This is a genomic window from Fluviicola chungangensis (assembly GCF_007558725.1).
Lineage (GTDB): Bacteria > Bacteroidota > Bacteroidia > Flavobacteriales_D > Crocinitomicaceae > Fluviicola > Fluviicola chungangensis.
Window position 1 is genome coordinate 57,672 of sequence record NZ_VLPL01000012.1, and the last position, 57,671, is coordinate 115,342.

The window sequence follows — 57,671 nt, forward strand, 5'->3', positions numbered from 1 at the left end:
CAAAAATTGCGCTTAAAGAAAGCGCAATTCGATAAAGGTATGTATTGAATAATTTCAATTATCTCGTTGCCAAAGTTTGTTTGCGGTCCGGTCCTACCGAAACGGTTTTTACGGGCACTTGCAAATGTTGTTCCAAATAGTTGACATAATTTTTCAATGCTTCCGGAGCATCCGCAAACGAAGACAATCCTGTCAGGTCCTTATTCCATCCCGGGATATCCTCGTAAACAGGCTCAATCGTTACTCCGTCAATATCGTATGGCATGTAATCCTGCTCCACGCCGTCCACTTTGTATTTCGTACATGCACGGATCGTGTCAAAAGTATCGAGAACATCTGCTTTCATCATGGCCAATTCAGTCACTCCATTGATCATGATCGCGTATTTCATTGCCGGAAGATCGATCCATCCACAACGACGTGGTCTTCCCGTAGTGGAACCGAATTCTCTTCCTTCCTGGCGGATCTTTTCCCCCACTTCATCCTCCAATTCCGTTGGAAAAGGTCCTGAACCGACACGCGTACAATACGCTTTGAAAATCCCGATCACATCCCCGATTTTCGACGGTGCGATTCCCAACCCGGTACAGGTCCCTGCCGTCACCGTATTCGAAGAAGTAACAAAAGGATACGTTCCGAAGTCGATATCCAGCATAGTTCCCTGGGCTCCTTCCGCCAGGATCTTTTTGCCGGACTTCATGGCTTCGTTCAGGTATTGTTCGCTGTCCACAGCTGTTAATCCTTTCAGGATCTCTACACCTTCCATCCACGGACCTTCCAACTCGGCCAGGTTGTATTCAAATCCTTCATAATGTTTCAGCATATTCAGGTGTTTTTCAACCAGGGCCGCATATTTCTCTTTGAAAGAAGGCAGGAAAATATCTCCCACACGCAACCCGTTTCTACCGGTTTTATCCATGTAAGTAGGCCCGATCCCTTTCAGGGTGCTTCCGATCTTATTTTTTCCTTTGGAAGCTTCAGAAGCCGCATCCAGTAACTTATGGGTCGGTAAGATCAAATGTGCTTTCCGGGAAACGATCAGGCGCTTCTTAATATCGATGTTGAACGGAGCCAGTTTTTCCAATTCTTTTTGGAATACAACCGGGTCGATCACCACTCCGTTCCCAATTAAATTGATCACATTTTCATGAAAAATTCCGGAGGGAATGGTATGCAAGACATGTTTTACACCTTCGAACTCAAGTGTGTGACCGGCATTGGGCCCACCCTGAAAACGAGCAATAATATCGTATTGAGGAGTAAGAACATCTACAATTTTTCCTTTCCCCTCATCTCCCCATTGTAATCCTAAAAGAACATCTACTTTCATTTCTCTTTATTAAATTTTGCTTCAACTTCCTCTGTCGAATTGAAGCAGCTAAAAATTTCGTTTAATTTGGATATTTCGAACAACTTTTTGACCGTCGGCTGTAAATTCACCAATACACAATCCAATCCGGTCTTCCTTGCCCGGGTAAGGATCCGCACAAAGAAATTCAAACCGGTACTATTGCAATATTCCAATTTAGAACAATCGCACAAAACGGCTTTCAAATCTGCGGATACTGATTTTTCGATTTGATCAAGTGCATCTGACAAGCCTTCATCGGAAATAATTCTTCCTGAAATTTTGACCAATACAAAATTCGATGACTTCGTTATTTCAAAACGGGTACTCATTATTGATTTTGTTCATTCTCTTCGTTTCTGACTCCGTAGAAATAAAGTGAATGGTGTTGAATTTTAACCCCGAAGATTTCCTCGATTGTTGCTTTGATACTTTGTACTCTCGGGTCACAGAATTCAATGACTTCACCGGTATCGGTAAGGATCACATGATCGTGTTGTTTGGACCCGTGCGATTTTTCAAATTGTGCCAGGTTTTTACCGAACTGGTGCTTTCTAACTAAGTTACAAGCCAGTAACAATTCAATTGTATTGTACAATGTTGCTCTGGAAACGCGGTAATTTTGGTTCTTCATTTTGATATACAGGGATTCGATATCAAAATGCCCCTGATAGTTATAAATTTCAGCCAGGATAGCAAAGCGCTCGGGAGTTTTCCGGTGCCCGTTCTGCTCCAGGTATGCTGAAAAAATGTTCCTTACCGTTAACTGCAGATCTTGTTGTTGCATCTGACAAAGTTGAAAAGGCAAAAGTAGTCATTTTTTTCTTTTGAAGCACCATCATTCCGGCTCTTGACGAGAAGTTTTCAACGAATTATGAAGCTTTTTAACAGTATCGGGAAATCCGATGGAAACGGGCTGTTTTACCTTGTCTAAGAAATGTATGAAACTCTTAGAAACAAAGGGCTGTTCCCGCTATTGCGAATTCAGAACGAATCAGTCCTCTTTCGTGTCGTAGCGCTCTACCCGCTTCACTCCCTCCACCTGCTCAAACTTGCGCATCAGCGTATCCAAATGCTCCGTATCGTAAACCAATACATGGATCTTCCCTTCAAACAAGCCATCGTTTGCTTCAAATGAAATCGATTTCATGTTCACATTTAATTCTTTTGAAATGACTTCGGTGATCTTGTTCACAATCCCCACATCATCAATACCGATCAAGCGAATAGCCGCAACGCGTGCAACCAGGTCCTGGCTTCTCCAGCGCGCCTTGATACAGCGGTAAGCCATTTTGGATTGCAAATGCTCCGCATTCGGACAATTGTTCCGGTGAATTTTGATTCCTTCCGAAATGGTAATGAACCCGAATACGGGATCTCCCGGAATCGGATTGCAGCAACGGGCCATTTGGTATTGGATATTTTTGAAGTCCTCCCCGATAATGATCGTATCGTCCTTTTTATTGATTTTCGGATAAACGTCCAGTTCGTGTTTATCCTTATGCACCGCAGGTTTCTTTTCAAGTTGGATCAATCCGTTTACATTTTCCAACTCCCGCAATTTGGATAAATCCACTTTTCCTTTCGCAATGCGGATATAAAGATCGGTTGCAGAGGAAAACCCATAAAAACGCTCCAACACCGTAATGTTCTCGGATTTAAAACGAATGTGCAGCTGTTTGAACTTCCGTTCCAGGATTTCACGTCCGTCTGCAGCAATTTCTTTGCGCTCTTCGTTTAGTGCAGATTTGATTTTCTGGCGTGCTCTTGCCGTTCCCGCCAAACGCAGCCAGTCTTCAGATGGTTTTTGTTTCGACGAAGTGATGATTTCCAGCTGATCCCCGTTTTGCAATTGGTAACTCAACGGCACCAGGCGGTTATTCACTTTTGCCCCAATGCATTTATTCCCGATGTCGCTGTGGATGTCATAGGCAAAATCCAGGATGGTAGCTCCTACGGGAAGCACCCGCAAATCCCCTTTGGGAGTAAATACATAAATTTCTTCGTGGAACAGGTTCATTTTGAACTCTTCTACGAAATCCATTGCATTCACATCCGGGTTTTCCAGCAAATCGCGGATTTCCGAAATCCAGCGATCAAATTTACTGTCGTCCTTTTGGTTTTCTTTATACCGGTAATGCGCCGCGAGTCCTTTTTCTGCAATTTCATCCATCCGCTTGGTACGGATCTGTACCTCCACCCATTTCCCTTGCGGAGACATCACCGTTGTATGCAAAGATTCGTAACCATTTGCCCGGGGAGTGGAAATCCAATCTCTCAAGCGGTCCGGACTCGGCTGGTAAAAATCGGTCACGATCGAATACACCCTCCAGCAATCCGCCTTTTCCATCTCGATCGGTGTATCCAAAATGATGCGGATCGCAAAGAGGTCGAATACTTCTTCAAAGGGCAGGTCCTTGCTTTGCATTTTCCGCCAGATGGAGGAAATGGACTTGGTGCGCGCCTTGATATCGAAATGATATCCTTCCTTATTCAGTGCTTCGCGAATCGGGTTTACAAACCGGCGAATGAAACGGTTCCGGACATCTTCGGTAGACTTCAGCTTGAGTTGAATATCCCGGTAAATTTCTGTTTCCGTATACTTCATAGCCAAGTCTTCCAATTCCGTTTTAATGGAATAAAGACCCAGGCGATGCGCCAATGGAGCGTACAAAAATTTGGTTTCCGATGCGATCTTGATCTGCTGTTCGGAACTCATACTCTCCAAGGTACGCATGTTGTGAAGCCGGTCTGCCAGTTTGATGAGCACCACACGCAGGTCGTCCGAGATCGTTAGGATCATTTTCCGGAAGTTTTCCGCCTGAACCGAAGTATTCTGATCAAATACGTCCGGGATCTTGGTTAGTCCGTCAATAATTCTTCTGGCTTTTTCACCGAACAGATCTTCAATATCCTGCAGGGTAATGTGTGTATCTTCAACGGTATCGTGCAACAATGCACAAGCAATGGATGTGGCTCCCAATCCCATTTCTTCGGCACAAATGCGCGCCACGGCAATGGGGTGATAGATATAAGGCTCGCCCGATTTCCGGCGCATATCTTTGTGCGCTTCCACGGCAACATTAAAAGCTTTTCGAATGTAGGCTGTATCCTGGCGTGTTCTGTTCTTTGTTGCTCTTAAAAGTCCTTTAAAAGCACTTAGTATTTCTAATCGTTCTTTTTCTAAATCTATCTGGGCTTCCATATCCGTTGCGGAATCAATCTTTTAAGATACAAAAATAGCCGAAAATAACCAGTCTTTTCATCTCCTTTTAGGAAGTGTTAACATTAGGAAGTTAATTGAAAATGACGTCAGGATATTAGGACATCAGGATACCAGGACTTCGTTCACACGTTGCAATGTGAATTCCAGTCTTAACATCTTAAAATCCTGATTCTGATAGCTATCGGAACTTAAAATCAAAAAAAAAAATCAATTAACTTCGTATTTCAGTCGAATCGTAATATTGGCCGTTTTCTTCTTGGAACTGGTATTGAAATTCCCACCCCAGGAAAATTGCTCGGAAGAATTTTCTCCCGTAATCTGGAACACGCCCATATCTGCTGTCTTCAGTTTCCCTAAGCTGCCACCGGCGTTCAAAGCAATCTTCTCAGCCCTGTTCTTCGCGTCTTTTGTTGCCGACTCAATCATTTTCACTTTCAATTGCGCCAGTTTGGTATAATAATATTCCGGCGGAAAAGAATTCAGTTCCACTCCCGCATCGATCAATTCGGTCACTTCCCGGGAAATGTTCTCCACTCTATCCACATTTTTGGACTGTACCTTCAAATTTTGAGTCAATTGATAACCGTTGAAAACCGTATTGCGCAATTGTCCGTTCTGATCGTAATCATAGAAAAAATCCTTCTGGATATCTACCGCTTCAAAGATCAGCTCGTCCGATTCAATTCCTTTTGAAGACAAATATTTCCGGATTGCCTGCTGGTCCTTGTTCAGTTCACTGTATGCTGTTTTCAGATCGTAGTCTTTTTTGGAAAAACTCCCTCTCCAGACAATCAGGTCGCTGGTAAAATTCTCTTCCCCTGAACCCGTCACGCTAATCGCATCAGCAGTTTTGGATCGGTTCTTATAACCGTTTGCCAATAAAAATCCAGTGACAATAACCGCAAAAGCAATAATAATTGTATTCAAGTTTTGTTTCATAACCGCTTGGTGTTGATTTTAGCGAATATAAAAAAAGCCCGGTAAAAACCAGACTTCCAGACTATAAAACTCAAGATTTCTATTTCGATTTTTCGAAGGTTAGTGTATACACTTCTTTTTCGTCACCGAATTCTGTACTGATTTCAGTATATTCGATCTTCAGGGTCTTTTTTGACTCCTCTAAAATCTCCCAGATCGTTGTGCTTCCATTCTCCGTTAATGATAATTGCTTATCTGTATTCGTCCATGTTCCCACAGAAACCGATGCATCACCGTCTGCATTGAATGTCCATGTATAACTTCCTCCTTTCTTAAACTCAACAAATCCGGCATTTGTATAGTTTGTTGTGCCGTCTAAAACACCATTCTGATAATATTTATATTCATACAGCGTGTTGTTCCACTTTCCGCTTTTGGAATACAAGTGTTTTTCGATACTTTTTTCTTTGGAACAGCTGCTGAACCCAACTGCAAAAACAGACAATACAAGCAGTAATTTGGTTACGTTTTTCATAAATTGATTTTAATTTTTGCCAAATCTACGATTAAAAAAATAATCTCAAAATGATTAGAACTAACCATCCGGTTTATTCCCATAAGAACGAAACAAAAAAGCCCGGCTGGTATTGCCGGGCTTTTCATTCAGTCTCATCTGATTTCTTTCAATCAGCTCTTTCAAGATAATAGGTATATGTTTCTTTTTCTGCCGTGTCATTATAATAATCCGTTTCTTCCAGGGTCATTTTCCCTTTTTTCGGTCCATCCGTAATTTTCATAACCGTTGTTCCACCATCTGCAATAATGGTAATCTCGTCCTCTGAATTGGTCCAGGTCCCTCCAACAGTTTGAGGGGATCCGTTCAAGGTAATGACCATTACAAAAGACCCTTTTTTATCGAATTCAATGGTCCCGGCATTTGGGAAATTCATAGACGATTCCATCACGTTATTTTGATAGTATTTGTAATCGACCGAAGTAATTTTCCATTTACCATCTTTTTTGATCAATTGTTTTTCGATTCGTTTCTCTTTGGAACAGGCACTTAAACCGATCAATAAGACCAGAAACAAGGAAAGGATTTTAGCGTACATTTTCATGGAACTGTGGATTAAATTTTGGCACAAAAGTACGGTTCCGGTCAAACAAAAAAATCAACCTTTCGGTTGATTTTTGATTGGTATCGCTCCAAAAAAATCGCCGGTTGGTTTACCGACGATTCACTAATATCTTGATCAGAATTAATTCTTAGCAGGAAGAATTTTCCCCGAAACTTCGCCGAAACCGATGCGAACTCCATCTTTTAAAGAGAATCCACGCATGATTACGTTATCTCCATCCTGGATGAACTTACGCTCCGTACCGTCGTTCATTTTCAATGGTTTCGTTCCTTTCCAGGACAATTCCAGCATAGACCCGTAGGAATCAGGAGTAGGACCGGAGATCGTTCCGGAACCCAATAAATCTCCGCAACGGATATTACACCCGTTTACCGTATGGTGGGCCAATTGCTGCGCCATGTTCCAATACATGTATTTGAAATTGGAAGTACAAATTTTCGTTTCTTCTCCGTTTTCCGGTTCAATAAATACTTCCAGCTGAATATCGTAAGACAATTGTCCTTCGTATTTTAAATACGAAAGCACTTCCGGCTCCTGCTTCGGTCCGTCCACTTTAAATGGTTGCAATGCATCCAGTGTGACGATCCAAGGGGAAATCGAGGAAGCAAAGTTCTTCGCCAGGAATGGCCCGAGCGGAACGTATTCCCAGGTTTGGATATCGCGTGCCGACCAGTCATTGAGCAATACCATCCCGAAAATAAAATCTTCCGCCTCAGCAGTAGAAATGGACTCTCCGAGCGGTTTTCCGTCAAAGGTGATGAATGCCGTTTCCAATTCAAAATCCAGGTTGCGGCAAGCCGCAAAGATCGGTGGTTCTTCCGGGTTCGGCTTGATCTGGCCTTTTGGCCTGGTAACCGGTTCTCCTGAAATAATGATCGAACTGGACCTTCCGTGGTAACCAACAGGAAGCCACAACCAATTCGGAAGCAAGGCATTGGCAGGATCACGGAACATCATCCCCACATTCGTAGCGTGTTCCCTGCTCGAATAAAAATCCGTGTAATCACCGATTTGGACCGGCATACACATCTTTACATTTTCAACTGGGATCAATACCTGTACAACATGCTGTTCATTCTTTTGCAAATCGGGTTGATTGCTGTCAAACAATTTAGACAGGCGGTTTCTCAGATCGCGCACCGCTTTTTTCCCTTTCTTCATCATCGGGTTCAGCGAATCGGTATCAAAATCACTCAATTCGAAAGGCAGGTTTTCCAAATACCCCAGCACATGAAGTGTTTTCAGATCAATCACTTTATTTCCGATCCTGGAAGCCACATGCGGCGGCAAGTTTTCACTTTTCACCACGCCAAAAGGCAGGTTTTGTATGGGAAAATCCGAATTGGAAGGAACTTCTACCCACGATTTCAAAGCAGGATTATTTGCAGGAATTTGTGACATTTCTTTGATTTTTATTCGAAACAAAGATAAGACTTTAGAGACATGAGTCGAAAGACCAATGACAGCAGACTTGATTTTTTTTGCAAATTCAAGTCTATGGTCTTGCGTCTAATGTGGTTTGTCTTTCATCTTTCTCAGAATCTCCTCCACCCAAAGCGCATACATTTTTGCACTGGGATGCAGCCCGTCATCAGCTACCAAATCAGGTTCATTCAGTCCTCTCCGTGAAATTCCGGTAATATCCACATACTTCAATTTCAAAGAATCGGCAATCCGCCTATTGGAAGCATTAAATAAGTCGATCCGTTCCGAAATACGTTCCCGGTTAGGCTCACCGTAGGGTGTATACCCATAATCCGGAATTGAAATGATCCTTACCCGTTTCTTTTTATTGCCGGCCAGTTCAATGGACTTCATACATAACAACCTGAAATCGCGCTCGTATTCTTTCAGCGATCTTCCCTGGAATTCATTGTTCACGCCAATTAATAACGTTACCAGGTCGTATTCATTACTCAGATGAGCAGATTCAATGGCTTCTATCAGCTGATCGGTGCGCCAGCCTGTTCGGGCAATGATCACCGGACTTTCGTAAGCACTTCCTCTTTTTCCGATCGAATCGGCCAGTTGATAAGGAAAATTGCGATTCACAGGAACACTTTCCCCGATCGTATAAGAATCTCCCAAAGCCAGGTAGGAAACGCCCTTTTTAGAGGTTGCACAAGCCGTTAATGTTAACACCATCACGAATCCAGTAATATTTCCAGTCCATTTCATCATGCATTTACGTATCAAGTGGGCATTTGGATTCTCTTTTGATCTCAATCCCAAAATCTACCTCACCTTCGACTTCATAAACTTCTTAAAGTCAACCCAGCTTTTTTGATCTGCCGCTTCATTATACGAAATCGGCATAGAGAACTTCTTTCCTACTTCCGTGGAATGCGGATTGGTAAACGCGTGTGTGGCATCCGGGTAATCGATAAAGGTCATATCGGCCCCTGCTTCTGTCATTTGCTTTTTGAATTCCCGGATACTTTCATCAGACACAAACGAATCTGCCGCTCCATTACAGACCAAAATTGCCGCCTTTAGGTTGCTTTTATCAACCGGAATCCCGTCCAGGTTTCCGTGAAAGCTCACCACCGCATCCACCGGCGCCCCTTTTTTGGCAGCGTTCAATACCACCGAGCCACCGAAACAATACCCAATTGCGATCATCCTGGAAGAATCTACCCCCTCGATTTTTAGCGCCTGGTTGTAGCCGGCCATAAACCTCCCGTAAGAAAAATCCGGATCTTTATAGAACGGCATCGCTAACATCTGCGCATCTTTCGGGTTGACGGCCACTTTCCCTGTTCCATACATATCGATACAGAAACCAATATTCCCTTCCTTCGCAATCTGAAGCGCCCGCTCTTTGGGATAATTGTTCAATCCCCACCATTCATGAACGATCAGGACCGTTTTCATTTTTTTCGAAACGTTCAGGGGCTTGGCATAAAATGCCGTGAATTGCTGTCCGTTGATGGAATAATTTACGGAATCCAACACTTGTGAAAAAGTAGTTCCTGTAGTAAAGAGCAATGCTGTGAGAATGAGTTGTTTCATGAGTTGAGTTTGAATGTTGTACTTAAAGATAATTCAAAACCAATTATAAATTAGCACTGGTGAAATTATCCAATGGATTTCTTTTTATTTTGAACATTCGCTAAACCGGATTATTTCCGGGTGTATCGGTCTCGATACTTCGCTTGTCATAGAAATCGAGCGGACAAAACTATACCAGTTCTCGTTCATACTTTTTACCAAGGCTGAAAAAGTATGCAAAACATCCTTTTGTCAAGTGCCATTCAAAGCCGCTCGCGAAAAACATTTTTCCTTTGTTTTTAATCAAAAGTGCCAGATCAGGATCTGAAACCCCTGCGGGCTTTTGAAAAAACAAAACGGAAATGCTGTTTTTCTTTACTCGCTTCCTGAATGGCACTTTAACGCGAAATAGTTTGGGTAAAAGGAATCATCCGCAGAACGCGAGTCCACTTTGAGCATTCGCTAAACCGGATTATTTCCGGCTCCGAAAAAAAAACCGGCTCAACCGAAGGAGGATCTGGGTCTCATTCCCGGAAGAGCGCGTGAAAAAGGCCTGTGCCGTAGTTTTATCAAAAAGTGCTTGTCATTTGGATGGAGTGTAGCGCAATCCGTTCTTTTTGAACTAAAACCAGGTTAAAGGGCTTTTTAGCGATCGGCTTGGAATGAGACAAAGGACTTTTGGTTCTTTTTGTCCTTAAAAAGAACAGGGAATCATTCCTAGCGAAATTCCGATAACCATCAGAACGAGCGGACAAAACTATGCCAGCTCTCGTTCATACTTTTTACCAAGGCTGAAAAAGTATGCAAAACATCCTTTTGTCAAGTGCCATTCAAAGCCGCTCGCGAAAAACAGTTTTTCCTTTGTTTTTAATCAAAAGTGCCAGATCAGGATCTGAAACCCCTGCGGGCTTTTGAAAAAACAAAACGGAAATGCTGTTTTTCTTTACTCGCTTCCTGAATGGCACTTTAACGCGAAATAGTTTGGGTAAAAGGAATCATCCGCAGAACGCGAGTCCACTTTGAGCATTCGCTAAACCGGATTATTTCCGGCTCCGAAAAAAAAACCGGCTCAACCGAAGGAGGATCTGGGTCTCATTCCCGGAAGAGCGCGTGAAAAAGGCCTGTGCCGTAAGTTTTAGCAAAAAGTGCTTGTCATTTGGATGGAGTGTAGCGCAATCCGTTCTTTTTGAACTAAAACCAGGTTAAAGGGCTTTTTAGCGATCGGCTTGGAATGAGACAAAGGACTTTTGGTTCTTTTTGTCCTTAAAAAGAACGGGGAATCATTCCTGGCGAAATTCCGATAACCATCAGAACGACCGGACAAAACTATACCAGTTCTCGTTCATACTTTTTACCAAGGCTGAAAAAGTATGCAAAACATCCTTTTGTCAAGTGCCATTCAAAGCCGCTCGCGAAAAACAGTTTTTCCTTTGTTTTTAATCAAAAGTGCCAGATCAGGATCTGAAACCCCTGCGGGCTTTTGAAAAAACAAAACGGAAATGCTGTTTTTCTTTACTCGCTTCCTGAATGGCACTTTAACGCGAAATAGTTTGGGTAAAAGGAATCATCCGCAGAACGCGAGTCCACTTTGAGCATTCGCTAAACCGGATTATTTCCGGCTCCGAAGAAAAAACCGCTTCAACCGAAGGAGGATCTGGGTCTCATTCCCGGAAGAGCGCGTGAAAAAGGCCTGTGCCGTAAGTTTTAGCAAAAAGTGCTTGTCATTTGGATGGAGCGCAGCGCAATCCGTTCTTTTTGAACTAAAACCAGGTTAAAGGGCTTTTTAGCGATCGGCTTGGAATGAGACAAAGGACTTTTGGTTCTTTTTGTCCTTAAAAAGAACGGGGAATCATTCCTGGCGAAATTCCGATAACCATCAGAACGAGCGGACAAAACTATGCCAGCTCTCGTTCATACTTTTTACCAAGGCTGAAAAAGTATGCAAAACATCCTTTTGTCAAGTGCCATTCAAAGCCGCTCGCGAAAAACAGTTTTTCCTTTGTTTTTAATCAAAAGTGCCAGATCAGGATCTGAAACCCCTACGGGCTTTTGAAAAAACAAAACGGAAATGCTGTTTTTCTTTACTCGCTTCCTGAATGGCACTTTAACGCGAAATAGTTTGGGTAAAAGGAATCATCCGCAGAACGCGAGTCCACTTTGAGCATTCGCTAAACCGGATTATTTCCGGCTCCGAAGAAAAAACCGGCTCAACCGAAAGGGAATTACGTCTCATTTCGGGTGTATCGGTCTCGATACTTCGCTTGTCATAGAAATCGACCTGACAAAACTAGGCCAGCTCTCGTTCTTTCTCTCTGAACTCCTTCTCAGACTCCAGTGTGGAAGTTTTCATTTCGAAATCTTCGCGCAAAGCCACTTTGGTATCGTATGCACCGTAGGACATAAACAATTTACTGATGATCGGGATCAATTCGAATAAGGTCAAAATCACCATGAGCAAATAGTATTGGTTCTGTAGTCCGTGTGTTTTATCTTTGTCAAACAAGGATTGCAGTGCCTCTTTTTTGATCAGGAAGCCTTTTCCATCCAGGGTCTTTTCAAAATCTGCTACGCTTTTGGTTACTTTGGTATTGATCTCGTCCAATTCCTTGGTGATCTTTTCCAGTTCGGTTTTGGAAGCCTTTTCCGTTTTCTCCAGGTCTTCTTTTACCGTGAGGTAACTGTTTTGTTTTGCTTTTGCAATACCTGCAATCCCGAATTTCCCGGAACCGCCCGTTCCGTCGATCTCTTTCAGGTAATCGTTCTGTTTCTCGATCGTCAGGTCACTTTTCTCTTTCAGTTCTTCTTCCAGCTTCTTTTTATTGGCCAGCAATTCGTCTTTCCGCGATTGGTACACCTGCTCCACTTCGATTTTCTTTTCAGCCAATTTTTTGTCGAGCAAGATTGGGATCTCGCGGTCTACGTCCGAACTGAAAATGAATAAAATGATCGGCTGGGCCAAAAACGCCCCGATACACAAAGCCATGATCACCCGCAACCCGATTGCGGCAATGTTGGTGCGTTTTTTATTGATGGACGAAACCAGCACCCGGTCGATGGAAAGGACAAAACCGCCCATAAAAACCCCCAGCGTAACAAATAAAAACGGAGAATCGGAGTTCGTGCTCCAGAAATATCCCCATGCCAACGTTGCGTAGAGCCAGGTAAACAGCATCGCAGCTCCCAGGATCTTGTACCGGTTTCGGTCTACCGTACAATCCTTGATCAGTTCTTTGATTGCGGTGGCAAACCACCACAGAACCTCGGACAATTGATCTGACTCCGGTTCTTTTCCTTGTTTTTCCCGGGCACCTTCCGGGATTGAATTTTCTGCCATGCTGCCGTTTTATTCCAAATAAAGTCAGCAAACATAATTCAGTTACAAAAGCAAATCTTTTTTTTAGCGAATTTTGGGAGTTCATTTGACTTTCCATTATCCATACATACCCGCATCCACACACCCCTTACAGCCATCCCCAATCCGGAAAAACACACTCAAAAGAATGCGTTCGGTTATTCCTGTTTCGCCTTTATGGGTTCGGCCCCAACTTAAATTGCTATTTTTAGGGCTTTAAAAAAAAACAACTTATGAAATTTATTCTAACTTCTCTTGCGTGTATCTGCGGGTACCTTTCTCATGCTCAATGTTCTGTGACCTCCTCTACCAGTTCAACAAACTCAGCATGCGGGGCAGCAACAGGTTCTGCAACAGTCACACCATCCAGTGGCACCGCACCTTATACTTATTTATGGAGTAACGGATCAAACACACAAACTATTATGAATGTTGCTGTCGGAATTTACACTGTAGCGATTACCGATGCCAACGGCTGCACCGGAAGCAATACAGTAACTGTAGATAATCCCAATGCACCTACTGCATCCATTAGTTCCGTCATGCATGTGTACTGTTTCGGAAATGCATCAGGACAAACATCTGTAGCTGCTTCAGGCGGAACTGCTCCTTATACTTACATATGGAGTAACGGCATGACAACTTCCGGGATTACTGGTCTCGTGGCTGGATCTTACAGCGTTACAGTTACAGATGCAGCCGCTTGTGCCGATCAGGTTCAGGTTACGATCACACAACCAAGCCAACTTTCTGCTACATCCAGCTCCACGCCTGCAAGCTGTTATGGTGAAAGTGACGGTGCAATTGAAACTCAGGTTATGGGCGGAACTGCTCCGTATTTCTATTTCTGGTCCAATGCTGAAACAACCCAGGACATTTCTGACTTAGCACCAGGAACTTATACCTTGAATATAACTGATGTAAACAATTGCAACCTCCAGATCACTGCAACCGTAACGGAGCCAGATCTGATCCGTGATACCATAAGCAACTCTGCCTGTGGTTCGTATTTCTGGGAAGGACAAAATTACACGGTATCCGATTACTATGAGCACACGTACACTACGGCTAACGGGTGCGATTCAATAGTAACATTGAATTTAACCATTAATTCGCTGCCAGACAATGCCATTACCAGCTCAGGAGCTACTTTTACTGCTGCGGCTTCCGGCGCAACATACCAGTGGATCAACTGTTCGGACAATTCTGAAATTCAGGGGGCACAAAGCCAATCTTTTACAGCCACTCAAAACGGAAGTTATGCTGTGATCGTAAGCAATGGCACATGCTCAGATACCAGCAATTGTATCACTCTTTCTGATTTAGGTTTGACGGACAATAACCCGGACTTGATTTCTATTGCTCCAAACCCTACGAAAGGACAGGTCTCCATTTCGGTAACGGAAAACATGCATGTTCGCTTAACCAATTTAGTGGGTGAATCCATCCACACTTATTATTTGGAAACCGGAGTAAACAGTATCGACATCAGCGAATTGCCTGCAGGCACGTATCTGCTTGTTGGCAGCAGATCAAGCCACCGCATTGTAAAACAGTAAGATTTTAGCTATTCATATGGAAGCCCGGTTGTGCATGCATAGCCGGGCTTTGTTTTGTTCCATCGTGGATGTTTCAATCGGCCTTGGTCAATTTTGCTTCCAACTCCAAAACCAGTGGATGACCGGCCATCTGCGGATTGTTTCTTAACTCTTCCAGCATCCGGATAAGGGTTTCCCGGGACAGCTTTTCTTCCCGCACTACTTCAAAACTGGACTCCGGGGCAAGAGAGAAGAACAATTCATCCGTCCAGTCGTTCCGCACACCGTCGATCACCAAATGCACCCGGTCTTCTCTTCCGCGATTCGCCACCGAATGCACCAAATTCACATTCGTGTACCAGCATTCGCCGGGAAGCATGGTCAACCGTTCGCCATCCAAAATAAATTCAATCTCCGGGTTGGTCACAATGGGAATGTGCAGGCGGAACTGCCCGTCCTCATAGCCTAATTCGTGATCAGTATGCGGTTTGATCACTGCCCCCGCTTCCAGCCGCAGCAAGCGTACCGAAAGGACCGGAAATTGAAAATAGTCCAGCACTTCCCGGAAATAAGTACATTCCTTCATGAGCGGCGTTTCGGAAATAGCCGACTGGTCCTGCAAATGTGCGAAAATGTTTTGTTCGTTCCCATCGGCAGCATACAGGGAAACCGCTTTCCAGTTCCCGGTATATCCTCCCGTATTGAAATGCGGGACCCATTGTCCTTCCATGGCTTTGGCCAAATCCAGCACCAAACGCTGTTCATCGAACTGCACGGGAAATTTCAGGTATTTGGTAATTGCGTGTTTACTCATCTCAACCATTTAACCATGTGTGGAAAAGGCGCTACCCCCTCTTTTTCAAACGAATGGCAAAATCCCATCCATTCCAGCAAGGGAAGACCGATATAGTTCTCATTGGCAAATTGTTTGATCAGCCATTCGGACTCATTCTTATACCCTTCCGGGTGAAAAACCACTTCCGGCTCCAATTCCAGGTACCTGAGCGCGGCATACGACCACAGGATCGCCGCCAGCTCATCGCCATCACTTGGCCAACCGGGATCCATTTCTTCTGTTCCGATCAGAGGACGTAATTTTTCTTCGGTCACCGCCAAATGCCCGGCTTCGTGCAGCAAATCGCCTGGAAACTTCATACGTTGCGGATCCATCAGGATCGCATTCCGTTCGATAGCCAAACCCGGTAAAAAGCAGTTATCCGGCAATTCCGTTTCTATGACCGGTATTCCGATTTGTTGGAGGAAATGAATAATTTTTTGTTGAGGCATGTGAATATTGGTTTGGATAGGTGAATATAAAAAATATTTAGAAATCCTGGTAGGCACGCGATTAATCGCGTACCCACATGGTATCATATTAATGATATATTTTATTAAATTATATAGGAAAGATCAAAAAACATGTCCAATCACCCTATTCACAGAAGAAAAAGCCAACGGTTAAACGGTTATGATTATGCAAAGGAAGGTCTGTATTTCATTACTATAAAAACTGAAAACAATCGTCCATTATTTGGTGAAATCATCAATGGAATAATGAAATTAGATGAATCCGGATTAGTTGCCCAAAATTGTTGGTTGGATATTCCGAAACATTTTCCACATGCCGCATTGCACGAATTTGTAATCATGCCGGACCATGTTCATGGAATTATTGAAATTGTTTACAATCCAAATTATGTAGGGGCGAAAAATTTTTCGCCCCTACATAATGACCAACCCAATTTCAAATCGCCATCAAAAACAATCGGATCAATTATCCGTGGATTCAAAACCGGCGTTACCAAATGGATGCGGAATCACACAACCGTTCACGATGTATGGCAACGCAACTACCACGATCACATCATTCGAAATACAGAATCCTATGAACGCATCTGTCAATACATCCGGGATAACCCGAAAAAATGGCACCCGTAGGCACGCGATTAACCTGTCCCGACCAATTCGGGATCGCGTGCCTACGGGTGCGGAAAACCACATTTCCCCCATGTGGTAAATACTGAAAATGAACCCCAAAGCACCAACTAATTATCCCTTTCATTAGATTCGTACCGAAACCTTATTGTTACGAATGAAATTAATAGCTCTTGCGTTGCTGGTATTCGGCGCTACTACTGCTGCTTATGCTCAGGATCCCGTGGATTTGATCGAGTCTACCTTAAAACTTGGAATTTCGGAGGAAAAGGAATTCTTCTTTGGCTTTGCGGAAGGGGGATAAATTTTGTTTCATTAAAAGAAATAGTAAACGTGACAATTGCTTAAGTAATTACACATATGAACAAGTTATCGTAGATAAACCTTGTTGAAAAAGAAATAAAGTTATGCAAGACAAATGCCCTCTAACCGGTCGAGACATCGACTCAAAACATCTTACAAATCACATATATTATACATTAAATATAGCTGATCAAAAGGTTGATATTTTTATCTGTTATAACTGTAGACGTAAAATTGATTTTAATGTTCCCACTCACATTATTGAAGGTTTAATTGCGAATAAAAAATGGCCGGAAAGAATAGAAATTATTTCCGAGGACTGTAATCTTCCCTCCAAAATTACCGATGGAGAAACAGTTGTATTACAAGAGTTTTTGAGAACTGCTGATTACCCTAAATCACCAAAAGAAAAACTCGATAATTTGATTCTATTTTTATTCAATCTACAAAACTACGATGGAGAGTCTATGTGTCTTAACATAAGAGAAAACGACTTCGTTCTTAAAAATTACTTCAAGAATCCTGAGGAATGCGCATTTTATATTCATAGCTTGGCAGAGCAAGGTCTTATAAATTTGGTTAAAAACGCCACTGATGGAACAATTGTTACTCTCAATTTAACTCACTCTGGATTAAGCAGAACAATTGAACTTACAGAAGAGGGAGAAAAATCGAATAAATGTTTCATCGCAATGTCATTTAACCCGTCAACTAAACATACTCGAGAAGCTATTCGAAAGGCATTACATAACACAGGTTATGAAGCAGTTATAATAGATGAACAAATAATTGATAGTGAACGGACAATCAATGACGAAATTATTGCCTCACTCAAAAAATGTAAATTCTGTATCGCCGATTTTTCATTTCACAGCAATGGCGTATACTTTGAAAGCGGATTCGCTTTGGGTCAAGGTAAAAAAGTAATTTACACATGTAGCAAAGAAGAATTTGAAAATGCACATTTTGACATCAAACCATTGCAACATATTGTTTATGAAACTCCTGAACAATTAATAAAAGATTTAACATATAAAATCGAAGCGTTTATTAGCTAATATAAATTATACGAGCACCATCCGAGAAGAATAAGTAAACTAAAAATAAAATATGGAAAAAATCTGCTTTGTAATAATGGGATATGGAAAAAAAACCGATCCCACTTTAGGAAAAACTTTTGACTTAGATGTCACTTACAATAGTATTATTAAACCAGCGGTGGAAAAGTCTGGATTCACATGTATTAGAGGTGATGAGGTTTTAGAATCTGGAATTATCGACAAAAGTATGTACGCCCTTTTAATTCACGCAGATTTAGTGATTGCTGACATTACTACTTTCAATCCTAATGCTATTTACGAACTTGGTATAAGACACGCTGCGAAACCATTTTCTACAATAATTATGAAAGAGAAGGATGGTAATATACCATTTGATTTAAATCATAATAAGACTTTTACTTATTCTCATATGGGGGAAGATATCGGTGTCACAGAAACAGAGAGATGTGTCAAGGCATTAACCAATCTGATAATTGAAGTTGACAAAGCAAAAGAAACAGACAGTCCTTTATTTCATCATATTAGAGGAGTGCAACCATATGTCCTGCCACCAGAAGAATATGTTGAAATTATAAAAGAACTAGCCGACAAAGAGAAAAGCATTTTCGCTTTGTCGGAAAAAGCAAAAATTGAAATGGCAAATGGCAACTTTTCTGATGCTGCTAAATTTTGGAAAAAAGCTAGTGAAAAAGTTGAAAATGATAATTACTTCATCCAACAATTAGCATTATGTACTTACAAAGATAAAACAGTAAATCCAAATATCGCCTTAACCGACGCATTAGGAATAATAAGACAACTCGAACCTGAGGATAGAAATACAACCGATCCAGAAACATTAGGAATCACTGGAGCTATATATAAAAGGCTTTGGCTTCAAAATAAAGAAACCCCTGAATATTTGGATCGAGCAATTGAGTATTACAAAAGAGGATTTACAATAAATCAAGATTATTACACAGGAGAAAACTATGCTTTATGTCTAGATCTAAAAGCAGAAATTTCAACTGATTCGAATGAAAAGATTTATTATGGGTTTTCTGCAAAGAACACAAGAAAGGAAATTATTAACATCATTGAGAAACTTAAGGAAGACGAGGATTTTTATAAAAGAACTGATCTTAAATGGATTACTGCAACACTTTCAAATTGTTATTATGCAATCGGAAATGTGGAAGAACACAAAATTTATGATGAACAATTTTTAAAACTTAAACCTTTAGATTGGGAAATTGAAACATACCAAGATTCATTAAATCATATTAAAGGATTACTTAACTAATAAACTATGGCAAAACCGTTTAAAATTTTCGTTAGTCATGCATGGGACTATTCAAATGACCTTGAAGCGTTACAAAGGCTATTGAATGCAAGGGGTTATTTTAATGTGGAATTTTTAGAGGCGTCAAAAAAAATCCCTATTAACTCAGTAAACGCAAGTTATGTTAAAACAGTACTTAAAAATAGGATAACCGATTCAAACATTGTTCTTGCTCTAGCAGGTGTTTATGCTTCTTATAGCGACTGGATGATTTGGGAGATGGACATTGCATTAAAAAATTCGATACCAATCGTGGGAGTAGTTCCAAGAGGACAAATTAACGTTTCTCGGGAGGTTACATCTAGATCGAAAGAGAATGTTAATTGGTGGACAGAAAGTATAGTTGCTGCCATAAGAAAACATGCTCTATAAGTGGAGTTCTATTAGCTCTTGCAATAAAGAAATTCAAACAATGGATAAAGAGTAATCGAAAAGGTTTTGGTACACCTAATAAATAAATCATTATGATAGAATTTTTAACGAATTCCTGGACAATTGGAATTGGAGGTGGAGTTATAAGTGGACTTATCGTGTTCTTAATAACTAATAAAATTTTTACACGCAGAGAAGATAAAGAGTACACTCAGAAAATAGAAATGGCAAATAAGGAGCTATTATATTGCATTCGCCCATTGATTGTAGGTCAAAATCTGCCAAGTCAAGATTTGATTGACTCGGTAATCTTTTCAACAGCCAGAAAATATGGTGTTGAAATAAATGATCTTTATGAAAACGATGAATTGGCAGAAGATTTAACGAAAGAAATACTTGATACTCCTTTTTTAAATTCAGAAAGCAAACTCAAATATTGTGAGCTAACATCAAAATTAAAGGAATTAGATATAGTTGAAGAGCCGGATGATCAAAAAAGGGAAGTAATTTATATCGAAAAATCTAGACCAATTACGAAAGAATTCTTTAGTATTACTTTGGCAATAATGACAACTTTCACGGTTGCACTGGTTGCATTTATGACTTCAAAATTTGACTTGTCTATTTTGGATAAAGGAGAAGTATTTAAATGGCCTTTGATAATAATTCTGATAACGGTAATGCCAATAATAGCTCTGTTATTGACTAAAGCACTAAAATCTCTTAAACAATTAGATGAAATGAAAGGGATACGAAAAGAAACAAAGGAAAAGACCGATAAAAAGGAGGAAACTAAACAAGATGATTAATCTATATTGTCATTCCGGATATTATTAAACTACAATGCCCCACCCCTTCAACCGTCTCCGCCGCGATTACAAATACGGCGGTGCGCCGCACAAGCCGGTTCTGCTTTTAGCTATTTTAGAATTGATCCGCAAGGGCGAGATTCTCAACAACCGTATTGCTATTACTCCGGAGTTGGTATTGGAATTCAAATCCATTTGGAGCAGGCTGGTGGTTACTCCTCATATCCCGAACTTTGCCCTGCCCTTCTACCACATGAAGTCGGAGCCGTTTTGGAAACTGGTTACATCAGGCGGTATGGAAATTCCCGTTACCTCATCGAACAGCATCCGCAGCCTGAACGCCTTGAAAGAAAGTGTAGCTTTTGCCGAAATCGAACCGACAGTTTTTGCACAAATGCTCGATCCGCTTCACCGCACGGTACTTGAAGAAGCCCTGCTCGACCAATATTTCCCGGAAACCAAAGGCCGGTTCCGTTCCTTGGAAACGGATCTCTTTTCCCAACTGGAAACGGAAATCCTGCGGGAAGATCCGGTGATTTACCGCAAACGGATTGATGAACTGAAAGAAACGCTTTCCAAAGAAGAATTCGAGGAAGAAGTGTTTGTTCGGGGAGGCGTTTTCAAACGGGAAGTGCCGAAGATTTACAACTACCAATGCGCCATTTCCGGCATGCGGATCGAATCTTCTACCAACGCGCAGATGATCGATGCCTGCCACCTCATTCCGTTCGCGGTTTCCAAAGACGATACGATTACCAACGGAATTGCCTTGTCGCCCAACCTGCACCGGGCTTACGACCGCGGACTGATCACCATTACGGAAGATTATTTGGTAAAGATCTCACCGGCTGTTTCGGAAAACGATTCCCCATACTCCCTGGGCCAATTTAACGGAAAACAAATCCTGCTGCCCAAAAACACCGATTATTATCCTTCCGTAGAAAACTTACGCTGGCACCACCGGGAATGCTTTGTAGCTTGCTAAGCCTTCAACTCAACTCCCCCAACTTCCCATAAACTTCCTCCGCAAGTTCCATCAAGGCTTTAGGCGTTCGGTAATTCTCCAAATCATCCGCCTTTTCTATCAGTAATTGGTAGAACTCCTGGTTTGCTTCGGTGTTGCTGATTCCCATCAGCGAGAAGATCACCGTCACATTTCCCAAATAATAGCTGCCGGCTGAAATATCCAGGTTTTCCAATACACCGATCAAGCGGGAAATTTTGATGTCATCTTGTATGAGAAGGATGATATTCGTTTTCATATATCCATTTATACTCGCAATATAAATTGGAAGAATCATCTGATCTATATCCGATTGGATACAAAGTCAAACTATTTTCAATCCCCCAATCCTTCCCCGCAAAACCAATCAAAATCCCCCACACACAACCTATCCTTTTTAATCGAAACGGTAAAAGCTATACTAAATAGAATAAATCAGCGCGACTGGTAAGCGCGCTTAAAATCTGTGCATTTGCGGGAAAAGAAAAAGCACCGCAGGTGCCTGAAGCACTTACAATGTCTCCGCAAAGCCAATCGAAAGCGCACGTAACTCCTGCAAACACAACCGAAGCGCTTACAAAGACGCACACATCTGCTGCAAAGCGATCCGAAACGCTTGCAACGACCGCCGAAACAAAATCGAACGCGGGCTAAGTGCAATCGAAAGCGTCCGAAACAAAATCAAAGACAGCCGGAACAAAAGCGAAAGCCGCCGAAGTTCGTTCGAAAGCAGACAGGTGTCTTGCAAGAGTGGTTGACTAGTAATTAGCATAACACAATTTACGCGTTTGAAAGCAAGAATGATCTACATATAACACGGATCAAAAACGGCCCTTACGCTGAAAATCGTCGTAAACAAGCAAGTGAAGCGTAAAAAGCATTCGCTGTTTGAGTCCGACACGTAGTCGTCGGATGAGTTTTGAATGCTTTCGCGTAAAGCCGCGTAGTTTACAGATTTTTGAGTACAGGCCTAGCCTTTTTGCTTACTTTTTTGGCAATGAAAAAAGTAAGTGCTAATAAAATAGGAAATCGCCCTTGCAAACGCATCCGTTGGATAATCCAAATCCCGCAAAAAAAAGCGCAGAAGTACCTTTCAATCAACAAAACGCCTGATTAACAGCTGTTAACAATTCATTTTCAGGAGTTTGGCACGTATTTTCCAAGGCTCACAATAGAACTTTTAAATCTTGAAAGTCATGAATAAAACCACTTTAAACAAGCGCAGTATGTTCGGGAGTGTACATACGGTGCTGGAAGAAAATCAAACGATCTGGATCAGTGTCCCTGCTTTTGCAACGGCTGTTCAGCAATTCGAAAGTAAACTCTCGGTCCTGGATACGAAACTGAGCGAACAATCGGTAGCAACAACCGGCGTGACCCTGGAAAAACAAGAATCGATGCGGGAGTTGTTCGATGAGATGCTGCTGGTGCACCAGGCGCTCTACCTGCTTGGGAAAGACAGTGAAAACATGGGGTTGCGGGAACGCAACAAGGTCTCCAAATCGAAATTGGGTCGCCTCACCATCGGGAAAGCAAAGGTACACGCCGCCGATCTCAAAAACGACTTGCTGGCTCACGGTTCGTCACTGGAAACATACGGTATCACCCCGGCATTTACAACTGCATTGATCGCAAAGATGGACGAACTGCCGGAACTGGTGGAATCAACACGCATGGCACTGCTGCGCCGAAAAGGGATCACGCAGGCCATTGAAGAGGTACAGGCGAAAATAAGCGAGATCCTCCGCGACCGCATCGACCGGCTGATCAAAGTGTTTAAAAAAGACCATCCGGATTTTGTGCTGATCTATCAGCATGCACGGACCGCCCTCCCGCATTCTTCCCGGGACCGGGATAATGGAACTACCGCATAATACAGACATACATGGTGCGTGCCGTCTTCGACAGCCGCACCTTTTCTTTTTACCACTGATGCACAGATAAAAGGGAGGCGCCTACCGGTCGCCTCTTTCTTTTCCCTGGCAGTATTAGTCATTTGCTTCACTTATTGGACAAGGATTTCGTCTGGATAGCAGTAAAAGAAAAAAGCGCGACTGCCTGTCCCGAGTTACTCGGGGTAAGCGCTAAAAAATCTGTGCATCTGTGGGAAGAAAAAGCACCGCAGGTGCAAACTATTATTCCATGTAACCAATCCACAGGTTCAAAACACCCATATAAGCGCGATTGGTAAGCGCGCTAAAAAATCTGTGCATCAGTGGTAAAAAAATGCATCCCAGATGCAAACCATTATTCTATGTAACCATTCCACGCGTTCATAACACCCATATAAGCGCGACTGGTAAGCGCGCTAAAAAATCTGTGCATCAGTGGTAAAAAAATGCACCGCAGATGCAAACCATTATTCCATGTAACCAATCAGCACGTTCATGACACCAATCCCCCACCTCATGACAAAAAGCAATTTGCAGCTCCAAAAATTCCCTACATTCGGTTCACACTATTCACTCAAGCCTTTCAGACGGACGCGGCCGGTCCGGAAGAAGGAAAAAACGGTGAAGGTGGGCGGTTTCCGAAAAGCCTAAGAGTAGGAGCTAAATATTAAAACTATTCACTATGTCAGCAGGTATTGCAAACTCGTCGGGAACTATCCAATTGGGTAACGGCGCACAATTCTGGGTGTATTTATCCCCACAAAACGACACTTCAAAAATGATCACCAAATGGCAGGTCACTTTCTCCCAGGGAAACTGGAGTGCCAGCATTTCCAGCGATAACCCGACGGAGCAGATCCAAACACCGGGACTTTCCGGAACTTTTGATATCAAAGTTGAATTATGGAGCGGATCTACCAATTCATGGCGCCAGATTCCACCACAACAAGGAAGCTCCAACGAGATCGGTTGCAACAGCAATTGCGCTTCCATGGTAGGGATTGTGGCAGACAGTACCAACCCGATGCCGGGAGCCATCAACGCACATTTCTGGACAACCTGGGATGCCTTTTGCAAAAGAGCTTAAACCACATAAAAAAAACGAGTATGGGAGGTGATTAACCACTCATCATCTTCTCCCACAGACTCGCAGATAATCAGAGGTGCCCGCCACGGCGGGTTGCCTCTTTTTTTGTAACCCTACAAATCTTTGATATTCTTAAAATGCCTGTCCGGTTAATCGCGATTCGAACCGTTTTTAGCCATAAAGCGCTTTATTCTGCGTACCTTCGCAAAAAAGATGTATCATGGAACAGGCTGAATTCTTGGAACAAAAAGTATTTAATGATTTGAAAAACTTGAATGATGGGTTCGACGAGGCGGCCAATCTCCATTTCAACGAATGGGATTTCGCAATCGTATTGGACCGAGCAGAATACTTTGGGATCGGAATCTATGAAATTCAGGCATGGCTTGATGGTGTTTTATTCGATATTGAAGAGCATGAGCATTTCAAAAAGAAAGCCACTGATCCATCGTGGTATAAAAAAGTACTGATGACTTTTACCACACTACAAAAAGGGCTTACGTTTACGGCATCTTATAAAGTTTCCGCAAAGCTTTTGGCAAGGAAATTTGATGTTTAATTGATATTCAAACAAAACAAGAAAGGGCGGAAAATTTCCGTCCTTTCTTGTTTATACATATCATCTTTTTGGCTAAATTATATAGGGAATGCAAAAAAATGATTAAACGATGTACAGTTCAGCTATTCATAAACGCCAAAGCAGGAGATTAAACGGACACGATTATGCGAGTGCAGGTCTCTATTTTATCACGCTAAACACTGAAAACCGAAATAAATTATTCGGAGAAATAAAGAATGGGTTCATGCAATTAAATGAAGCTGGATTGATTGCTCAAAAATGCTGGTTAGAAATCCCGGAACATTTCCCACATGCTACATTGCTTGATTTTGTCATCATGCCTAATCATATTCATGGAATAATTGAGATTATTTACAATCCAGTAGGGGCGAAAAATTTTTCGCCCCTACTGGAACCTCAATCCGGATGTACTTCTCCAACAAAAACAATCGGATCGATTGTTCGGGGTTTTAAAATCGGTGTTACAAAATGGATTAGACAACACACAACAATTCATGAAGTTTGGCAAAGAAATTATTACGATCATATCATTCATGATACTGATTCATTTGAACGCATTTGCAAATATATCCGGGATAATCCAAAAAATTGGAATGAGAACGACCTATCCTAAAACACGTAGGGCTGCGATGAATCGCAGCCCCAGTTCATATCCATGTATCATTCTACCACGTAAACAACGGTCGTGCACTCATCAACGCATTCACTTCCGAACGCACGGATTTGAGCGTTTCTTCGTCACCGATATTCATCAATACGCGGTCGATCAGTTTCACGATCGTTGGGATCTCTGCTTCTTTGATTCCGCGTGAAGTGATTGCCGGTGTTCCTACACGTATACCGGAAGTCACGAACGGCGATTCGGTATCAAACGGAACCATGTTCTTATTTACCGTAATATCTGCCAAAACCAGGTTGTTCTCCGCATCTTTCCCGGTTACTCCCTTGGAGCGCAAATCAATCAGCATACTGTGATTGTCTGTTCCTCCTGAAATGATCTTATATCCCAATTTGGTGAATTCTTCCGCCATCAAAGCAGCGTTCTTTTTCACTTGCGCCATGTATGTTTTGTATCCGTCCGACAAAGCCTCGCCGAATGCCACTGCTTTCGCTGCAATCACGTGCTCCAATGGTCCGCCCTGGATTCCCGGGAATACCGCTGCATCCAGTAGCGCGCCCATCGATTTCGGGTTCCCGTTGTTCCATTTCAACCCGAACGGATTGTCAAAATTGTGACGCATCATAATCACCCCTCCGCGTGGTCCGCGCAAGGTTTTATGCGTCGTTGTAGTTACGATATGGCAGTGGTCCAAAGGATCGTTCAGTAATCCCGCAGCGATCAACCCTGCCGGGTGTGAAATATCTGCCAGGATCAATGCGCCTACTTCATCAGCTATCTTGCGGATGCGTGCATAATCCCAATCACGGGAATAAGCCGAAGCACCGCAAATGATCATTCTTGGTTTTTCGCGCTTCGCCACTTCTTCCATCATGTCGTAATCCACCAAACCGGTTTCTTTACTTACACCATAGAAATGCGGTTCGTACAATTTTCCGGAGAAGTTCACCGAAGAACCGTGTGTTAAGTGTCCTCCGTGGCTCAAATCGAAACCTAAGATCTTATCTCCGGGCTTCAAACATGCCAGGAAAACGGCGGCATTTGCCTGCGCTCCCGAATGCGGCTGCACGTTGGCCCAGGTAGCACCGAATAATTTACACAAACGATCAATTGCAAGCTGTTCTACTTTATCAACGACCTCACAACCTCCGTAGTAACGCTTTCCGGGAAGTCCTTCTGCATATTTATTAGTCAATACGGAACCCATTGCTTCCATCACCTCATCAGAGACAAAATTCTCAGAGGCAATTAGTTCGATTCCATGTTCCTGACGCTGTCTTTCTGCAGCAATTAAGTCAAATACTTCCTGATCGCGTTTCATGCTTATTTTAATTTATTGTTCTATTCCAATTTACTTTCTATCCTTAAAGATCAATCTTTTAAACCGCAGAAATCAGATATGATCTACTGCTGGTTTGAACCTTTTCAACCTTCGAAGCTCATAACGCTTATGCTGAAGCTTCAGCGAAGGCACAGAGCGAAGAAGATTTGACCCCTTTTAAGTCTGGCAAATATAGTTCGATTTCCTCAAAAAACGAGTCTTCTTACAATCGTTTGATCGAATGCAGTTTGTGTGAATGCACTTCATCAATTTTGCGCGTAATTCCTTTGGAACTAAAGTCGTCAATGCGGACATATCCGTGTGCATGAATGATCTCGTCTTTATTGATAAGCAATCCCACATGGTGAATATTCCCGGCATCTGAAATGAAAAAGGCCAAATCGCCGGCTTCGCGGTCCTCGAAATCAATTTCCTGTCCTACTTCCTGCTGCTGCGAAGAATTGCGGGGAAGCTGGTAATTGAAAACCCGGTGGATTTGCTGCATAAACCCGGAACAATCAATCCCGAACATGGTTTTTCCTCCCCACAGATACGGGGCATTCAAATACGTAAGCGCAAAGTCGATCAGGGAATCCGGATCAGCATCCGGTTCGTTCAAAAAGCGGTATTCGAATTTCCCAATTTGGAAAATACCCTCTCCATCTCCCGGACGGTAAAAACCTTTCGGTAAGACTTGTTTCCCTTCCGGTCCTTCTACGAAGCGGAATTCCGAATGCTCCACCACCAACCCGTCGAGCCAGCGGGAAACTTCTTTGTCACGCAAGTCCTGTACCTGTTTCGAGTCGATCCAGCCTTCGTAGCCATCCATAAACGAACGGATATGCAGCCATTGTTCTTTTACTTCCAATATTTCAACCAACTCACCGAAAAGAAGCTGTGTTACAATTTCAGCCCGGTCACTGGCATCTCCGCGAACGGGAGCAATGCTTGCTTTACAAAACGCATGTATTCTGCTCACTTTTTAGGGAATTGAGGATTTTTCGTCAGTTTGAGTGCCTGTTCCATGTGCCGGTCGTTGTGATAAGCCACAAATAACAAGGCATCACCCAATCGCAAACGCACCAGTTTCGAAATGGAGATCGGCACCTTGACTTTCTTCAACGAAACCGCCACCGATTTTTCAATAATCGACAGGAAATCGTTTTGCCCCTGCAGCAAGGTCTTGATCTCTTCGCCCGTCACCAAAGCAGGATTTACCGAAGGATTGTACTCGCCGGGTGCATTGAATTTTCGTTTCACATTGCGGGCGTTCCCGAGTTTCATCGACATCCAGGCAGATTTTCCAAGCGGAGAAGACGTATAATTGATCCGCGGAACCCGAAAACGGGTTTTGTCAATACGGTCATTTAAAGTTGTATGATAAAACCTGGCATAAGCATTCAAATGAGCAAAAATCTCAGCAACACTCCAGGTTGAAGGATTGGGCTTCCAATTCAATTGGTTTTCGGAATAGTTTGAAAACTTCGATTTTAAATGCTGGATATTTTTCTCCGTAATTGTTGCAACTTCGTTGAAGACCCATTGAGTTGTCATATGCTCGAATTTATATCAAATATAACCACAGCAATTTGATTGGCAAAAGTTATACTCAAAAATGCAACCTTTTTAAACATTTTCATATCTTTCAACTATGAAGCCGATTTTTGGAATCTTTTGTATCCTTGTTTTTTGCACGCGATTGTATGCTCAGGAAATCGTGCATCAGCATTCTACGCATTATGCATTGATTGAAAACAAAGGGCAATGGGCCGAAAAAGTACTGTTCCAGTCCAAATCCCAGGGAAACAACATCTGGGTGCAACAACACGGTTTCATTTATGATATCCGGGATTATTCCTCCCTGAAAAAGGCACATACCGAGCATTTTTCCGATGAATCGAGTTCACAGTTCAGAGGCACCCTCGTCGGAGTTGAATTTCTAAACTCTCAGGAAGTCTCCGAAATCAAAAAAGAGAAGCCGCTTTCATACTATTACAACTACTTCATCGGAAATGACCCTTCCAAATGGGCGAGCAACGTAAACAGCTACCAGGAAGCCACATTGCAGAACTTTTATCCGAATATTGATCTCAAAGTCATCGATGCTGCATCCGAATTCAAATACGAATTGTGGTGTGCCCCCGGAACGGATTACAAACAGATTCAACTGAAGATGAAAGGATTTTCAAACATCGTGCTTGACAAATCCGGAAACCTGATTCTCTCAACCGACCTCGGAAAGATTACCGAAAAAAAACCGATCGCATATCAAATGCTGAACGGAAAATTGAACTCCATTCCATGCAAATTCATTTTGAAAGAGGATATCGTTTCTTTCGAATTGGGAAAACACGATGAAAATGCCACGATCATTATCGATCCGGTATTAGTATTCGCGACCTATTCGGGTTCCCCGACTGACAATTTCGGGATGACCGCAACTTATGGTTACGATGGCTCAGCTTATTCGGGAGGAACCATTTTTGGAAATTCCTATCCGACTCCGGATCCTGCCGCTTTCGATGTCACTTCCAATTTTACCTTGACCTACAATGGTTTGAACACAACAGACGTCTTTATCTCCAAATACACACCGGACGGACAGGATATGATCTGGACCGCATTTTTAGGAGGAGGAAATACCGTTCAGGGAACAGAAACCGTTCACAGTTTAATTTGTGACCGCTTGAACAATATTTATGTGCTTGGCATTACAGCATCTACTGATTTCCCGATGCAAAATCCTTTCCAGAGCACACATGGCGGCGGCTCCACGATCAACGTCCAATTCAACGGCGCCAATTTCGGTAGCCAGGGAACTGATATCTATGTATCGAAAATCAGTGCAAACGGGCACAACCTCCTGGCTTCAACCTATGTGGGTGGTTCAGCAAATGACGGTATTAATTACAAGATTAGTTCGGGAAATTATTCTTCGGGAGCAGCTTACGATTCATTAACCACAAATTACGGAGACCAATTTCGTGGCGAGATCATGATCGATTCGGTTGGAAACTGCCTGGTTGCTTCGTGCACCCGTTCAGCAAACTTCCCCACAATGAACCCATTCCAGGCTGCCCTTGGCGGACAACAGGACGGGGTCGTATTCAAACTTTCCTCCGATTTGAGCACCATGCTTTGGGGGAGTTACTTCGGAGGGACTAACAACGATGCCTGCTACTCCGTCAAAATTGATTCCAGCTATAATGTGGTGTTTTCCGGAGGAACGTCCAGTTCCAATATTCCCGGAACGACCGGCGGACTGAACCCCAACTACCTTGGCGGAAAATCAGATGGATTTGTCGGGAAACTGACTCCAAACGGACAAACGCTGATACAAAGTACGTATATCGGGGCCAATCAGTACGATCAAGCCTTTTTCGTAGAAATCAACCGGAACGATGAGATTTTTGTTTTAGGACAATCTGCAGGTGGAAACTTTCCGGTGATCAACTCTCAAAGTTATCCCGGAAGCAGCCAGTTTATCGCAAAATTAAATCCTACACTGACTTCCATCGTCAATTCCACTGTTTTCGGGAACGGCGCTCCAAACATCAATATTTCACCTTCAGCTTTCCTGGTTGATATTTGCGGGAATATGTATGTTTCCGGTTGGGGAGGGAGTGTGTTGCCCGGCGGAATTGCTTTGGCCGGCATGCCCATCAGTTCGGATGCATTTCAAAGTACCCCGCCCAATGGTTTCGATTTTTACCTGTTTGTTTACAAACGGGATTTTTCCGGTTTGTTATACGGAAGTTACCTTGGCGGAAATGCAGCGGAAGAACATGTAGACGGCGGAACTTCCCGATTTGATAAAAACGGCGTGGTCTATCAATCTGTTTGTGGCGGATGCGGTGGGAACAGTGATTTCCCAACAACTCCTAATGCCTGGTCCAATCTCAATCTGAATACCGGCCCGGGAACCAACAACAACTGCAACAACCTCGTATTTAAATTTGATTTCCAGCTGTTGCCGAAGGCCGAATTCACCACCGACAATGTAAACGGTTGCGAAGATTTTACAGTGACATTTACCAATACCAGTCCTCCATCCGATGCGTATGAATGGGATTTTGGAAACGGCCAGGGAACATCCACAGAATATTCGCCAACCATCACCTATACCAATCCGGGAACGTATGTTGTGCGATTAATGGTGACTGACTCCGTTTGTTTGTTGACCGATACTGCAGAAATAACCGTTACCGTTCTGCCGGAAATACAACTGGCGGTTTCCAACGACACAATACTTTGTTCCCCCTTACCGCTTACTTTCACTGCAAATTCAACCGGTACGGCAGATTATTTTGTGTGGTCATCCAATCTGCAATTCACGGATACATTGAATCCAACGGTCGCTGATTCGGTCATTAACGTTACTCCGGGAGCAACCACAACCTATTACGTCAGGGCCGGAAATGCCTATTGTTCCAAAATAGACAGTGTCACGGTCTTTTTCATAGGCGGAAGCCTGAACATAACCGGAAATGATTCCATTTGCCTCAATGAGCCCACAACGCTCACCGCTTTGATCCAGGTTCCGGGAATTACCTTTAATTATACTTGGAGTCCTGCGAATATTCTCACTCCTACTCCGCAGCAAAATGTGGTGATTGCAAATCCGCCTGTCAGTCAATGGGTATATGTGGATGCAAGCGGCTCAAACGGTTGTTTTGACCGGGATTCCATATTTGTTACGGTTGGAAGTATTTCAGGAGCAGTTACTGCCCAGGCAAATCCGGAATACATTGTTCCGGGAGGCAGCAGTACCTTAACCGCTTCACCGGCAGGTTATTCCTATGTCTGGTTCCCGCAAACAGGCTTATCCAATCCGTACAGTCAAATCACCCAAGCCACTCCCGAACAAACAATGACTTACGTGGTAAGCATTACCGATGGGATCTGCACCAAGTCCGCTTCGGTAAAAGTGAATGTCCTGGAGGTGGTTTGTGACCGGACATATGTTTACGTTCCCAATGCATTTTCTCCGAACGGAGATCAGGAAAACGATGTCCTGTATGTCAGAAGTGCCATCGCGACCAAGATCCTGTTCCGGGTTTTTGACCGCTGGGGAGAAATGGTATTTGAAACAACCGATCAAAACATCGGATGGGACGGGACATTCAGGGATAAGCTTTTAAAACCGGATACCTACGACTATTACCTGGAGGCAACCTGTGTCCAGGGAGAACAAAAAATCATCAAGGGAAATGTGACCTTAATCCGTTAAACCTGGATTAATTTTTTGTTAACTCAAATTGATCATTCAGTCAGTCAAAGCCGTAAAATATTTATTCTTAATGCCTTGAGAGGAAATTGATCTTTAGCTTTATTCACTAACTAATTCAAGCATGATCAAATTACTACTGGCAATTCTTGCGTTTACTACTATTGGTTTTTCGGCATATTCTCAGCAAAGCGATCTTGATGGCTCCAAAAGGTACATCAAAATCATTATTGATTCGGAAGTCAGTTCGGAAGCCCAATCAGAAATAACCAACGCATTCAAACAAATTCCCGGAGTGAAAACTTCCCGGATGGACAATACAACCCACATCTTTTTGGGGATCTATGAGCCCAACGAAAATCTGTTGGAACAAACCTTCACAAACTGGTTCACCAACCACGGATATGAGATAGCATGTTACTACGATGCTGTTTATACCGAAGGCGCCATGATTAACCTATCCAAAAACAACTGCCGTTAACCATGAAAAAATTCATACTATTACTTGCTATTTGTCGGGTTGCAGCAACTTTTGGACAATCTGACAATTGCACCGGAACAGTTCCGTCTTTAACTGTGGGAACAACTTGTACTCCAACCTCGTACTCCATTCCGACTTCTTACTTTGATAACTTCAGCTCAGAACCTTCCTGTGGTTATGACGACGTAGACGGATTCTTCCAATTTACGGCAACTTCCACGTATACGACCGTAACGATTACCGATGCGACAGCAAATGGTCCCAACCCGGGATTAATGGTCGTATCCGGGACATGCGGCGGAACACTCACTTCCCTGGGATGTTCACAAAGTACCGCAACAAACGGAAACAATGAAAGCGTTAGTTTTAATACGGTAATCGGTCAGGTGTACCTCATCGTTATTTTTGCAACAAATGCAAGTAATACAGGTCCTCCCAATCAGGCAACCAACGGTACAGTCTGTGTTACGGAAAGTACTTATACCGGACCTGTTGTAGCATCCGAATGTGCAAACTATGTAAACATTTGCAGCAATGCAGGTTTTCAAATTGACCCGAACGGATACGGTTCGATCAACGAAATTCCTGCTTCCGGTTCTTACGGAAATCCGTTGTATGATCCGTTCTGGGGACCGGTGAGTCCATGGGGCGGTGGAAATATGGGTTGCCTTCAGGTAGGAGAAAACAACAGTACCTGGATGGTCATCAATGTCTACACTGCTGGAAACTTATCATTTTCATTCGGTGCAGGAGGAGCACAGGCCGGTTATTATGACTGGATCATGTATCCCTATTCAGGACCAAGTACCTGCAGTGCAATCTCGGGCAACAGCCTCGCCCCTGTCCGGTGCAACTGGAATGCCGTAAATTATGGCGGGACAGGTTTGGCTTCTACTTTGCCTTCCGGGGGAGATTGGGGGAATTATGAACCGCCATTGGCCGTTGCAGCCAATACACAGTACATCATTTGTTTCTCAAACTATAGTTCGGTTGCAACCACCGTGCCTATTGCATTTAGCGGAACTGCAACCGTGGGATGTTCCGCTTTGGGGTTAAATTCCACTAATTTCTCGGTCAATACATTCTGTGAAAGTGGTGACGCACTTATCTCCTGGGATGCTCCCTTAGGGACAACGAACACCTATGAAGTCCAGCGGAGTTATACGGGTGAGGCCTGGGAAATTATCGGAAAAGCAGTGTCTCCTTCCAGTACCGGTGAGGAAAATCAACAGTATACTTTCAGAGATGCATTAGAGCAGAACAAACTGGTTTTCTACAGGCTGAAAGAAATACATGCGGACCTGAGTTCGACCTATTCCGAATTAAAGTCCGTGATCTGCAAACCGGAAATAACCCCGAATACCTTGTCTCCTAATCCTTCATCGGATTTGACAAACCTGACCTATTATTCGAAACAAGCCGGAACATTATACATTTTTGATGCGGTCGGAAGACCCATGGAACAGATCCCGCTGGAGAATACCAACGGTAAAATCGTACTGAAGCCGATAGATGTTTCCGGGCTGCAGGCCGGAGCGTATCGTTTTGTGGTGGACCTGGGCACCGAAGTGACTCCTGTTCAGTTTATTAAGAAATAACTAAATCTGTTATAAGATTTCAATAATAAAAGAGAAAAAGGAATCCTTTTTCTCTTTTTCATTTAGTATCTTTAGAGATATTCTATACTCTTACTTATGAAAAAACAATTACTCACCCTTGGTTTCTTATCAAGTCTTGTAACATTTGGTCAAACATTTACCGATAATTTTGACTCGTATACTGCAGGCCAAAAACTGTGTCCGCAAAGCGGCGGTGCATGGACTACCTGGAGCAATGCTCCCGGGGGAACGGAAGATGTCCTGGTTTCAAATGCCGACGCAGTGTCCGGAAGCAATTCACTGTATTTCTCTACCTCTGCACAGGCAGGAGGACCAACGGATTTGGTACGCAATTTCGGAGTTTTGAATACCGGTCAGTTCGACATGGATTTCAATATCAAAGTTGAAACCGGAAAAGCGGGGTATTTTAACCTTCAGAAAAATGCAACCATCGGCCAGGTTTGGGCAATGGATTGTTTTTTCAATGACAACGGATCGCTTGTAATCAACAATCAGGACGGATTAAACTTTACCGGAGCTTCTTATCCTCAAAATACCTGGTTCAATTTCCACCTTTCGATCAATTTCAACACCAACAACTGGGAAGTTTTTATCGATAATGTTTCAGTGGGCTCCTTTTCAAACCCGGTAAACCAAATCGCATCGATCGATATCTATCCTACGGACCAAAACGCTCCGTATAGCTGCGGTTATTTCATCGATGATTTCCATACGGTGATTACTCCATACACCCTTCCGTCTGTGAACGGGGCAATAAACGGGTTATCTTTCGATCAGGGAACACTGGCCGGAAACGTAGTTACTCCGAAAGTGGTTGTTCGCAACCTGGGAACGACCCCAATCACTTCTTTTGAAATGGACGTGGACTATAACGGAAACAATGTTCACCAGGCCTTTACCGGATTGAATATTGCTTCACTGGCAACTACAACGGTTACATTGACCGGCACACTGACACTTGCAAGCGGGACAATGCCTATGATTGCTACCATAAGCAATGTAAATAATGCAGGAGCAGATATGGATGCGAATGACGATGTGCTTTCCATTAGTTTAAGTCCTTTAACACCGGCGGTCGGGAAAATGGTTGTAGGAGAAGAAGGAACGGGAACCTGGTGCCAGTGGTGTCCGAGAGGAGCTGTTTTCATGGATATGATGCAAACAAAGTACGATCAATATTGGGCTGGAATTGCCGTTCATAATGGAGACCCAATGGTTGTAACGGAATACGATGCAGGGATCGGCGGATTGGTTTCGGGATATCCTTCGGCTTTGGTTGACCGTATGAGTGTAATCGATCCTTCTGAAATGGAAGGCGATTTCCTGACACGTGTACAAGTGGCTCCAACAGCACTGATCACGAACGGTGCAACCTGGAATTCAACAACCCGTGAGTTAAAAGTGTCTACATCTGCCAACTTCCAGTCTTCAGCAACAAGTTCGTATAAATTAGGCATTGTTCTGACTGAAGATGAAGTAACGGGAACCAGCAGCAACTATAATCAAGCCAACGCCTATGCCGGAGGTGGTAATGGTGTAATGGGAGGATTTGAATCCCTTCCGAACCCGGTACCGGCTGCACAAATGGTTTACGATCATGTTGCAAGAGCAATCGAACCAAGTTTTACCGGTTATGCAAACAGTTTTCCTGCTACAGTCAACGCCGGCGAAACACACACAATTACAGCTACGTTTATTTTACCAGCAACCTGGGATGAGACAAAGATCCACATTGTCGGATTGCTGTTTAACCCTGCCGGAAAAATCGATAATGCCGGAAAAGCAACCATTACGGAAGCTGTCGCCAATGGATTCGTAAGCGGAACAGATGTAACAGCAGGATTAAACAACCTGAGTCAAATTGATGACCTGGTACAAGTTTACCCGAACCCGGCTACAACAGCTGTTTCCGTAAGCTTGCAAATGACAGAACAAAGTGAGGTTACTATTTCCGTTACGGACATTGCGGGTAAAGAAATTTCCAGCAAAAACTATGGTCAAATGAACGGCGCATCCGTAATTACAATCAATACGAATAATACACCTGCAGGTGTTTATTTCGTGAACGTAAAAATGAACAACGCAATCACTCAGAAAAAAGTGATTATTCAATAATTCATTCACAAAATAAAACGTAGGGGCGGAAAATTTTCCGCCCCTACGTTTTTCTGGTACCATCGTAGCTAAAAATTGTACTTTTGTTACATGAAATGGATTGGAAACAGGATCAGTTATCTCGACGACCAAAATAAAACAACATTTATTATAACCCCGGAACAAATTGGAGTTGTAAAAGCCTTAATGGGTGCTTGGTGTTTTATGTGGTTTGCAATCGGAGCAACTATTACCTGGTCTTATTTTGCTTTCAAATTCTCTCAACAGGAAAAACTGATCCTGGGGATTTTCATGGTTTTTTGGCTCTATTACTTTGTGCGGGTAGGAAGAACCTTCCTTTGGATCATGTATGGCCGGGAATACATCAAAGTGGATAAAATATCCCTGACCATTAAAACAAGTATCGGAACCTACGGAAAAGCAAAAGAATATTACCTGGAAAACATCAAAAAAGTACGCGTTTCCGTTCCAAAGGAAAATTCCTTCCAGGCTGCATGGGAAAATTCTCCCTGGATTCGCGGAGGTGAACGAATCGAGTTTGAGTATCTGGGAAAAACAATCCGCCTGGGAAGAAAATTAAACCAACAGGATTCCAAACAGCTTTTCCAGATTTTAACCAAACGCATAGAAGAAAAGCTGAAAAAGAAAAGCTGATTTCGGTACTAGATTACAATTTTCAACACTTCTTCCCGATCCATTCCTTTTCTTAAATGCTCCAGGATAATCGGGAATTTCTCGTCAATGCGTTCCGGTGTGAAACCCAATTCAACTCCCAACCTTCTCACCAATTTGGTCTCATTGGCATCCATATTCCCGTCAACAACCAAAAGCTGGATCAACTGAATAAACCGTTCATACCGTTCTTCCCTGGTAACCGGTGGTATAAATGGATAATCATCCGGATTTTCGCAAATTTCAGTTACCTGCTCTTCTGTCAAAGAAAGCTTGGTTGCAATTTTTTTCAATAATTGATTTTCCGCGAAACTGACATTCCCGTCAATTCGCGCCAACATAATCAGGTTTCTGAAATGGCTTTTTTGGCGTGCTTGTTCACCTGAATCAAAAAAATGCGACAATGAGCTCATGTTGATTGTGTTTTTAATTGGTTAAAGTTGTTCAAATAAAACCATTATTTCTTTGAACCACTTGAAACTTTTGTACTTTTTAAACTTGTCACTTACGGATCAAACTGAATGCCTTAATCTTTAAGGATTGAATGACCACTTCCTTTTGCCCCGGATTTTCAACATAAATCTGGATCTTATCATCCTGATGATTGACTCTCGGAAGATTGAAGCGCACAACCAGGGTATCTGTCTCTCCTGCATGCTTCTGAGTAACCAATGAGTAAGCTTTCCAGCTATAGGTATTGTATTTGCTGAATGTTTCGAAGTGAATGACTCCGGGATTCAAACTATCTCCGTTCACATACCGGATCTGCGCTTCCAGCAAGGTTTCATCCGTCTTTAACTTCGGAAAAAGAGATCTTTTATCGACCAGAGTCGGGATTTGAGCCGGTACTCTCACCAAGCCTTTGAAGCTAAAATCAATCGTATCAATCCGCCCGAAATGAAAGGTTTCTGCCTGGATTTTCGAAGGCCAGTCCGTATCCTCACGATCTATTTCCAAGCGGTTCATCGTATAATCCGGTATCGAATATTTCCCGAAGATATACCAGTAATGAGCTTTTGTCATTCTGTCCGGATGCAAATAACCGATTGAAAACTGTTCCGATTGAAAAACCGATAAACTCAGCGTGAAAAAAACGAACACCATCATTGAATAAGCAACCATCTTTGTTCTTCCCAAATAAACGATAGCGAAACCTAATGGAACGGCCAATAGCGGATACAAATCTACCATAGCTCTCGATCCGAATGAGGCCGCATACCACCAGCATTCCCAGGAAGCAAAAATCCAGATTGCCAGCAGAACAACACCGAAAACCGGCCAAAACAGGTCCTTTCGTCGCTTATAAAGCTGAATAAATCCCGGAATAAGCAATAAAAACACCGGAGAATACACAAGCCATCCCTTCTTATAGCTAACCAAAAAATCAACGATATGCGGATCCACAATTACCACTTCTTCCACGTGCATATTCAAAATAAACCAACTTCCGCCCAGGATTTTCCAATAAAGCATTTGTGGCAAATTGAATAGCAACCCTGCAAGGGGAAACAAAGAAATTGATTTCCAATAAGCCCATTTCGTCGGATAAACTTTTCGCAGCATCAGTAAAGGAAGTAGCCCCAACAAAACATGGGTCGGCCGAACCGAAGAAATCAATCCGAGCGTCAATGCAGCAACAAGGAAATATTTTTTACTTTTCAATTCCCTAAACTTCAACAGGCAATAGAAAAGCAGTCCGATCAATGTAAACAAATAAATATGCTGAAGCTGATAGGAGTGAATGGCTGTTATCCAAAAATTAGTCCCGAAATACACTATCAGCAACACCAGAGCACTCACCTGATCGGAGAAGAACAAGCGAAGAATTTTGTTCAGAAAATAAATCCCGAGCACAATAAACAGGAGTGCATTCAATAAGAATGTCACGTGATAAGGCTTGCTGAAACCGTCTTTGGGATACCCCATTATTTTAGCAAAGAAGTGTCCGACCGCATACGCAGGTAATTCCAGGTAGGCTTGTCCCATATGATAAATGTCCAGCGAGTTGCCGTTGTCCATTTCTTTCAGCTGATAAGCATACGTCCCATTGCAATACCTATTCTGGACGGCCTGAAGTTCACTTTGTTTGAAATCCAGGTTCCTGTGCTGGAAAAGCTGTGTAAGGTAGATGTAATATCCGTATCCGTCGTAGGAGCAGACACAGGTCGATTCTCCCTTGATAACATCGGTTATTTTCCCCGAAAATGTGAGGGTAAATACCCCCACAATCATCAGAATAGTAGTTCTTCGAATAGTTCTTCTTAGAAACTCAACCATTTAATTGGTGTTCAATGAAATCGATCAGTGTGTGAATTACCTTGATGTGAATTTCCTGCGCTCTATCCGCATAATCCGAATGAGGCGCCCGGATTTCAACATCACAAAGTCCGGCCATTTTTCCACCGTCTTTTCCTGTCAACCCCACAATTTTCATTCCCTTCGCTTTGGCCACTTCGATGGCACGAAGCACGTTCTTTGAATTTCCGGAGGTGGAAATCGCCAGGAGCACATCTCCATGCTGCCCGATTGCTTCCAGGTAACGGGAAAAAATAAAATCGTAGCCGTAGTCATTTCCAACACAACTGATATGTGACGGATCCGAAATACTCAAAGCCGGAATTGCTTTTCTGTCATCACGGTATCTGCCCGTCAGTTCTTCGGCGAAATGCATAGCATCACACATGGATCCTCCGTTTCCGCATGAAATGATCTTTCCTCCCGAACGAATCGCTGAGACCATGATATTTCCGGCATCCCCGATCAATTGATGATTCGTTGCGTTGTTAAATTTTTGCAAAATTTCCAGTGCTTCGTTAAAATGGTCTGCTATTTGTTTCATGCCTCTACAAATGGGATTGTTTGTCAAAAATAAATAATTATTGAGTGCAGTTACCATTTTAGATAAACTTGTTATATTTGAAAATCGGAGCTGGCTCCTTAACACAAAAACAACTATGAAAAATATTCTACTTGCCATTCTAACCTTAACTTTAGGATATAGCGCATCAGCACAAGATGACTGTTTTAAGAAATTAGAAGATGCTTTTGCAAAAAGAGGTTCTTATACGGTTGCTGATGATATGCATAGAAATGTTATCGTTAGTTTTTTTACACCTGAGGGCGTTGAATGTTTGACAGGTAAAGCGCGCGTTGAAAACGGATGCGTGGTTTCCGTTTTTCTTCAGTATGATGATGGAACTTACTATTTGCTGGAAAAGAAGTTTTTCAATTCAAAAAGAACCAACCCGGTAGTTACAAACGGTATTTCTGAAATGATCTTTACAGTAGACGGAGAAAAATTCAGAGTCGTATTTATAGACAAACTGAAACCGAAAGCAAAATCATACAAGCAGGCAGATTTGCCGGATGATTTATAAACCGGAATAAAAAATACGAGGATCCCCAACAGCGGATCCTTTTTTTATGCCAAAATATCTTTTTCCTCTAAGTTCAGGATTACCATGGTATAGGTTGTTCCGCATCCCTGCATGCAAACATCCTTTGTTCCTTCCAGTTGTTCAATCAGCGTATCGATCAGCACCAATCCAAAAGACGAATTTCCGATTTGCTGTTTCCAGACCCCATTGTCAGAATAGGTGATCCGTAAATAATTATCCTCTTCTCTTTGAATCTCGATCTGAATCCGCGCATCGGTTACATCTTCAAAGGCGTGTTTCAGCGAATTGGCAACCAGTTCATTGATCAGAAGCCCAACCGGGATCAATGTTTTTAACCCGATTTTTCCGACCTCCGTTTTGATTTCGTAATCTACCGTCTGTTCTGTAATACTGAGATTCATGATTTCCCGGATCAATTCATCCAAATAATCCCCGATACGGATCTGGGATAAATTGTCGTTTTGATAAAGTCTTTGATGGATGAGTGACATCGCCATGATGCGATTGATCGACTCCTGGAATAAAATTCTGAATTCCGGGTTATCCACTTCCTGGCTTTGCATTCGCAGAAGACTTACCACGATCTGCAGGTTGTTTTTTACGCGGTGGTGAATCTCCCGCACCAAGGTCGTTTTTTCTTCATTCTGAAGCAGAATCCGGGTGTTCTGTTCCTTCACCTGATCGTACGATTCCAGTAATTTTTTCTCCGAATAGCTGTTCAGCTCCAAAAACAAATAGAACAGGTAAAAGTTTAACGAAAAGGCGGCAATCAATTCGATCAGCAAAGATATCTTTTGATAAATCGTAAGCGCTTTCAATATCCGGATCTGGTGATCCAGGTGAAGAAAGATAAACAAGCCAATTACCATTATTGACAAAAACAAAAGGATATAACCCAATCTGCGTCCCAAAGTAAAAAACGCCAGGAATACAACAGTCATCAACCATAGCACATCCACCAAATGGATCCTGCTGTGGTAAACCATCAAGGAAAAAGCAACAATGATGTAACCGCATATTGAATAAATGTAGAAGACCAGTAAATAATTCCGGTCATTCGATTTCATGATGAGCAAACAGCATGCACTGATAATGGTTGCAACAGCCATCATGCTGAAGCTTTCCATTGATTCAAAATAACGTGTGTAGGAAAGAATACTGAAGATGCATAAGAACATCAGAGACATGCGAAAGGCAAGCTTCACACGAAGCTCCTCAAAGTACGCAATGACTTCGCCGGGAATAGAGTCAGATCCTAAATTTTTCAATCGATAGCAGTATGTAACTAATATACTAAGATTTTCTAATCTACCAAGAAAATTGCAACTCAAATTGAAATATGTATTTTCGTGCTACGATGAAACATGTAGCTTGGATTACGGGTGCTTCTTCCGGTATCGGGGAAGAAATCTGCAGACAATTGGCTCGAAAAGGCTTCAAACTGATCCTGTCGAGTCGCAGTGAAGAGAAATTGCTCGCATTGAAAAAGGAACTTCCGAACGCGGAGGAACATTTGATCGTACCGTTGGACCTGGAGCATTCCGATCACTTTGCCGAGTTGGTGAAACAAACTCTGGAACAGACAAAACGCATCGACTATTTATACAATTGCGGCGGATTAAGTCAGCGTGCAGAAGCCAGCGAAACGTCTCTGGAAGTAGATCGTCGGATTATGGAAATCAACTACTTTGGAACGATCGCGCTTACAAAAGCTGTTTTACCGTATATGCAGGCGCAAAAATCGGGACACATCATTGCTATTTCCAGTATTGCCGGGAAATTCGGCTTCTACCTGCGTTCGGCATACAGCGCAAGCAAACACGCTATTCAAGGATTTTTTGAAAGCTTGCTTTTAGAAGAAGCTAAGAATCATATTTTCGTGACTATCGCATTTCCGGGAAAGATCAACACTCCCATCTCCATGAGTGCGCTCGGGAAAGACGGCCAAGCTCACGGAGAAATGGACCACAACCAGGCAACAGGAATGCCCGTTGAAACCTGTGTATCTATTCTATTGAAAGCAGTTGAAAAGAAAAAAAAGGAAGTCCTGATCGGAAATAAAGAAATAAATGCTGTGACTCTGAAACGTTTCTTCCCACGTTTATTCTGGAAGATTGTAGCAAAGCAAAGCGCAACCTAGCAGGCACGCGATTAATCGCATGCCTGCTAGGTTGCTAAATAATCCCTTTCTCCGCCAAAAACACTGCAACATTGGTTTCAATGCGCTTGCTGATATTCGAGGTATCGCCTTTCTCAAACGATTTTCCCGTGATCTTCTCGTACAATTCAATGTATCGCTCGGTGATCGTATCTACGAACGAATCCGGCATATCAGGCATTACCTGTCCTTCCAGTCCCTGGAAATCGTGTTCAATCAGCCATTGGCGAACAAATTCTTTGGAAAGCTGACGTTGGTTCTCACCTTTTGCCTGACGTTCTTCGTACCCGTCAGCGTAAAAATATCGGGACGAATCCGGTGTATGGATCTCATCGATCAGGATTACTTCTCCGTTGAGGATCCCGAATTCGTATTTCGTATCCACCAGGATCAAACCTCTTTCTGCGGCCATTTCAGTTCCTCTTTGGAACAAGGCACGTGTATAAGCTTCCATCTTTTCGTAAATATCCTGCGGAACAATTCCCTTTTTCAGAATATCTTCCCTGGAAATATCTTCGTCATGGCCTTCGTCTGCTTTCGTAGCAGGTGTGATGATCGGTTCCGGGAAACGATCATTTTCTTTCATTCCTTCCGGAAGTGTAACACCGCACAATACGCGCTTACCCAATGCATATTCCCGCGCAGCATGCCCAGCCAAATACCCACGAATGACCATTTCAACCCGCACAGGATCACATGCATAACCAACCGCAACCGAAGGGTCCGGAGTTCCGATCAACCAATTTGGAACAATGTCGCGAGTAGCCTCTAAGAACATAGTTGCAACCTGGTTCAATACCTGACCTTTGAATGGAATTCCCTTCGGTAAAATGTGGTCGAATGCCGAAATCCGATCGGTAGCAACCATTACCATAATATCGTTATCAATGGTATATACTTCGCGGACCTTCCCTCTATACACATTTGTTTGTTTGGGGAATTTAAAGTTGGTACTCGTTATTGTTTCGTTCAACATATTATACAATTTGGAATTGTTTATTTTCTTCTCGGTTTTGATTTCGGCTCGTCCGTTGTTTTCAGCTTTTCAGATGAAGCTTCGGTCTTCAGAAGCCTCGCTTCTTCTTCTCTCTCAAATTTCTTCGCCTTTTCAATTGCTTCCGCTTTATCGAAGGCATCAATGATCCGTTTCACCAGTGAGTGCCGGATGACATCGCTCTGAGTCAGACGGATGATCTCAATTCCTTCCACATCATTCAGGATATCCAACGCATAAGCCAATCCGGATTTCTGACGATGCGGCAAATCCACCTGCGACATATCGCCCGTAATCACAAATTGTGCGGTCTGTCCCATACGTGTAAGGAACATTTTCATCTGCATTGTTGTTGCATTCTGAGCTTCATCCAGGATTACAAATGCTTTATCAAGCGTTCTACCACGCATAAATGCCAACGGTGCAATTTCAATGATCCCGAATTCGATCATATCGGCCAATTTTTCGGGTGGAATCATATCCCGCAACGCGTCATACAAAGGCATCAGGTACGGATCCAGTTTTTCTTTCAGATCCCCCGGAAGAAATCCTAAATTTTCACCCGCTTCCACAGCCGGTCTTGTTAAAACGATGCGTTTCACCTCTTTTGCTTTCAGTGCACGGACTGCGAGAGCAACAGCGGTATACGTTTTACCGGTTCCCGCCGGACCAACAGCGAACACCATGTCACTTTTGTTTACCGCCTGTACCAATTTTCGCTGATTCAGTGTTTTTGCCTTGATCTTCACTCCGCCGTTCCCATGAACGAGTGTTTCCGTGCCGTCGGAAGAGAGCATTGCATCACCTTCATCCAGCATGAGGTTATCGATATTATTCTCCGTTAAAATATTGTATTGGTTAAAATGTGCCAGGATCAATTCAAACTTGCGCTCAAATTCTTCCATCACTTCCGGATCACCGATAATGGTCAGTTCGTTTCCGCGTGAATTGATCTTTAATTTCGGAAAAAAAGACCGAATGTGCTTCAGGTTGGAATTGTTAACTCCAAATAGTTCAGCAACGTTGGTGCCGTTTATTTCAATTTTCTTCTCTGTCAATGTGAATAAATCTTTTGTTTGTAAGTCCCGGTTGTATTATTAACCCGTATTTTTGAAACAAATTTAATTAATTTTTCAACGGATACAGACCGATTTATCAAATGGGAATTATCACTTTGACAACTGATATGGGATTGACTGACTACTACGTAGCAGTTTTGAAGGGAAACTTATACAAATTGGCCCCTGATGTATCTATTGTTGATATCACTCACCAGGTCCGTCCGTTTGACATTGCAGACGCCAGTTATTATATCCAGGCATCTTTCCGGGAATTCCCCGAAGGAACGATCCACATCATCGGAGTCGACAGTGAACCGATCATCAATTCCAGCAACGGAGCTTATCCGAGCATTTTATTGTTCAAGGGACATTACTTTATTTCCAATGACAATGGAATTTTTGCCCTGATCCTGAAGGAAGAAAAACCGGAAGGCTTTTGGAGAATCGACAACGTACTCTCCAATCCGAAAGGACTTCGCTTCCCGGTAAAAAATATTTTTGTTCCGACAGCTGTGCGCATACTTTCGGGAGAGCCGGTGAGTAATATCGGTTCGGAAGAAACTTCCTGGCGTGTGGCACATACGGTAAATGCGGTTATTGAAGAAAACCTGATCAAAGGCTCCATTGTCCACATCGACCATTATGGAAATGCCATTACCAATATCACCAAAGAAATATTTGCCCGGTTCGAGGATGCCCCGTTCACAATCCTGTTCCGCAAACGCGAATATTACATTGATGAGATCTCAAGTACGTATAATGACGTTGCTCCGGGAGAACGCCTGGCATTCTTCAACGACAATAACCTGCTTGAAATCGCCATAAACAAAGGAGCAACGGGAAATGGCGGTGGAGCAGATTCCTTGTTCGGACTCCGGGTCCATGACCTGGTACGCATTGAGTTTACCCCGCGCGGATCTGCCAAAACGATTGATTCTTTGTTTTGACACCAAAACGAACTCAAAGAGTTAAGGTTCAATGAATTGAAGATGGAAAAACAAAGAATTGAAACGTATTTAAAAAAACATTTTGAACTTTTGAACTAAAAATATGCTCACACGTATTGTTAAACTGACATTCCAGGAAGAAAAGGTCAATGAATTCCTAGCATTCTTTGACACAATCAACACGCGGGTAAGTACCTTCGAAAATTGTTACGGAATGCGTTTAATGCAGGACATTCATCACCCGAATATTATTTTCACTTATAGTAACTGGAAGGATGAACAAGCGTTAAACAACTACCGGGATTCGGATTTGTTCGGTACTGTTTGGTCGACCATAAAACCCTGGTTCGGCGGAAAACCGGAAGCCTGGAGTGTGGACACGTATTTTGAAGATGGTTCCTTTGAACCCAACCATCTACCCGAATAATCGTTTATAGTTACTCCTAACGAGAGTCCGCCCCGACAGATGGTAGCGATTCACGGAAGTGAATTGAATTTAAACAGATTCTCAATATTGTTCTTATTTTTGCCGAAGTTAATTAGATATGAAAGCACTTTACTGGAAAGAGATCAGGAGTTTTTTAGGCTCGGTCATCGGATATATTTTCATTGTCATTTTCCTGGTGTTTACTGGAATAATGCTTTGGCTTGTCAGCGGCCCCTCCAATTTAATGGAAGGCGAAGAAGCCGATATGATCCCGTTTTTCAACATTGCTCCTTATGTGTTATGCGTGCTGATTCCAGCAATCACCATGCGGATGATCGCGGAAGAACGCAAAACGGGGACCATTGAATTGCTCTTTACACGCCCAATTACCGATTTCCAAATCATTGCTGCCAAATACCTTGCCGGCGTAACTTTATTATTGATCTCACTTCTTCCGACTTTGATTTATTACTACAGTATGGTCAGTTTGGGAGCAGATGCCTTTGATGAAAATGGTGTTGCAAAAACCGTTATTGATGAAGGAGCTACTTTTACTTCCTACCTCGGACTTGTTTTATTGGGCTCGTCTTTGATCGCAATCGGTATTTTTTCCTCTTCCATCACCAGTAATCAAATCGTTTCGTTTATCGTAGCCATGTTCTTGTGCTGGCTTTTTTACGACGGTTTTGAGCAATTGGGATCGTTCAACCTCATGGGAGATTTTGATATTGTATTTCAATATTTAGGACTTTGGTCCCATTATGCAAGTATCAAAAAAGGAGTGATCGACACAAGTGATCTTATTTATTTTTTCGGGATGATTGCAATTTTCCTGGCGGCAACCCTTACAGTTGTTAAATCTTTGAAACGTTAATCCGATGGCTGAAAGTACTAACAAACTAAAAAAGTTCTACAACTGGATCTTACTCGGAATCATTGTTGGAGTTGTCGTCTTCCTGAACATTATCGGAACATTCCTTTATTCGCGGATCGACATGACCGAAGACGAACGTTATTCGCTTTCATCCGGCTCCATCGGCTTTTTGGAAAAAATGAAAGAAGATGGCAAGAAAAACAATAAAGTCAACCGCTTATACCTGAAAATTTACCTCGAAGGAAAACTTCCCGCCGAGATCAAACGTTTCCGGAATGCCATTGAAGATAAACTAGCCGAGTTTAAAGAAATCGCGGGTGACCGGATTGAATACGAATTCATTGATCCCCTGGAAGGAACAGAAGCTGAACAGAAGAGTTTGTTCCAAATTCTTTACAATAAAGGAAACGGAATTATTCCATTGGAAATCGTTTACCAAAAAGACGGTTCCCAAACCCAAATGACCTTGTGGCCAGGAGCAGAAATCGAATACGAAGGATTTACAAAAAATTACGTGCAGCTACTGCCTGGTTCACCCCAGGGACAGCCGGCTCAATTGTCGAAAGAATTCTCTGAAACAACGATACAAAACTCGATCAACAACCTGGAATACATGTTGATCTCTGCTTTGAGAAGAACCATCCAGAAACAAAAACCACGGATTGCTTTCATTGGCGGACATGGAGAACTGCGTTTTGCAGAAACTCAGCGCGTCCGATCCCTGCTGGAACCGTATTATTCTGTCGAAGATGTCGTCATGAAGGATTCGTTAAAAGCACTGGACGGGTTTACCGGGGCGATTATTGCAAGACCCCGAACAGCTTATTCGGATAAAGACCTGTACATTTTAGACCAGTTTGTTATGCGCGGAGGAAGACTCATGTGCTTCTTCGACAAACTGACTTTTCCGCAGGATTCTCTGAACCGTACAGGAATGGTAAGCACCGTACGAACAGAACTTGGGCTGGATAAACTATTGTTTGATTACGGGATTAAAACGAACGACAATTATGTTATGGACGTTCGCTGCTCACCTATCCAGACACCATTTGCAAAGCAAAGCCTGCTACCCTGGTTCTTTTATGTCGCAGCAACTCCTACGAAACATCCGATCGCACGAAATATTGAACCGGTGATGCTTCGGTATGTGTCACAGATCCAATTGATTCCGGGTGAAAGCAGGTTGGTTTCACCGATTCTGACAAGCTCAACCAATTCCAGAGTAACCGGTATGGCACCACTCATAAGCCTGGCAATGCCGATGAATTACGGTAAAGTACCAATTTTGGCAGATAACCCGACATCCGAAAACAACAAAATTTGTCTTGCAGGAATGTCGGAAGGGAAATTTGATTCGCATTTCAAAAACCGTCTGACGGATGAATTTGCTAAAAATCCGGAATCCGGTTTCCTTGCAGGAAGTATGGAAGAAGGGAAAGTACTCGTTGTTGCAAACGGTTCTTTCATCGCCAATTATTACGATTCGATGCCAAGCAAAACCGGTCAGATGATGTATCGTCCGATTTCTTTCAACAACCTGCGCTACGATGAGGTCATGGCCCAAATGCGCATGCAGCCGTTGATCTACGGAAACCAGGAATTCTTCCAAAACATGGTCGATTATATGATGGGAGATATCTCGGTACTGGATATCCGAAGCAAACAGATCGATATCCATCCGATTGACAAAGAAAAGATCAAAGATCAGCGTACGAAGTACATGTTAATCAATATTGTTCTTCCTTCCCTGCTCATTATTTTATTAGCAATTTTATTATTCTACTTGCGTAAACGCCGTTACGCACGTTCTTAGTCATATGAAAAGAATTATCATCATTATTTTAGGAATCGCACTTCTTGTGGGATTAGGAATTTTCACTTCTCAATTAATCAGTAAAAAAGGGAAGTCTGATGAACAGCTCGCTGCTTTTAACTTCGAAATAAAAGACACCGCATCAGTCAATAAAATAATTATTACCGAACCAAACGGAATGGAAATGACTTTGGTCCGCAATGGAAGTACCTGGACAGACGACAAGGGACAATGCGTTCAGCCTGTGCTTGTCTTTAATATCCTTGAAGCACTTTACAATGTGCGTTTCAAAGGGTACATTCCTGAAAACTCGATGAAAACAGTCATCAACCGCATCTCCACACTTGGCATTAAGGTTCAGTATTTCCAAAATGACAACTGGAGTAAAACCTGGTATATCGGGGGATCCACTTCAGACCATCACGGAACTTACATGCTGATAGAATCCGCAGAAGCAGGAAAAAGTGACTTGCCTGTAATTGCCGAAATTAAAGGTATGAAGGGAATTATCGAACCGCGATTCTTTGCCGACCCCAGAAAGTGGCAGTGCTCCGGAATTTTTGCTTACCAGATGGAAGAAATCGCCGAAGTCAATGTAAAATTCACCGGGAGACCGGACAGAAGCTTCGAAGTACGAAAAATCAAGAAGGACTATTTGGTAAAATTCGGAGGGAAGTACCTGACCAGTCTGGATACCAACATGGTCTATCGTTACTTGTTGAATTTCAAGCGAATCAACTTCGAGAACCCGAATTACGAATTGAACGACAAACAATTGGACAGCCTGAAAAGATCCACTCCGTTTTGTGAACTGAAAATTCGTACAACCAAAGGTGAAAAGAAAAAATTACGCATGTTCCGAATCAAAGCGACCGGCGATCCGGAAGTGGATGATTTTGGAGATCAGGCGACTTACGATATTAACAGATTCTGGTGCGAACTACCCGACGGACAAGTCGTTAAATGCCAGTATTTCGTCTTTAACCCTTTAATCATGGGGCATATCTATTTCAATCCGAACAGGTACGCAACCACCCAATAGGTTAATATCTCGTTGAAAACTGTCAGGAAAGAGTTGGATTTTCAAAGATTCATCGCTTGAATAATTGGTATATTTGTTCTCGTAAATAACCAATCAGTATGAATTTTATCGTATCCAGTACGAATTTACTACGTCATCTTCAAAGCATCAGCGGTGTTTTAAGCACAAGTAATACGCTACCGATCCTTGACAATTTCTTGTTCAACATTTCGGACAGTCAATTGATTATTTCTGCTTCAGACCTCGAAACAACGATGCAGACGACCATGGAAGTAGAGGCAACCGATTCCGGCAAAGTAGCCATTCCGGCTAAAATGCTTTTGGACGTATTGAAAAACCTTCCGGACCAACCGTGTACATTCAAAATCGATCCGGCTTCTTTCGGAGTGGAGATCGTTTACGATAACGGTAAATCAAAAATGGTCGGATTCAATGGCGAAGAGTTCCCTAAAACTCCGGCGATTGAAAACAGCACCAGCATTCGTATCTCAGGCGAAATCATTTCAAGCGCCATTAACAAAACGCTTTTTGCGGCAGGAAATGATGATTTACGCCCGGTAATGAGCGGTATGTACTGTCAATTCAGTCCTTCGGATATCACGTTTGTCGCTACGGATGCTCACAAATTGGTTCGTTACCGCAGAACAGATGGTCAGGCTACAGGTGGTTCGGCATTCATTCTTCCGAAAAAACCGTTGAATTTGCTGAAGTCGAATTTACGCGGCGATGAAGAAGTTCAGGTAGAATACACGGACTCCAATGCAATTTTCACCTTCAACGATATCGTTTTGATGTGTCGTTTGATCGACGGAAAATACCCGAATTACGAAGCCGTAATTCCAAAAGAAAATCCAAACATTCTGATCGTTGATCGTTTGCAATTCTTAGGAGCTATCAAACGTGTTTCCATCTTTGCCAATAAAACAACGCACCAGGTGAAACTAAAAATTGCCGGAAGCGAATTGAATATTTCCGCAGAAGATTTGGATTTCTCGAACGAAGCAAACGAGCGATTAACCTGTAACTATGACGGAACGGACATTGAGATCGCATTCAACAGCAGGTTCTTAATGGAAATGCTGAATAACATCGATGCGCCGGAAGTGAAGATCGCTATGAGCGAACCAAGCAGAGCAGGTTTATTAATGCCGAATACATCCGACAATGAGCATGAGGACATTTTGATGCTGGTGATGCCCGTCATGATAAATAGATAGTAATCAATACATTATAAAACGCGAGGACGGAAAATTTTCCGTCCTCGTCTTTTTTGGCACGAATTTTATTATGCTCTAATTATAAAATTCAAAGTCATGAAAAAGATTTACTTCACATTCGCACTCGTACTTTTAACTTGTACACTCGCACATGCTTCTGAATTCATTTTGCGGGTGAACAGAAAAGGACAATTCATTGTTAGCGCCTCTAATCAAACGCAAACAAATAACATCAACACCTACCAATTTTATAATTTGTACGGCGGAAGCACACAAGTCAAAGTCGTTGACAAATGGAGCGGTCAGGTGATTTTCAAAAACTACCTGAACATCCCGGATAATACTCAACTGGTAGCAGAACTGGATAATTACGGAACACTTACCATTGTTGCCAGCAATCTGCTGGGGAATTCAACAGGCGGTTGGAGCGGAAACGGAAATGTCGGAACGGTAAACTATGGTAACAACGGAAACGGTTATTACGGCGGAGGCTATCAAAACAACCACTGCGGAACGTATACGAACTACCAGGGCGACGGGTATTACAATCAAGGTCAAAGCGCAAACAACCAATATTTCAGCCAATTCCTAAGCAGTTTGAAAGCTGAAAGCTTCGACAGTAACCGGTTGCAAAATGCGAAGGTATATGCATCCAAAATGAATTTGTCTGCGAACCAGATTAAAGACATTGCTGCAACCTTTACTTTCGACAGCAACCGGCTTGATTGGGCAAAAGCGGCATACGCCAGCTGTTATGACAAAGCAAACTACTTTCTGTTACGAGAAACATTTACATTTTCTTCGAACTACAGTGATTTACAAGATTATATAAGCGTTCAATAGAGCAACCCTGTTTTGATGAATTCATCAAAATTTAAATCCAAAACCAATCCGGAAATGTCGAACTTTTTAGGTTCGACATTTCTATTTTAGAGTGTCTTCTCAAAGCTTTTAATTTCCTGGCACACAGAAATTCTTCAAGAATAAAAGGAGCCTCCTCAACATAGCAATAAATTGACCAAAAATCACTATCTTTGACTCTCATAACTAGCTATATGAAAGAACATAATTTAGCCGATTTAGAGGCTGCGTTTAATGAAAAATTAAAGCAGGATATTCGCATTGAACCGAAGGACTGGATGCCGGATGCTTATCGAAAAACATTGATTCGTCAGATATCTCAGCATGCGCATTCTGAAATTGTCGGAATGCTCCCGGAAGGAAACTGGATCACGCGTGCTCCGAATTTGAGACGTAAAGCTGTTTTATTGGCGAAAGTTCAGGATGAAGCCGGTCATGGACAATATTTATACAGTGCAATGGAAACATTGGGTGCTTCCCGCGAGGAAAGCATCGATGATATGCACACCGGTAAAGCCAAATACTCTTCGATCTTTAATTATCCGACTTTAACCTGGGCCGACATGGGGGCAGTGGGTTGGTTGGTTGACGGAGCTGCTATTATGAACCAGGTTCCGCTATGCAGAACCTCTTATGGTCCGTATGCACGTGCAATGGTTCGTATCTGTAAAGAAGAATCGTTTCATCAACGACAGGGATATGAAATCATGTGTACCTTAATGAAGGGTTCCGAAGAGCAAAAAGCGATGGCCCAGGATGCATTGAACCGTTTTTGGTGGCCGGCACTGATGATGTTCGGACCAAGTGATGCGGATTCAACTCATACACAACAATCCATTGATTGGAAAATCAAAAGACATACAAACGATGAACTGCGTCAGATGTTTGTTGATGCCACAGTTCCGCAAGCTGAATTGATCGGGTTAACGATTCCTGATAAGGACTTGAAATGGAATGAAGAAAGAGGACATTATGACTTCGGCGAAATCAACTGGGATGAATTCTGGCAGGTGGTTAGCGGGAACGGGCCATGTAACGCCGAGCGGATTGCGACCCGGTTGAAAGCCAAAGAAGATGGTATGTGGGTCCGGGAAGCTGCAATGGCACATGCCGAAAAGAAAAAAGCAAAAAAAGCATCTTAAAAATATACACAATGGCAGGAAAAGATTGGCCTTTATGGGAGGTTTTTATTAGAAGTAAAGTAGGTTTGAACCACAAGCACGTAGGTAGTATTCACGCTGCAGATGCGGAAATGGCTGTTGAAAATGCACGTGATGTGTATACCAGACGCAGTGAAGGAATTTCGATTTGGGTAGTTGAGTCTTCCCAGATTTTTGCTTCGGATCCGGCAGATTCTGATGCATTATTCGAACCTGCAAACACTAAAATCTATCGTCATCCTACTTTTTATGAAGTTCCGGATGGTGTAGGACACATGTAAAATATTTAGACATAAGACTATAGACAAAAGGCTTCAGACCAAGCATTTGTCTTTCGTCTCAAGTCTTCTGTCTTAAGTCTTTAAAAAATGAAAAACAGCTTATTTACATATACCTTACGCATAGCTGATGACAGCTTGATTCTGGGACAGCGTCTTTCGGAATGGTGCGGTCACGGCCCAATTATTGAAGAAGATATCGCTCTAACCAATATTGCATTGGATTTGATCGGGCAGGCAACCAGTTTATTGGAATATGCAGCTCAGGTTGAGGGCAAAGGAAGAAATGCGGATGATTTGGCATTCCTGCGATTCGAAAACCAGTACTTCAACACCCAATTGGTCGAACAAAAAAACGGCGATTTTGCAGTAACCATGGTTCGTCAGTGGATTTTTGACACGTTCAGACTTCCATTTTATGAGGCCCTGCAGCATTCAGCAGACAAGCAACTTGCTGCTATTGCAGAAAAGTCCCTGAAAGAAACCAAGTACCACTGGAAACATTCATCCGAATGGATTATCCGAATGGGAGACGGAACGGAAGAATCAGCCAAACGCGTGAACGATGCATTACAGTTGCTTTGGAAATTCTCAGACGAATTGTTCTTTATGGATGATGTGGATCGGGAATTAATGTCCCAGGGGATAGCCATTGATTTGGAGTCACTTCGTCCGGCGTTCAATGAACGTATTCAATTTGTTTTACAGCAGGCAACGCTTCAATTACCAGACTCCAAGTGGAAACTAAACGGTGGAAGAGTTGGAAGACATACGGAGCATTTCGGTCATTTATTGGCAGAAATGCAATACATGCAGCGCGCTTATCCGAATATGGAATGGTAAGCGAAACTGCCATATGGAGTTATTTGGAAGAAGTACCGGACCCGGAAGTGCCGGTGCTTTCTGTTATTGATCTGGGGATTGTACGGGCTGTAAAAGTCATTTCGGATACGGAGGTTGAAGTAACTATTACCCCAACCTATTCAGGCTGTCCGGCGATGAATTATATTGAAAAGAATATCCGGGAAGTACTGATTGAAAAGGGAATGAAAACCGTTCGATTCCATACCGCACTTTCACCTGCCTGGACTACGGACTGGATGAGCGAAGCCGGTAAAAAGAAGTTGCTGGCTTATGGAATTGCTCCCCCAGTAAATGAAGCCGATAAACTGACATTGTTTGGGGAATCTCCGGTTGTCAAATGTCCTCAATGTGGTTCAGAAAACACGAAAATGCTAAGCCAATTCGGGAGTACCGCTTGTAAAGCACTTTATCAGTGCAACGATTGCCTGGAACCTTTCGACTATTTCAAATGTCTGAGATAATTTCAAAAATTAACCTCTTTTGACCAATGTGTTATTTGTAAGTTACGCTTAGTAGCTGACTGTATTCAACTAGTACATTATCAAATATTTATTCTCTTAAATGCGTATATTTGCGGCGATTGATTAATCGACTGCACATTTATGAAGAAAAGATGTCCCTTTATGCAAGTTATTGATTTGCTGCAGAGTGAGTTATCACAAGGCCATCTTTCAACGCGTTCAGATCTTCAATTCACCATCTCTTGCTCTTCACATTCTGAACTTAATTTTTTCAACTTATGATCAGATTAAGTTTCCTTTTATCTTTTGTATACTTATTTCTTAGTCATGAGTTATTTGCTCAGGTATCCGCAGTGCCACCTGCAGGAACCACTGTTACTCCAAGCTCCGGTGTTCCCTTTGCGTACGCTCTGACCGGAGGACTCAGTTATAACTATACCAATTCTTCCTGGCCAGCTTTCAATACCAATTGTTATGCCTTTACTGTAAATGACACTTTATTCAGTGCAATCAACGGTTTTAATCCGACACCTTCGGGAGGGGCATGTAGCGGAATGTCAAACCTGGTTTATAATTCAGGAATGTCGAACCTTGCTTCAGGAGTCATTGTATATACCGGGACAACCGCTTACCGCTACCGGAATATCTCGAATGCATATGTAGTGAACAATACCATCCCTGTACGGGCAACGATTACATTTTCAGGTCCTGTGATCTATTATTCGAACAATACATTTGTTTTGCCGGTTACCGGAAATTTTACCTATTCGGTTCTTTTTGAAAGTTTTTCTCCAACGGATGCACAATATACCAGCGGATCCGGGAATGTTTGGACCCCATCCAAAACCTTATTCAATAACCTGGTAACAGATCCGAACAACTCAATCTGTGTCAATTTTACTCCCGGAAGTTTCACACTGAATACCGTTACTGCAAGCACTGCTCCAAGCGGAATTATTTGCCAGGGAGGAAATATTCAATTGACAGGAGGCGGAACCGGAAATAATTTGACATTCAACTGGACGGGACCGAATAGCTTCAACAGTGCCGGTTCAAATGTTACGATCAACAATGCCAGTATAAGCAACTCCGGAAACTACTTCTTAACTGCTACGGACGATATCGGCTGCCCGAATACAGCCCAATCGGTCATCACTGTACAGCAGGCTCCTACTGCAACTGCAGGCGGAACCTCCCTGATCTGTGTCAATAATTCGGCAACGGTAAGTGGTGCCACGTCTTCAAACGGTACAATATCCTGGACACATAATGGAAGCGGATCGCTTTCGAACGGAAACACTTTAACACCCACTTATACTCCTTCTTCTTCTGATGCAGGAAATACAGTGGTATTAACATTGATAACCACAAGTAATAATTCATGTGCACCTGCGACAGCTCAAGCTTCGTATAATATAATTGTAGAAGGAAATCCAATTGCAACGGATGGTGTCACAAGTGCCGTTTGTTCCACTACCAATTTTACAGTCACCACCGCCAATGCCCAGTTCGGAACAATCAATTGGACGCATAATGGCAGCGGAACCCTAATCAACGCAAATACCGCTTCGCCAACTTATATTCCAAGTCCCCTGGATGATGGAAATACAGTTGTGCTGACACTTACCGTTACCAGTAACAATTTATGCGCTCCGGGAACGGCACAGGCATTTCATATATTGAATATTACACCACTTCCTCAAGCTGTTTCAGGTGGTGTTGCAACTGTTTGTCAAAATGGTTCGTTGACAGTTACAGGCGCTGTGGCAAATTATGGAACAATTAGCTGGAGCCACAACGGAAGCGGTTCATTAGCGAATCCGACAACCATTAATCCAACCTATACTCCAAATGCGGGTGATGTAGGGAACATTGTAACACTTACAATGACGGTATCCAGTAATAATGCGTGTGCACCGGCAATTGAAACTGCCGATTTCACCATCAGTGTTCAGGGCTTACCAACCATATCCATCACAAATTCTTCAACCATTTGTTCGAATTCAACAGCAACCGTTTCAGGAGTTTCAGCATCTAACGGGACTATTTTATGGACCCATAACGGGAGTGGAAGTCTCAGCAATTCGACAACCTTAACACCAACCTACACTCCTTCTACGCTGGATGCGGGAAATGCGGTGTCACTAACGATCACCGTTTCAAGCAACAATTCGTGCGCACCGGTATCCGCTTCGGCAATTTATACAGTGAATGTAAATCGTTTACCTGTAGCAGTAGCAGGAAATAGCGTTACTATTTGTGAAAGTAATCCATATACTGTAACTGGTGCTTCGTTTAATTACGGTACCGCCAATTGGGTGCATAATGGCTCAGGTTCAATCATCAACGGAACAACTAATTCTCCCTCATATATACCTGGGCCAACAGATGCAGGGAATGCAGTTACACTCACCTTGAACGTAACCAGCAACAATGCATGTGCACCTTATGTAAGCAGCAGTCAACTCTTTTTAAATATACAGCATGCTCCTATTGCTCTTGCGGGCGGAAGCACGACCGTTTGCGTTACGTCAACGGCACCGGTAACCGGAGCAACAGCAACGTACGGAACAATTAACTGGACTCACAATGGTGGTGGCACTTTGAGCAATCCCACTACACTAGGCCCGGTTTATACCCCTGTTACATCTGACGCCGGGAATTCTATTATTCTTACTTTGACAGTAACCAGTACAAATGGCTGCGCTCCACAAACAGCTTCAGCCACCTATACCATCCACATCGATCCGCTACCTTTAGCTGCTGCAGGTGGATCTGACACTATTTGTGCAACCGGAAGTGGAACGGTTTCTGGTGCAACAGCAGCAGCGGGAACGGCCTACTGGACCAGCAATGGCCTGGGTTCTGTTTCGGACCCTACCACTATAACACCGACGTACTTCCCCACTTCTGCAGAGAGTGGCAGTACAGTAACTTTAACCATGGAATTGCTGAGTAATAATAGTTGTTTTCCGGCAAGCAGTTATGCAACTTACACTTTCTTTATTGAAAGTCCTCCAAGTATCCAGGTTGCCAATCCAATGGATACGCTCTGTCCGGGAGCAACAAAACTGATAGAGGGTGTCACAATTTCATACGGAACTCCTTCCTGGACCCATAACGGCACGGGGACACTTGTTAATGGCAATACGAATTCTCCCAGCTATACAGCCGGTCCGGGTGATGT

The 57,671-nt window shown here is 42.8% G+C and carries 57 protein-coding genes (2 of these 57 cut by a window edge); 33 read left to right on the forward strand and 24 right to left on the reverse strand.

Features of this window, described 5'->3' with window-relative positions:
• The 12 genes from FO442_RS17975 to FO442_RS18030 form a co-directional block, all read right to left on the reverse strand.
• Position 1, reverse strand: a 1-nt sliver of a protein-coding gene (locus tag FO442_RS17975) for an OstA-like protein (RefSeq protein WP_186280250.1). Its footprint begins 1,550 nt before the window's first position; only 1 of the gene's 1,551 nt is visible here; its start codon straddles the left edge of the window (only 1 of its three bases is visible, at position 1); its stop codon lies off the left edge, out of view.
• Between the two features lie 57 nt (positions 2–58).
• Entirely contained in the window at positions 59–1,330 is a 1,272-nt protein-coding gene (locus FO442_RS17980; RefSeq protein ID WP_144334600.1) for an adenylosuccinate synthase, read from the reverse strand.
• Positions 1,327–1,680 carry an STAS domain-containing protein gene (locus FO442_RS19075; RefSeq protein ID WP_144334601.1) on the reverse strand — a complete coding sequence of 118 codons (354 nt, stop codon included), beginning with the start codon at positions 1,678–1,680 and terminating at the stop codon, positions 1,327–1,329. The genes FO442_RS17980 and FO442_RS19075 overlap by 4 nt, the downstream gene beginning before the upstream one ends.
• A complete protein-coding gene (locus FO442_RS17990; RefSeq protein WP_144334602.1) occupies positions 1,680–2,135 on the reverse strand; it encodes a Fur family transcriptional regulator in 456 nt (151 codons plus the stop codon). The genes FO442_RS19075 and FO442_RS17990 overlap by 1 nt, the downstream gene beginning before the upstream one ends.
• Positions 2,136–2,342: 207 nt before the next feature.
• Complete coding sequence (locus tag FO442_RS17995; RefSeq protein WP_144334603.1) at positions 2,343–4,553, reverse strand: RelA/SpoT family protein; 2,211 nt, start codon at positions 4,551–4,553, stop codon at positions 2,343–2,345.
• Between the two features lie 228 nt (positions 4,554–4,781).
• Positions 4,782–5,513, reverse strand: coding sequence for an SIMPL domain-containing protein (locus FO442_RS18000; protein ID WP_144334604.1), 732 nt, complete (start codon positions 5,511–5,513; stop codon positions 4,782–4,784).
• Positions 5,514–5,592: 79 nt separating this feature from the next.
• Positions 5,593–6,027, reverse strand: coding sequence for a hypothetical protein (locus FO442_RS18005; protein ID WP_144334605.1), 435 nt, complete (start codon positions 6,025–6,027; stop codon positions 5,593–5,595).
• Between the two features lie 148 nt (positions 6,028–6,175).
• Positions 6,176–6,610, reverse strand: coding sequence for a lipocalin family protein (locus FO442_RS18010; protein ID WP_144334606.1), 435 nt, complete (start codon positions 6,608–6,610; stop codon positions 6,176–6,178).
• Between the two features lie 141 nt (positions 6,611–6,751).
• Positions 6,752–8,032, reverse strand: a complete 1,281-nt coding sequence (fahA, locus tag FO442_RS18015) for a fumarylacetoacetase (protein ID WP_144334607.1) — start codon at positions 8,030–8,032, stop codon at positions 6,752–6,754.
• Positions 8,033–8,140: 108 nt separating this feature from the next.
• The gene (locus FO442_RS18020; protein WP_246073882.1) at positions 8,141–8,812 is read right to left on the reverse strand and encodes an SGNH/GDSL hydrolase family protein; all 672 of its coding nucleotides are present in this window, start codon (positions 8,810–8,812) and stop codon (positions 8,141–8,143) included.
• 54 nt (positions 8,813–8,866) lie between these two features.
• Entirely contained in the window at positions 8,867–9,643 is a 777-nt protein-coding gene (locus tag FO442_RS18025; RefSeq protein WP_144334608.1) for a dienelactone hydrolase family protein, read from the reverse strand.
• Between the two features lie 2,266 nt (positions 9,644–11,909).
• Positions 11,910–12,956, reverse strand: coding sequence for a DUF4407 domain-containing protein (locus FO442_RS18030; RefSeq protein WP_144334609.1), 1,047 nt, complete (start codon positions 12,954–12,956; stop codon positions 11,910–11,912).
• A gap of 251 nt (positions 12,957–13,207) precedes the next feature.
• Between FO442_RS18030 and FO442_RS18035 the strand changes: the two genes are divergently transcribed.
• Entirely contained in the window at positions 13,208–14,533 is a 1,326-nt protein-coding gene (locus FO442_RS18035) for a T9SS type A sorting domain-containing protein (RefSeq protein ID WP_144334610.1), read from the forward strand.
• 73 nt (positions 14,534–14,606) lie between these two features.
• Here FO442_RS18035 and FO442_RS18040 read toward each other — a convergent pair whose 3' ends face one another.
• The gene (locus FO442_RS18040) at positions 14,607–15,326 is read right to left on the reverse strand and encodes an aspartyl/asparaginyl beta-hydroxylase domain-containing protein (RefSeq protein WP_144334611.1); all 720 of its coding nucleotides are present in this window, start codon (positions 15,324–15,326) and stop codon (positions 14,607–14,609) included.
• Positions 15,323–15,799, reverse strand: coding sequence for a hypothetical protein (locus tag FO442_RS18045; RefSeq protein ID WP_144334612.1), 477 nt, complete (start codon positions 15,797–15,799; stop codon positions 15,323–15,325). Before FO442_RS18045 ends, FO442_RS18040 begins: the two co-directional genes overlap by 4 nt.
• Before the next feature lie 132 nt (positions 15,800–15,931).
• Here FO442_RS18045 and FO442_RS18050 point away from each other — a divergent pair, with 132 nt between their 5' ends.
• The 7 genes from FO442_RS18050 (at position 15,932) to FO442_RS18075 (ending at position 21,298) form a co-directional block, all read left to right on the forward strand.
• Positions 15,932–16,450: a transposase gene (locus tag FO442_RS18050; RefSeq protein ID WP_144334613.1), complete on the forward strand. Its 519-nt coding sequence runs from the start codon at positions 15,932–15,934 to the stop codon at positions 16,448–16,450.
• 154 nt (positions 16,451–16,604) lie between these two features.
• Positions 16,605–16,751 (forward strand): hypothetical protein, encoded by a 147-nt coding sequence (locus tag FO442_RS18790; protein WP_186280252.1) that lies wholly within the window; start codon positions 16,605–16,607, stop codon positions 16,749–16,751.
• A 103-nt stretch (positions 16,752–16,854) separates the two neighbouring features.
• Positions 16,855–17,808: a hypothetical protein gene (locus FO442_RS18055; protein WP_144334614.1), complete on the forward strand. Its 954-nt coding sequence runs from the start codon at positions 16,855–16,857 to the stop codon at positions 17,806–17,808.
• 52 nt (positions 17,809–17,860) lie between these two features.
• Positions 17,861–19,093, forward strand: a complete 1,233-nt coding sequence (locus tag FO442_RS18060; RefSeq protein WP_144334615.1) for a TRAFs-binding domain-containing protein — start codon at positions 17,861–17,863, stop codon at positions 19,091–19,093.
• 6 nt (positions 19,094–19,099) lie between these two features.
• Positions 19,100–19,504: a TIR domain-containing protein gene (locus FO442_RS18065; RefSeq protein ID WP_144334616.1), complete on the forward strand. Its 405-nt coding sequence runs from the start codon at positions 19,100–19,102 to the stop codon at positions 19,502–19,504.
• A 92-nt stretch (positions 19,505–19,596) separates the two neighbouring features.
• Positions 19,597–20,313, forward strand: a complete 717-nt coding sequence (locus FO442_RS18070; protein ID WP_144334617.1) for a hypothetical protein — start codon at positions 19,597–19,599, stop codon at positions 20,311–20,313.
• A gap of 34 nt (positions 20,314–20,347) precedes the next feature.
• The gene (locus FO442_RS18075; protein ID WP_144334618.1) at positions 20,348–21,298 is read left to right on the forward strand and encodes an HNH endonuclease; all 951 of its coding nucleotides are present in this window, start codon (positions 20,348–20,350) and stop codon (positions 21,296–21,298) included.
• A gap of 4 nt (positions 21,299–21,302) precedes the next feature.
• On the opposite strand, the gene FO442_RS18080 is transcribed toward FO442_RS18075, so the two are convergent.
• A complete protein-coding gene (locus FO442_RS18080) occupies positions 21,303–21,575 on the reverse strand; it encodes a hypothetical protein (protein WP_144334619.1) in 273 nt (90 codons plus the stop codon).
• A 239-nt stretch (positions 21,576–21,814) separates the two neighbouring features.
• Here FO442_RS18080 and FO442_RS18795 point away from each other — a divergent pair, with 239 nt between their 5' ends.
• From FO442_RS18795 to FO442_RS18105, 6 genes are all read left to right on the forward strand, one after another.
• Positions 21,815–21,970, forward strand: a complete 156-nt coding sequence (locus tag FO442_RS18795; protein ID WP_186280254.1) for a hypothetical protein — start codon at positions 21,815–21,817, stop codon at positions 21,968–21,970.
• Between the two features lie 542 nt (positions 21,971–22,512).
• The gene (locus FO442_RS18085; RefSeq protein WP_144334620.1) at positions 22,513–23,190 is read left to right on the forward strand and encodes a hypothetical protein; all 678 of its coding nucleotides are present in this window, start codon (positions 22,513–22,515) and stop codon (positions 23,188–23,190) included.
• Positions 23,191–23,654: 464 nt separating this feature from the next.
• A complete protein-coding gene (locus FO442_RS18090) occupies positions 23,655–23,879 on the forward strand; it encodes a hypothetical protein (RefSeq protein WP_144334621.1) in 225 nt (74 codons plus the stop codon).
• A gap of 11 nt (positions 23,880–23,890) precedes the next feature.
• A complete protein-coding gene (locus tag FO442_RS18095) occupies positions 23,891–24,295 on the forward strand; it encodes a hypothetical protein (RefSeq protein ID WP_144334622.1) in 405 nt (134 codons plus the stop codon).
• A gap of 220 nt (positions 24,296–24,515) precedes the next feature.
• Complete coding sequence (locus FO442_RS18100; RefSeq protein WP_144334623.1) at positions 24,516–24,854, forward strand: hypothetical protein; 339 nt, start codon at positions 24,516–24,518, stop codon at positions 24,852–24,854.
• 244 nt (positions 24,855–25,098) lie between these two features.
• Positions 25,099–25,488, forward strand: coding sequence for a transposase (locus tag FO442_RS18105; protein ID WP_246073883.1), 390 nt, complete (start codon positions 25,099–25,101; stop codon positions 25,486–25,488).
• Between the two features lie 52 nt (positions 25,489–25,540).
• Here the strand turns inward: FO442_RS18105 and glyA are convergent, their stop codons facing one another.
• From glyA to FO442_RS18120, 3 genes are all read right to left on the reverse strand, one after another.
• On the reverse strand, positions 25,541–26,815 hold the full coding sequence (gene glyA / locus FO442_RS18110; RefSeq protein WP_144334625.1) for a serine hydroxymethyltransferase: 1,275 nt from the start codon (positions 26,813–26,815) through the stop codon (positions 25,541–25,543).
• Between the two features lie 223 nt (positions 26,816–27,038).
• The gene (locus tag FO442_RS18115; RefSeq protein WP_144334626.1) at positions 27,039–27,794 is read right to left on the reverse strand and encodes a C40 family peptidase; all 756 of its coding nucleotides are present in this window, start codon (positions 27,792–27,794) and stop codon (positions 27,039–27,041) included.
• Positions 27,791–28,369 carry a DinB family protein gene (locus FO442_RS18120; RefSeq protein WP_144334627.1) on the reverse strand — a complete coding sequence of 193 codons (579 nt, stop codon included), beginning with the start codon at positions 28,367–28,369 and terminating at the stop codon, positions 27,791–27,793. Before FO442_RS18120 ends, FO442_RS18115 begins: the two co-directional genes overlap by 4 nt.
• Positions 28,370–28,466: 97 nt before the next feature.
• On the opposite strand from FO442_RS18120, the gene FO442_RS18125 reads away from it, so the two are divergent.
• The 5 genes from FO442_RS18125 (at position 28,467) to FO442_RS18145 (ending at position 36,911) form a co-directional block, all read left to right on the forward strand.
• Positions 28,467–32,045 carry a DUF7948 domain-containing protein gene (locus FO442_RS18125; protein ID WP_144334628.1) on the forward strand — a complete coding sequence of 1,193 codons (3,579 nt, stop codon included), beginning with the start codon at positions 28,467–28,469 and terminating at the stop codon, positions 32,043–32,045.
• Between the two features lie 121 nt (positions 32,046–32,166).
• The gene (locus tag FO442_RS18130) at positions 32,167–32,523 is read left to right on the forward strand and encodes a hypothetical protein (RefSeq protein ID WP_144334629.1); all 357 of its coding nucleotides are present in this window, start codon (positions 32,167–32,169) and stop codon (positions 32,521–32,523) included.
• Between the two features lie 2 nt (positions 32,524–32,525).
• The gene (locus FO442_RS18135; protein WP_144334630.1) at positions 32,526–34,121 is read left to right on the forward strand and encodes a T9SS type A sorting domain-containing protein; all 1,596 of its coding nucleotides are present in this window, start codon (positions 32,526–32,528) and stop codon (positions 34,119–34,121) included.
• Positions 34,122–34,217: 96 nt separating this feature from the next.
• The gene (locus FO442_RS18140; protein WP_144334631.1) at positions 34,218–36,257 is read left to right on the forward strand and encodes a T9SS type A sorting domain-containing protein; all 2,040 of its coding nucleotides are present in this window, start codon (positions 34,218–34,220) and stop codon (positions 36,255–36,257) included.
• A 90-nt stretch (positions 36,258–36,347) separates the two neighbouring features.
• A complete protein-coding gene (locus FO442_RS18145; protein ID WP_144334632.1) occupies positions 36,348–36,911 on the forward strand; it encodes a hypothetical protein in 564 nt (187 codons plus the stop codon).
• Positions 36,912–36,919: 8 nt separating this feature from the next.
• Here FO442_RS18145 and FO442_RS18150 read toward each other — a convergent pair whose 3' ends face one another.
• From FO442_RS18150 to lpcA, 3 genes are all read right to left on the reverse strand, one after another.
• A complete protein-coding gene (locus tag FO442_RS18150) occupies positions 36,920–37,342 on the reverse strand; it encodes a TerB family tellurite resistance protein (RefSeq protein WP_144334633.1) in 423 nt (140 codons plus the stop codon).
• Between the two features lie 88 nt (positions 37,343–37,430).
• Positions 37,431–39,206: a hypothetical protein gene (locus FO442_RS18155; RefSeq protein ID WP_144334634.1), complete on the reverse strand. Its 1,776-nt coding sequence runs from the start codon at positions 39,204–39,206 to the stop codon at positions 37,431–37,433.
• Positions 39,199–39,768 carry a D-sedoheptulose 7-phosphate isomerase gene (lpcA, locus tag FO442_RS18160; protein WP_144334635.1) on the reverse strand — a complete coding sequence of 190 codons (570 nt, stop codon included), beginning with the start codon at positions 39,766–39,768 and terminating at the stop codon, positions 39,199–39,201. The genes FO442_RS18155 and lpcA overlap by 8 nt, the downstream gene beginning before the upstream one ends.
• A gap of 115 nt (positions 39,769–39,883) precedes the next feature.
• On the opposite strand from lpcA, the gene FO442_RS18165 reads away from it, so the two are divergent.
• Positions 39,884–40,306, forward strand: coding sequence for a hypothetical protein (locus FO442_RS18165; protein ID WP_144334636.1), 423 nt, complete (start codon positions 39,884–39,886; stop codon positions 40,304–40,306).
• Positions 40,307–40,350: 44 nt separating this feature from the next.
• Here the strand turns inward: FO442_RS18165 and FO442_RS18170 are convergent, their stop codons facing one another.
• Positions 40,351–41,595, reverse strand: a complete 1,245-nt coding sequence (locus FO442_RS18170) for a sensor histidine kinase (RefSeq protein ID WP_144334637.1) — start codon at positions 41,593–41,595, stop codon at positions 40,351–40,353.
• A gap of 89 nt (positions 41,596–41,684) precedes the next feature.
• Between FO442_RS18170 and FO442_RS18175 the strand changes: the two genes are divergently transcribed.
• On the forward strand, positions 41,685–42,467 hold the full coding sequence (locus FO442_RS18175; RefSeq protein ID WP_144334638.1) for an SDR family oxidoreductase: 783 nt from the start codon (positions 41,685–41,687) through the stop codon (positions 42,465–42,467).
• A 34-nt stretch (positions 42,468–42,501) separates the two neighbouring features.
• Here the strand turns inward: FO442_RS18175 and FO442_RS18180 are convergent, their stop codons facing one another.
• Entirely contained in the window at positions 42,502–43,458 is a 957-nt protein-coding gene (locus FO442_RS18180; protein ID WP_144334664.1) for a phosphoribosylaminoimidazolesuccinocarboxamide synthase, read from the reverse strand.
• Between the two features lie 23 nt (positions 43,459–43,481).
• The gene (locus FO442_RS18185) at positions 43,482–44,537 is read right to left on the reverse strand and encodes a PhoH family protein (RefSeq protein ID WP_246073884.1); all 1,056 of its coding nucleotides are present in this window, start codon (positions 44,535–44,537) and stop codon (positions 43,482–43,484) included.
• 101 nt (positions 44,538–44,638) lie between these two features.
• Between FO442_RS18185 and FO442_RS18190 the strand changes: the two genes are divergently transcribed.
• From FO442_RS18190 to FO442_RS18245, 12 genes are all read left to right on the forward strand, one after another.
• Positions 44,639–45,487 (forward strand): SAM hydrolase/SAM-dependent halogenase family protein, encoded by an 849-nt coding sequence (locus tag FO442_RS18190; protein ID WP_144334639.1) that lies wholly within the window; start codon positions 44,639–44,641, stop codon positions 45,485–45,487.
• A gap of 103 nt (positions 45,488–45,590) precedes the next feature.
• On the forward strand, positions 45,591–45,914 hold the full coding sequence (locus tag FO442_RS18195) for a putative quinol monooxygenase (protein WP_144334640.1): 324 nt from the start codon (positions 45,591–45,593) through the stop codon (positions 45,912–45,914).
• 118 nt (positions 45,915–46,032) lie between these two features.
• Positions 46,033–46,788 (forward strand): ABC transporter permease subunit, encoded by a 756-nt coding sequence (locus tag FO442_RS18200; RefSeq protein ID WP_144334641.1) that lies wholly within the window; start codon positions 46,033–46,035, stop codon positions 46,786–46,788.
• A gap of 4 nt (positions 46,789–46,792) precedes the next feature.
• Entirely contained in the window at positions 46,793–48,601 is a 1,809-nt protein-coding gene (locus FO442_RS18205) for a GldG family protein (protein ID WP_144334642.1), read from the forward strand.
• Positions 48,602–48,605: 4 nt separating this feature from the next.
• Positions 48,606–49,643, forward strand: a complete 1,038-nt coding sequence (locus FO442_RS18210) for a hypothetical protein (RefSeq protein ID WP_144334643.1) — start codon at positions 48,606–48,608, stop codon at positions 49,641–49,643.
• 98 nt (positions 49,644–49,741) lie between these two features.
• Positions 49,742–50,860, forward strand: coding sequence for a DNA polymerase III subunit beta (gene dnaN / locus FO442_RS18215; RefSeq protein ID WP_144334644.1), 1,119 nt, complete (start codon positions 49,742–49,744; stop codon positions 50,858–50,860).
• Between the two features lie 96 nt (positions 50,861–50,956).
• The gene (locus FO442_RS18220) at positions 50,957–51,703 is read left to right on the forward strand and encodes a proline and serine-rich protein 1 family protein (protein WP_144334645.1); all 747 of its coding nucleotides are present in this window, start codon (positions 50,957–50,959) and stop codon (positions 51,701–51,703) included.
• A 212-nt stretch (positions 51,704–51,915) separates the two neighbouring features.
• Positions 51,916–52,863, forward strand: coding sequence for a 1,2-phenylacetyl-CoA epoxidase subunit PaaA (gene paaA / locus FO442_RS18225; protein WP_144334646.1), 948 nt, complete (start codon positions 51,916–51,918; stop codon positions 52,861–52,863).
• A gap of 11 nt (positions 52,864–52,874) precedes the next feature.
• Positions 52,875–53,162 (forward strand): 1,2-phenylacetyl-CoA epoxidase subunit PaaB, encoded by a 288-nt coding sequence (paaB, locus tag FO442_RS18230; protein WP_144334647.1) that lies wholly within the window; start codon positions 52,875–52,877, stop codon positions 53,160–53,162.
• Between the two features lie 87 nt (positions 53,163–53,249).
• Positions 53,250–54,002, forward strand: a complete 753-nt coding sequence (paaC, locus tag FO442_RS18235) for a 1,2-phenylacetyl-CoA epoxidase subunit PaaC (protein ID WP_144334648.1) — start codon at positions 53,250–53,252, stop codon at positions 54,000–54,002.
• Complete coding sequence (gene paaD / locus FO442_RS18240) at positions 53,996–54,484, forward strand: 1,2-phenylacetyl-CoA epoxidase subunit PaaD (RefSeq protein WP_144334649.1); 489 nt, start codon at positions 53,996–53,998, stop codon at positions 54,482–54,484. The genes paaC and paaD overlap by 7 nt, the downstream gene beginning before the upstream one ends.
• A gap of 278 nt (positions 54,485–54,762) precedes the next feature.
• Positions 54,763–57,671 carry the 5' portion of a T9SS type B sorting domain-containing protein gene (locus FO442_RS18245; protein ID WP_144334650.1) on the forward strand. It continues 1,081 nt past the right edge of the window, so only the first 2,909 of its 3,990 coding nucleotides appear in the window; the start codon lies at positions 54,763–54,765; its stop codon lies off the right edge, out of view.

Bases quoted from the DNA above. Each gene is read 5' to 3' on its own strand.
- FO442_RS17980 (WP_144334600.1), bottom strand. From the start codon at position 1,330: ATGAAAGTAGATGTTCTTTTAGGATTACAATGGGGAGATGAGGGGAAA.
- lpcA (WP_144334635.1), bottom strand. From the start codon at position 39,768: ATGAAACAAATAGCAGACCATTTTAACGAAGCACTGGAAATTTTGCAA.
- FO442_RS18010 (WP_144334606.1), bottom strand. From the start codon at position 6,610: ATGAAAATGTACGCTAAAATCCTTTCCTTGTTTCTGGTCTTATTGATC.
- FO442_RS18145 (WP_144334632.1), top strand. From the start codon at position 36,348: ATGAAATGGATTGGAAACAGGATCAGTTATCTCGACGACCAAAATAAA.
- paaC (WP_144334648.1), top strand. From the start codon at position 53,250: ATGAAAAACAGCTTATTTACATATACCTTACGCATAGCTGATGACAGC.
- FO442_RS17995 (WP_144334603.1), bottom strand. From the start codon at position 4,553: ATGGAAGCCCAGATAGATTTAGAAAAAGAACGATTAGAAATACTAAGT.
- FO442_RS18210 (WP_144334643.1), top strand. From the start codon at position 48,606: ATGAAAAGAATTATCATCATTATTTTAGGAATCGCACTTCTTGTGGGA.
- FO442_RS18135 (WP_144334630.1), top strand. From the start codon at position 32,526: ATGAAAAAATTCATACTATTACTTGCTATTTGTCGGGTTGCAGCAACT.
- FO442_RS18220 (WP_144334645.1), top strand. From the start codon at position 50,957: ATGAAAAAGATTTACTTCACATTCGCACTCGTACTTTTAACTTGTACA.
- FO442_RS18105 (WP_246073883.1), top strand. From the start codon at position 25,099: ATGCAATTAAATGAAGCTGGATTGATTGCTCAAAAATGCTGGTTAGAA.
- FO442_RS18205 (WP_144334642.1), top strand. From the start codon at position 46,793: ATGGCTGAAAGTACTAACAAACTAAAAAAGTTCTACAACTGGATCTTA.
- FO442_RS18790 (WP_186280252.1), top strand. From the start codon at position 16,605: ATGAAATTAATAGCTCTTGCGTTGCTGGTATTCGGCGCTACTACTGCT.
- FO442_RS19075 (WP_144334601.1), bottom strand. From the start codon at position 1,680: ATGAGTACCCGTTTTGAAATAACGAAGTCATCGAATTTTGTATTGGTC.
- dnaN (WP_144334644.1), top strand. From the start codon at position 49,742: ATGAATTTTATCGTATCCAGTACGAATTTACTACGTCATCTTCAAAGC.
- paaB (WP_144334647.1), top strand. From the start codon at position 52,875: ATGGCAGGAAAAGATTGGCCTTTATGGGAGGTTTTTATTAGAAGTAAA.
- FO442_RS18075 (WP_144334618.1), top strand. From the start codon at position 20,348: ATGCCCCACCCCTTCAACCGTCTCCGCCGCGATTACAAATACGGCGGT.
- FO442_RS18140 (WP_144334631.1), top strand. From the start codon at position 34,218: ATGAAAAAACAATTACTCACCCTTGGTTTCTTATCAAGTCTTGTAACA.
- FO442_RS18045 (WP_144334612.1), bottom strand. From the start codon at position 15,799: ATGCCTCAACAAAAAATTATTCATTTCCTCCAACAAATCGGAATACCG.
- fahA (WP_144334607.1), bottom strand. From the start codon at position 8,032: ATGTCACAAATTCCTGCAAATAATCCTGCTTTGAAATCGTGGGTAGAA.
- paaD (WP_144334649.1), top strand. From the start codon at position 53,996: ATGGTAAGCGAAACTGCCATATGGAGTTATTTGGAAGAAGTACCGGAC.
- FO442_RS17990 (WP_144334602.1), bottom strand. From the start codon at position 2,135: ATGCAACAACAAGATCTGCAGTTAACGGTAAGGAACATTTTTTCAGCA.
- FO442_RS18130 (WP_144334629.1), top strand. From the start codon at position 32,167: ATGATCAAATTACTACTGGCAATTCTTGCGTTTACTACTATTGGTTTT.
- FO442_RS18090 (WP_144334621.1), top strand. From the start codon at position 23,655: ATGCACCGCAGATGCAAACCATTATTCCATGTAACCAATCAGCACGTT.
- FO442_RS18035 (WP_144334610.1), top strand. From the start codon at position 13,208: ATGAAATTTATTCTAACTTCTCTTGCGTGTATCTGCGGGTACCTTTCT.
- FO442_RS18030 (WP_144334609.1), bottom strand. From the start codon at position 12,956: ATGGCAGAAAATTCAATCCCGGAAGGTGCCCGGGAAAAACAAGGAAAA.
- FO442_RS18200 (WP_144334641.1), top strand. From the start codon at position 46,033: ATGAAAGCACTTTACTGGAAAGAGATCAGGAGTTTTTTAGGCTCGGTC.
- FO442_RS18000 (WP_144334604.1), bottom strand. From the start codon at position 5,513: ATGAAACAAAACTTGAATACAATTATTATTGCTTTTGCGGTTATTGTC.
- FO442_RS18050 (WP_144334613.1), top strand. From the start codon at position 15,932: ATGTCCAATCACCCTATTCACAGAAGAAAAAGCCAACGGTTAAACGGT.
- FO442_RS18190 (WP_144334639.1), top strand. From the start codon at position 44,639: ATGGGAATTATCACTTTGACAACTGATATGGGATTGACTGACTACTAC.
- FO442_RS18020 (WP_246073882.1), bottom strand. From the start codon at position 8,812: ATGATGAAATGGACTGGAAATATTACTGGATTCGTGATGGTGTTAACA.
- FO442_RS18175 (WP_144334638.1), top strand. From the start codon at position 41,685: ATGAAACATGTAGCTTGGATTACGGGTGCTTCTTCCGGTATCGGGGAA.
- FO442_RS18195 (WP_144334640.1), top strand. From the start codon at position 45,591: ATGCTCACACGTATTGTTAAACTGACATTCCAGGAAGAAAAGGTCAAT.
- FO442_RS18060 (WP_144334615.1), top strand. From the start codon at position 17,861: ATGGAAAAAATCTGCTTTGTAATAATGGGATATGGAAAAAAAACCGAT.
- FO442_RS18085 (WP_144334620.1), top strand. From the start codon at position 22,513: ATGAATAAAACCACTTTAAACAAGCGCAGTATGTTCGGGAGTGTACAT.
- FO442_RS18150 (WP_144334633.1), bottom strand. From the start codon at position 37,342: ATGAGCTCATTGTCGCATTTTTTTGATTCAGGTGAACAAGCACGCCAA.
- FO442_RS18025 (WP_144334608.1), bottom strand. From the start codon at position 9,643: ATGAAACAACTCATTCTCACAGCATTGCTCTTTACTACAGGAACTACT.
- FO442_RS18065 (WP_144334616.1), top strand. From the start codon at position 19,100: ATGGCAAAACCGTTTAAAATTTTCGTTAGTCATGCATGGGACTATTCA.
- paaA (WP_144334646.1), top strand. From the start codon at position 51,916: ATGAAAGAACATAATTTAGCCGATTTAGAGGCTGCGTTTAATGAAAAA.
- FO442_RS18005 (WP_144334605.1), bottom strand. From the start codon at position 6,027: ATGAAAAACGTAACCAAATTACTGCTTGTATTGTCTGTTTTTGCAGTT.
- FO442_RS18155 (WP_144334634.1), bottom strand. From the start codon at position 39,206: ATGGTTGAGTTTCTAAGAAGAACTATTCGAAGAACTACTATTCTGATG.
- FO442_RS18070 (WP_144334617.1), top strand. From the start codon at position 19,597: ATGATAGAATTTTTAACGAATTCCTGGACAATTGGAATTGGAGGTGGA.
- FO442_RS18040 (WP_144334611.1), bottom strand. From the start codon at position 15,326: ATGAGTAAACACGCAATTACCAAATACCTGAAATTTCCCGTGCAGTTC.
- FO442_RS18165 (WP_144334636.1), top strand. From the start codon at position 39,884: ATGAAAAATATTCTACTTGCCATTCTAACCTTAACTTTAGGATATAGC.
- FO442_RS18125 (WP_144334628.1), top strand. From the start codon at position 28,467: ATGAAGCCGATTTTTGGAATCTTTTGTATCCTTGTTTTTTGCACGCGA.
- FO442_RS18055 (WP_144334614.1), top strand. From the start codon at position 16,855: ATGCAAGACAAATGCCCTCTAACCGGTCGAGACATCGACTCAAAACAT.
- FO442_RS18095 (WP_144334622.1), top strand. From the start codon at position 23,891: ATGTCAGCAGGTATTGCAAACTCGTCGGGAACTATCCAATTGGGTAAC.
- FO442_RS18080 (WP_144334619.1), bottom strand. From the start codon at position 21,575: ATGAAAACGAATATCATCCTTCTCATACAAGATGACATCAAAATTTCC.
- FO442_RS18120 (WP_144334627.1), bottom strand. From the start codon at position 28,369: ATGACAACTCAATGGGTCTTCAACGAAGTTGCAACAATTACGGAGAAA.
- glyA (WP_144334625.1), bottom strand. From the start codon at position 26,815: ATGAAACGCGATCAGGAAGTATTTGACTTAATTGCTGCAGAAAGACAG.
- FO442_RS18100 (WP_144334623.1), top strand. From the start codon at position 24,516: ATGGAACAGGCTGAATTCTTGGAACAAAAAGTATTTAATGATTTGAAA.